The organism is Streptomyces sp. NPDC048192 (assembly GCF_043202415.1).
In the GTDB taxonomy this organism is placed as follows: domain Bacteria; phylum Actinomycetota; class Actinomycetes; order Streptomycetales; family Streptomycetaceae; genus Streptomyces.
In genome coordinates this window covers 57,672-114,604 of record NZ_JBIDAL010000011.1, presented here as the reverse complement: position 1 = coordinate 114,604, position 56,933 = coordinate 57,672, and the positions used below count along the sequence as shown (strand labels likewise).

53 protein-coding genes (2 of these 53 cut by a window edge) are annotated in these 56,933 nt (G+C 72.3%); 30 read left to right on the top strand and 23 right to left on the bottom strand.

Annotated features, from left to right (window positions below):
* Both ACGFZN_RS24560 and ACGFZN_RS24555 read left to right on the top strand, forming a co-directional pair.
* Positions 1–627 carry the 3' portion of a hypothetical protein gene (locus tag ACGFZN_RS24560; protein WP_393860627.1) on the top strand. The gene continues 480 nt to the left of window position 1, outside the view, so only the last 627 of its 1,107 coding nucleotides appear in the window; its start codon lies off the left edge, out of view; its stop codon occupies positions 625–627.
* A 290-nt stretch (positions 628–917) separates the two neighbouring features.
* A complete protein-coding gene (locus tag ACGFZN_RS24555; protein WP_393860626.1) occupies positions 918–1,796 on the top strand; it encodes a methyltransferase domain-containing protein in 879 nt (292 codons plus the stop codon).
* Positions 1,797–1,919: 123 nt separating this feature from the next.
* On the opposite strand, the gene ACGFZN_RS24550 is transcribed toward ACGFZN_RS24555, so the two are convergent.
* Together ACGFZN_RS24550 and ACGFZN_RS24545 are read right to left on the bottom strand one after the other, a co-directional pair.
* Positions 1,920–3,053, bottom strand: a complete 1,134-nt coding sequence (locus tag ACGFZN_RS24550) for a sugar ABC transporter substrate-binding protein (RefSeq protein WP_393860625.1) — start codon at positions 3,051–3,053, stop codon at positions 1,920–1,922.
* A 291-nt stretch (positions 3,054–3,344) separates the two neighbouring features.
* On the bottom strand, positions 3,345–4,361 hold the full coding sequence (locus ACGFZN_RS24545; protein ID WP_393860624.1) for a trypsin-like serine peptidase: 1,017 nt from the start codon (positions 4,359–4,361) through the stop codon (positions 3,345–3,347).
* A gap of 484 nt (positions 4,362–4,845) precedes the next feature.
* Between ACGFZN_RS24545 and ACGFZN_RS24540 the strand changes: the two genes are divergently transcribed.
* The 3 genes from ACGFZN_RS24540 (at position 4,846) to ACGFZN_RS24530 (ending at position 9,108) form a co-directional block, all read left to right on the top strand.
* Positions 4,846–7,245, top strand: a complete 2,400-nt coding sequence (locus ACGFZN_RS24540) for an RICIN domain-containing protein (RefSeq protein WP_393860623.1) — start codon at positions 4,846–4,848, stop codon at positions 7,243–7,245.
* Between the two features lie 241 nt (positions 7,246–7,486).
* Positions 7,487–8,134 carry an HD domain-containing protein gene (locus ACGFZN_RS24535; RefSeq protein ID WP_393860622.1) on the top strand — a complete coding sequence of 216 codons (648 nt, stop codon included), beginning with the start codon at positions 7,487–7,489 and terminating at the stop codon, positions 8,132–8,134.
* Positions 8,122–9,108, top strand: coding sequence for a GlxA family transcriptional regulator (locus tag ACGFZN_RS24530; protein WP_393860621.1), 987 nt, complete (start codon positions 8,122–8,124; stop codon positions 9,106–9,108). Before ACGFZN_RS24535 ends, ACGFZN_RS24530 begins: the two co-directional genes overlap by 13 nt.
* A gap of 18 nt (positions 9,109–9,126) precedes the next feature.
* On the opposite strand, the gene ACGFZN_RS24525 is transcribed toward ACGFZN_RS24530, so the two are convergent.
* Positions 9,127–9,669 (bottom strand): GNAT family N-acetyltransferase, encoded by a 543-nt coding sequence (locus ACGFZN_RS24525; protein ID WP_393860620.1) that lies wholly within the window; start codon positions 9,667–9,669, stop codon positions 9,127–9,129.
* 267 nt (positions 9,670–9,936) lie between these two features.
* Here ACGFZN_RS24525 and ACGFZN_RS24520 point away from each other — a divergent pair, with 267 nt between their 5' ends.
* From ACGFZN_RS24520 to ACGFZN_RS24510, 3 genes are all read left to right on the top strand, one after another.
* Positions 9,937–14,007 (top strand): beta-galactosidase, encoded by a 4,071-nt coding sequence (locus ACGFZN_RS24520; protein ID WP_393860619.1) that lies wholly within the window; start codon positions 9,937–9,939, stop codon positions 14,005–14,007.
* A 109-nt stretch (positions 14,008–14,116) separates the two neighbouring features.
* Complete coding sequence (locus ACGFZN_RS24515) at positions 14,117–15,013, top strand: NAD-dependent protein deacetylase (RefSeq protein WP_393860618.1); 897 nt, start codon at positions 14,117–14,119, stop codon at positions 15,011–15,013.
* A 22-nt stretch (positions 15,014–15,035) separates the two neighbouring features.
* Positions 15,036–15,584 carry a DUF488 family protein gene (locus ACGFZN_RS24510; RefSeq protein WP_393860617.1) on the top strand — a complete coding sequence of 183 codons (549 nt, stop codon included), beginning with the start codon at positions 15,036–15,038 and terminating at the stop codon, positions 15,582–15,584.
* 2 nt (positions 15,585–15,586) lie between these two features.
* On the opposite strand, the gene ACGFZN_RS24505 is transcribed toward ACGFZN_RS24510, so the two are convergent.
* The 4 genes from ACGFZN_RS24505 to ACGFZN_RS24490 form a co-directional block, all read right to left on the bottom strand.
* The gene (locus tag ACGFZN_RS24505; RefSeq protein WP_393860616.1) at positions 15,587–16,069 is read right to left on the bottom strand and encodes a cupin domain-containing protein; all 483 of its coding nucleotides are present in this window, start codon (positions 16,067–16,069) and stop codon (positions 15,587–15,589) included.
* 14 nt (positions 16,070–16,083) lie between these two features.
* Positions 16,084–17,004, bottom strand: a complete 921-nt coding sequence (locus ACGFZN_RS24500; RefSeq protein ID WP_393860615.1) for an NADP-dependent oxidoreductase — start codon at positions 17,002–17,004, stop codon at positions 16,084–16,086.
* Positions 17,005–17,241: 237 nt separating this feature from the next.
* Positions 17,242–18,144 (bottom strand): NADP-dependent oxidoreductase, encoded by a 903-nt coding sequence (locus ACGFZN_RS24495; protein WP_393860614.1) that lies wholly within the window; start codon positions 18,142–18,144, stop codon positions 17,242–17,244.
* A gap of 197 nt (positions 18,145–18,341) precedes the next feature.
* Positions 18,342–19,154, bottom strand: a complete 813-nt coding sequence (locus ACGFZN_RS24490) for a helix-turn-helix transcriptional regulator (RefSeq protein ID WP_393860613.1) — start codon at positions 19,152–19,154, stop codon at positions 18,342–18,344.
* 171 nt (positions 19,155–19,325) lie between these two features.
* On the opposite strand from ACGFZN_RS24490, the gene vdcB reads away from it, so the two are divergent.
* The 6 genes from vdcB (at position 19,326) to ACGFZN_RS24460 (ending at position 23,243) form a co-directional block, all read left to right on the top strand.
* Entirely contained in the window at positions 19,326–19,919 is a 594-nt protein-coding gene (vdcB, locus tag ACGFZN_RS24485) for a non-oxidative vanillic acid decarboxylases subunit B (protein WP_360158466.1), read from the top strand.
* A 28-nt stretch (positions 19,920–19,947) separates the two neighbouring features.
* Complete coding sequence (locus ACGFZN_RS24480; protein WP_393860612.1) at positions 19,948–21,375, top strand: non-oxidative hydroxyarylic acid decarboxylases subunit C; 1,428 nt, start codon at positions 19,948–19,950, stop codon at positions 21,373–21,375.
* A gap of 33 nt (positions 21,376–21,408) precedes the next feature.
* Positions 21,409–21,648 carry a non-oxidative hydroxyarylic acid decarboxylases subunit D gene (locus ACGFZN_RS24475; RefSeq protein ID WP_393860611.1) on the top strand — a complete coding sequence of 80 codons (240 nt, stop codon included), beginning with the start codon at positions 21,409–21,411 and terminating at the stop codon, positions 21,646–21,648.
* Positions 21,649–21,781: 133 nt separating this feature from the next.
* Positions 21,782–22,138: a PRC-barrel domain-containing protein gene (locus tag ACGFZN_RS24470; protein ID WP_393860610.1), complete on the top strand. Its 357-nt coding sequence runs from the start codon at positions 21,782–21,784 to the stop codon at positions 22,136–22,138.
* A gap of 25 nt (positions 22,139–22,163) precedes the next feature.
* Positions 22,164–22,331 (top strand): hypothetical protein, encoded by a 168-nt coding sequence (locus tag ACGFZN_RS24465; protein WP_393860609.1) that lies wholly within the window; start codon positions 22,164–22,166, stop codon positions 22,329–22,331.
* 150 nt (positions 22,332–22,481) lie between these two features.
* Positions 22,482–23,243: a hypothetical protein gene (locus ACGFZN_RS24460; RefSeq protein WP_393860608.1), complete on the top strand. Its 762-nt coding sequence runs from the start codon at positions 22,482–22,484 to the stop codon at positions 23,241–23,243.
* Between the two features lie 139 nt (positions 23,244–23,382).
* Here the strand turns inward: ACGFZN_RS24460 and ACGFZN_RS24455 are convergent, their stop codons facing one another.
* Positions 23,383–23,862: a hypothetical protein gene (locus tag ACGFZN_RS24455; RefSeq protein WP_393860607.1), complete on the bottom strand. Its 480-nt coding sequence runs from the start codon at positions 23,860–23,862 to the stop codon at positions 23,383–23,385.
* Between the two features lie 156 nt (positions 23,863–24,018).
* On the opposite strand from ACGFZN_RS24455, the gene ACGFZN_RS24450 reads away from it, so the two are divergent.
* A complete protein-coding gene (locus ACGFZN_RS24450; RefSeq protein ID WP_393860606.1) occupies positions 24,019–24,714 on the top strand; it encodes a glycerophosphodiester phosphodiesterase in 696 nt (231 codons plus the stop codon).
* Positions 24,715–24,806: 92 nt separating this feature from the next.
* Here the strand turns inward: ACGFZN_RS24450 and ACGFZN_RS24445 are convergent, their stop codons facing one another.
* On the bottom strand, positions 24,807–25,643 hold the full coding sequence (locus tag ACGFZN_RS24445) for a helix-turn-helix domain-containing protein (protein WP_393860605.1): 837 nt from the start codon (positions 25,641–25,643) through the stop codon (positions 24,807–24,809).
* Positions 25,644–25,964: 321 nt separating this feature from the next.
* On the opposite strand from ACGFZN_RS24445, the gene ACGFZN_RS24440 reads away from it, so the two are divergent.
* On the top strand, positions 25,965–27,134 hold the full coding sequence (locus tag ACGFZN_RS24440; protein WP_393860604.1) for an MFS transporter: 1,170 nt from the start codon (positions 25,965–25,967) through the stop codon (positions 27,132–27,134).
* 138 nt (positions 27,135–27,272) lie between these two features.
* On the opposite strand, the gene ACGFZN_RS24435 is transcribed toward ACGFZN_RS24440, so the two are convergent.
* Positions 27,273–28,478, bottom strand: a complete 1,206-nt coding sequence (locus ACGFZN_RS24435) for an MFS transporter (RefSeq protein WP_393860603.1) — start codon at positions 28,476–28,478, stop codon at positions 27,273–27,275.
* A gap of 257 nt (positions 28,479–28,735) precedes the next feature.
* Positions 28,736–29,452, bottom strand: a complete 717-nt coding sequence (locus ACGFZN_RS24430; protein WP_393860602.1) for an SDR family oxidoreductase — start codon at positions 29,450–29,452, stop codon at positions 28,736–28,738.
* 124 nt (positions 29,453–29,576) lie between these two features.
* Between ACGFZN_RS24430 and ACGFZN_RS24425 the strand changes: the two genes are divergently transcribed.
* On the top strand, positions 29,577–30,404 hold the full coding sequence (locus tag ACGFZN_RS24425; protein WP_393860601.1) for a helix-turn-helix transcriptional regulator: 828 nt from the start codon (positions 29,577–29,579) through the stop codon (positions 30,402–30,404).
* Positions 30,405–30,529: 125 nt separating this feature from the next.
* Here the strand turns inward: ACGFZN_RS24425 and ACGFZN_RS24420 are convergent, their stop codons facing one another.
* Positions 30,530–31,171 (bottom strand): TetR/AcrR family transcriptional regulator, encoded by a 642-nt coding sequence (locus ACGFZN_RS24420; protein WP_393860600.1) that lies wholly within the window; start codon positions 31,169–31,171, stop codon positions 30,530–30,532.
* Between the two features lie 114 nt (positions 31,172–31,285).
* Here ACGFZN_RS24420 and ACGFZN_RS24415 point away from each other — a divergent pair, with 114 nt between their 5' ends.
* The 9 genes from ACGFZN_RS24415 to ACGFZN_RS24375 all read left to right on the top strand — a co-directional run bounded on the left by ACGFZN_RS24415 (position 31,286) and on the right by ACGFZN_RS24375 (position 40,453).
* Positions 31,286–31,960, top strand: coding sequence for a haloacid dehalogenase type II (locus tag ACGFZN_RS24415; protein ID WP_393860599.1), 675 nt, complete (start codon positions 31,286–31,288; stop codon positions 31,958–31,960).
* Between the two features lie 119 nt (positions 31,961–32,079).
* Positions 32,080–34,905, top strand: a complete 2,826-nt coding sequence (locus tag ACGFZN_RS24410; protein ID WP_393860598.1) for a SpoIIE family protein phosphatase — start codon at positions 32,080–32,082, stop codon at positions 34,903–34,905.
* 220 nt (positions 34,906–35,125) lie between these two features.
* Positions 35,126–36,268: an ABC transporter substrate-binding protein gene (locus tag ACGFZN_RS24405; protein WP_393860597.1), complete on the top strand. Its 1,143-nt coding sequence runs from the start codon at positions 35,126–35,128 to the stop codon at positions 36,266–36,268.
* Between the two features lie 142 nt (positions 36,269–36,410).
* A complete protein-coding gene (locus ACGFZN_RS24400) occupies positions 36,411–36,971 on the top strand; it encodes a quercetin 2,3-dioxygenase (protein WP_393860596.1) in 561 nt (186 codons plus the stop codon).
* Positions 36,972–36,978: 7 nt separating this feature from the next.
* Positions 36,979–37,125 (top strand): DUF1427 family protein, encoded by a 147-nt coding sequence (locus ACGFZN_RS24395; RefSeq protein ID WP_393860595.1) that lies wholly within the window; start codon positions 36,979–36,981, stop codon positions 37,123–37,125.
* The gene (locus tag ACGFZN_RS24390; RefSeq protein WP_393860594.1) at positions 37,122–38,363 is read left to right on the top strand and encodes a DUF1427 family protein; all 1,242 of its coding nucleotides are present in this window, start codon (positions 37,122–37,124) and stop codon (positions 38,361–38,363) included. The genes ACGFZN_RS24395 and ACGFZN_RS24390 overlap by 4 nt, the downstream gene beginning before the upstream one ends.
* 19 nt (positions 38,364–38,382) lie before the next feature.
* On the top strand, positions 38,383–39,282 hold the full coding sequence (locus ACGFZN_RS24385; RefSeq protein ID WP_393860593.1) for an alpha/beta hydrolase fold domain-containing protein: 900 nt from the start codon (positions 38,383–38,385) through the stop codon (positions 39,280–39,282).
* A 73-nt stretch (positions 39,283–39,355) separates the two neighbouring features.
* A complete protein-coding gene (locus tag ACGFZN_RS24380) occupies positions 39,356–39,799 on the top strand; it encodes a MarR family winged helix-turn-helix transcriptional regulator (protein ID WP_393860592.1) in 444 nt (147 codons plus the stop codon).
* Between the two features lie 45 nt (positions 39,800–39,844).
* The gene (locus ACGFZN_RS24375) at positions 39,845–40,453 is read left to right on the top strand and encodes a TetR/AcrR family transcriptional regulator (protein ID WP_393860591.1); all 609 of its coding nucleotides are present in this window, start codon (positions 39,845–39,847) and stop codon (positions 40,451–40,453) included.
* Positions 40,454–40,603: 150 nt separating this feature from the next.
* Here ACGFZN_RS24375 and ACGFZN_RS24370 read toward each other — a convergent pair whose 3' ends face one another.
* Together ACGFZN_RS24370 and ACGFZN_RS24365 are read right to left on the bottom strand one after the other, a co-directional pair.
* Positions 40,604–41,179: a CGNR zinc finger domain-containing protein gene (locus ACGFZN_RS24370; protein WP_393860785.1), complete on the bottom strand. Its 576-nt coding sequence runs from the start codon at positions 41,177–41,179 to the stop codon at positions 40,604–40,606.
* 64 nt (positions 41,180–41,243) lie between these two features.
* A complete protein-coding gene (locus ACGFZN_RS24365) occupies positions 41,244–41,951 on the bottom strand; it encodes an SDR family NAD(P)-dependent oxidoreductase (protein WP_393860590.1) in 708 nt (235 codons plus the stop codon).
* A 323-nt stretch (positions 41,952–42,274) separates the two neighbouring features.
* Between ACGFZN_RS24365 and ACGFZN_RS24360 the strand changes: the two genes are divergently transcribed.
* Both ACGFZN_RS24360 and ACGFZN_RS24355 read left to right on the top strand, forming a co-directional pair.
* Positions 42,275–42,718: a VOC family protein gene (locus ACGFZN_RS24360; RefSeq protein WP_393860589.1), complete on the top strand. Its 444-nt coding sequence runs from the start codon at positions 42,275–42,277 to the stop codon at positions 42,716–42,718.
* A 201-nt stretch (positions 42,719–42,919) separates the two neighbouring features.
* Complete coding sequence (locus ACGFZN_RS24355) at positions 42,920–43,981, top strand: alpha/beta fold hydrolase (protein ID WP_393860588.1); 1,062 nt, start codon at positions 42,920–42,922, stop codon at positions 43,979–43,981.
* Between the two features lie 85 nt (positions 43,982–44,066).
* Here the strand turns inward: ACGFZN_RS24355 and ACGFZN_RS24350 are convergent, their stop codons facing one another.
* The 9 genes from ACGFZN_RS24350 to ACGFZN_RS24310 all read right to left on the bottom strand — a co-directional run bounded on the left by ACGFZN_RS24350 (position 44,067) and on the right by ACGFZN_RS24310 (position 55,310).
* Positions 44,067–44,261, bottom strand: a complete 195-nt coding sequence (locus tag ACGFZN_RS24350) for a hypothetical protein (RefSeq protein ID WP_393860587.1) — start codon at positions 44,259–44,261, stop codon at positions 44,067–44,069.
* A gap of 153 nt (positions 44,262–44,414) precedes the next feature.
* On the bottom strand, positions 44,415–46,106 hold the full coding sequence (locus ACGFZN_RS24345) for a class I adenylate-forming enzyme family protein (protein ID WP_393860586.1): 1,692 nt from the start codon (positions 46,104–46,106) through the stop codon (positions 44,415–44,417).
* A 112-nt stretch (positions 46,107–46,218) separates the two neighbouring features.
* Positions 46,219–48,006 (bottom strand): CoA transferase, encoded by a 1,788-nt coding sequence (locus ACGFZN_RS24340; RefSeq protein WP_393860585.1) that lies wholly within the window; start codon positions 48,004–48,006, stop codon positions 46,219–46,221.
* Positions 48,003–48,854 carry a class I SAM-dependent methyltransferase gene (locus tag ACGFZN_RS24335; RefSeq protein WP_393860584.1) on the bottom strand — a complete coding sequence of 284 codons (852 nt, stop codon included), beginning with the start codon at positions 48,852–48,854 and terminating at the stop codon, positions 48,003–48,005. Before ACGFZN_RS24335 ends, ACGFZN_RS24340 begins: the two co-directional genes overlap by 4 nt.
* A 45-nt stretch (positions 48,855–48,899) precedes the next feature.
* Positions 48,900–50,483, bottom strand: coding sequence for an AMP-binding protein (locus ACGFZN_RS24330; RefSeq protein ID WP_393860583.1), 1,584 nt, complete (start codon positions 50,481–50,483; stop codon positions 48,900–48,902).
* The gene (locus tag ACGFZN_RS24325) at positions 50,470–51,837 is read right to left on the bottom strand and encodes an FAD-dependent oxidoreductase (RefSeq protein ID WP_393860582.1); all 1,368 of its coding nucleotides are present in this window, start codon (positions 51,835–51,837) and stop codon (positions 50,470–50,472) included. Before ACGFZN_RS24325 ends, ACGFZN_RS24330 begins: the two co-directional genes overlap by 14 nt.
* Positions 51,834–52,808 (bottom strand): UbiA family prenyltransferase, encoded by a 975-nt coding sequence (locus ACGFZN_RS24320; RefSeq protein ID WP_393860581.1) that lies wholly within the window; start codon positions 52,806–52,808, stop codon positions 51,834–51,836. The genes ACGFZN_RS24325 and ACGFZN_RS24320 overlap by 4 nt, the downstream gene beginning before the upstream one ends.
* Before the next feature lie 148 nt (positions 52,809–52,956).
* A complete protein-coding gene (locus tag ACGFZN_RS24315; protein ID WP_393860580.1) occupies positions 52,957–54,099 on the bottom strand; it encodes a DegT/DnrJ/EryC1/StrS family aminotransferase in 1,143 nt (380 codons plus the stop codon).
* A complete protein-coding gene (locus ACGFZN_RS24310; RefSeq protein ID WP_393860579.1) occupies positions 54,096–55,310 on the bottom strand; it encodes a DegT/DnrJ/EryC1/StrS family aminotransferase in 1,215 nt (404 codons plus the stop codon). Before ACGFZN_RS24310 ends, ACGFZN_RS24315 begins: the two co-directional genes overlap by 4 nt.
* Before the next feature lie 196 nt (positions 55,311–55,506).
* Here ACGFZN_RS24310 and ACGFZN_RS24305 point away from each other — a divergent pair, with 196 nt between their 5' ends.
* Together ACGFZN_RS24305 and ACGFZN_RS24300 are read left to right on the top strand one after the other, a co-directional pair.
* Entirely contained in the window at positions 55,507–56,805 is a 1,299-nt protein-coding gene (locus ACGFZN_RS24305; RefSeq protein ID WP_393860578.1) for a Gfo/Idh/MocA family oxidoreductase, read from the top strand.
* Position 56,806: 1 nt separating this feature from the next.
* Positions 56,807–56,933, top strand: the 5' end (the start) of a protein-coding gene (locus tag ACGFZN_RS24300; RefSeq protein WP_393860577.1) for a sugar phosphate isomerase/epimerase family protein. It continues 782 nt past the right edge of the window; the window shows 127 of its 909 coding nt (coding positions 1–127); its start codon is at positions 56,807–56,809; its stop codon lies off the right edge, out of view.

Below are 56,933 nucleotides of genomic sequence, written 5' to 3'. Positions count from 1 at the left end.
CCGTCCTGGGCGGAGCTGGTGGAGAGGGGGGAGCGCACGCCCCCGTTCGAGCCGATCGCCACCTGGGGAGGACGGCTCGGGTCGAGTCACTACTGGTCGTGGAGTCCGCGGTGGGAGGCGGCAGCCGGCCAGGCGCTCGCCCACCTGCTGGTGGCCTCCCACGGGCAGCCGGTGCAGGTTCCCGACGGTCCGACCGCGGACATGTTCCAACGCGCGCTCGACGCCCTGCTGCCCGCCGGCCCGCCAACGCGGCGCGCCGTCCTGGCCGGACCAGGACAGCCCTCCCCTGGTACGGACGTCGGCATCCTGCTCGTACCGGTCCATCCCCGGACGGGTGAGACGTGGTCCCCCGCCGGCCCAGCCGCATCGGCGTACCCGGTGCCCCTGCCGCTGGGAGTGTGGCTGTGGCTGGTCTCTCCCCACCCGTACCTGCCGGTGCCCGCGGCGGGCGGGGTGCCGCCGGAGGTCCTCCGCGACGACCCGCTTCCGCCGCTCCCCCACCGCCCTTTCCGGGCCGACCGGGGAACCTTCGAGCACACCCTGGTCCGGCTGCCCGCGGTTCGCAGCCCGTGGATGCGCGCCGTCCTCGAGAAGCTCTCGCAGGACGGGCCGGCCGGCATCTTCTAGGCATTGGCCACGCCTGCGCCGTCATCTGCTGGAGGTGCGGGAGGGCCCGTCCCGTCCTTTGAACTTCACCGATGCTCGTACACTCATGCCGTGGCATTCATGAGCACCCCGCACTGCTGCTTCCTGTGACCGGAACGCGTCGAGGGCGATGCCGGACGGCGTCGCCCTCCCTGGTGTGCCTGCTGCGTGAACCACGCTCGCTACGCTGCCCGTTCCCTTGCTGAGCCAATGACGCTCCGAGCGCGTGTGCAGGCACGGTCTCCTCCCTTCACCCCTGCCAGGAGTGCCTCGTGCCCGTGTCGCCTCCCCCTGCCCTCGAACTGTCCCTCGACCTGCTGCGCTGCCCGACGTGCCGCACAGGCCACCTGCACCCCGCCCGCGGCGCACTGCGCTGCCCGGTGGGCCACGCCTTCGACATCGCCCGCCACGGCTACGCCGGTCTGCTGACAGGAAGCCGCGCCACCAGCGGCGACGACGCAGCCATGGTGCAGGCCCGCGATCGCTTCTTGTCCACCGGCGCCTACGCACCCCTCCGCGAGGCCGTGGGCCGCCTGGCGGCCGGCACCGTGTCTGCGAAGGCCACGGTTGTCGACGTGGGGTGCGGCACGGGCTACTACCTGGCCGGCGTCCTCGACCAACTCCCCGGCGCCCGCGGTCTGGGGCTGGACACATCGGTGCGCGCGCTGCGTTCGGCAGCCCGGGCCCACCACCGAGCCGCCGCCGTGGCCTGGGACGTGTTCCGGCCCTTCCCGCTGGCCGACGGGCTGGCCGATGTCGTGCTGGACGTGTTCGCCCCGCGCAACCCGGCCGAGTTCCACCGGGTGCTGCGCCCGACCGGCCGGCTGATCGTGGTCCGTCCCACCGGGCGGCATCTGGCCGAGCTGCGCGAACGGTTGCCTGCCATGGTCACGGTCGACCCGGCCAAGGAACAGCGCCTGCACCGGGCGCTGGACCCCTTCTTCGAGGCCGCCGTCACCGAGGAGGTGGAGTACCCCGCGGCCCTGACCGGGCTGGGCGCCGTGGACCTGGTGGCGATGACGCCGAGCGCACGCCACGTGAAGCGAGCAGACCTCGCTGATGACGGCTTCCTGCCCGATCAGGTCACCGTGTCGGTGCTGGCCACCGCCTACCGGCCTCGGTGGCCACGAGCGGGCGCACGCTCCTGCTGACCGACGGGCAGCGGGCACGGCCGGCGCCCTGCCTCCGGCGCCTTCGGGCGCCGGTGGTCCCGCTGACTCCGTGTCATGCGATGGCGAAGGCGGCTCGCGGCGCCGCTGTGCGGAGGGCCGGGGCTACTTGAGGCCGATTTCGGCGCAGCTCGCCTCGTACTTCGGGGTGCAGATCTCTGCGACGGAGTAGACGCCGTCCGCGACCACCGTGCTTTTGATGTTGGCCTTCGTGAGTGCCACCACCGGCAGGAGCAGGGCTGGAATCTTCTTCGTCGTCGGGCTGTCGACGGTGTCGCGAGTGAGCGCGTCGAACTGGATGTCCTTGCCCTGTGCCTTGGCCACCGCCATCTGTGCGGCGCCGTCGGCCTCGTCCAGGAACGATTTGTACACGGTCATGTACTGTTCGCCCGAAACAATCCGCTGCACGGCGTCGAGATTTGCGTCCTGCCCGGTCACCGGTGGCATCTCGGTGGCGCCGGCCTTCTTCAGCTGGTCGATGACGGCGCCCGCCATGCCGTCGTTCGCCGAGTAGACCGCGGCGATGTTGTGCACCCCGATCGACCGGATCGCGTCCTTCATGTTCGCTCGGGCCACTGCGGGCGACCACTTCGCGGTGTCGTACTGCTTGGCGATCCGGATCTCGCCCTGGAGTTCGCCGAGGGCGCCCTCTTTGAACTGTGCCGTGTTCGGGTCGGCGGGGTCGCCGTTCATCATGACGATCTCGCTGTGCCCGGCCTTCGGGCCGAGCGCCTGGAGGATGGCGCGGCCCTGCACCTGGCCGACGAGTTCGTTGTCGTGCGAGACGTACGCGTCGATCGGCCCCTGGGCCAGACGGTCGTAGGCGATGACGGGTATGCCCGCGCCCTCGGCCTTCTGCACGTCCGGCGCGATGGCCCCGGCATCCACCGGGTCCACCACGATGACGTCGGCCTTCTCGTGCACCATCTGCTGGAACTGCCGCGACTGCGTGGTCGTGCTCGCCCCGGCGTTGGCGTAGAGGACCTTTCCCTTGCCGTGCGTGAGGGAGGCGACCTCCTTTTTGAAGAGCGGGTAGTCGGCCTTCTCGAAGCGTGCCGTGCTCCTGTCGGGGAGGAGCAGGCCCACCGACACGCCGTCCCCCTTCTTCCAGGATGCCGAACTGCCGCTCCCGACGACGCCGGTCGTGCCGCATGCGGTGAGTGCGAGGGCCGACGTGGAGGCGGCCAGGACGACCGCGACACGACGCGCGGCGGTCCTGTGGTGCGCAGGGGTGTTCACATCAGGTGCCTTCCGAGACGGGGATCACGGCCACCCAAGCACGGAAGTACACACGGCAACGTCAGCAGAGACCAACGTCTAGGGATAAGGCGGCAGTTCCACACGTGACCGTCACATCTCCGCCGGCTGAACCGCCGTAGAAGCGTTCCTGCATGTCAGGTGTGACGCCGACGGGAGCGGGCCCGGATCGCGGCGGCTGCGGCTCGAGGACCGGCTGCACCGCGAGGTTTTCGTCCGTGGCCGGTCGCGCCAGGCGCGGCCCGCCACGGACGGCCAGGGCTCCCTCGGGGCTCAGGAACCCGCCTCGTTGTACGCGCCCGCGGCCTCCTTGCCGTAGTACGGGTGGTACTCGTAGTCGCCGGCACTGATGCTGATGTTGCCGATCTGCATGCCGGTGCCGTTGCCGGTGTCGAAGCGGGCCAGGAACGGGCCGCCGCTGGAGCCGCCCGTCTGCACGCAGTCGATCCCCCAGATGCCGCCGCCTGCGTGCCCGCTCTGGAAGACCTCCGTGCCGGCGCACCAGTTCATCTGCTCGCCGCCTCCCTCGGCCGCGGAGCCGCCGTAGCCGAAGGAGAACACGTACTGTCCGGGCGTCTGGTCGAAGCCGATGCCCTCGCCGCCCACCGTGTCCACGAGTCTGCGGCCGTTCACCGTGCCGACCGTGGCGAAGGCCGCGTCCCAGGCCGCGTCCGCGTCGCCGATGCGCTGCGGTTCCCAGTGCAGCGAGGTCGCGGCGAAAGTGCCGAAGGGGCGGTTGCCGTGGTCGTAACCGGGGATGAAGACCCAGTTCGTGTACGCGGTGCCGTCCGTGTCCACGACGCAGTGGCCCGCCGTGGCCACGACGGACTTGTTGCCGCTGTTCACCGCGTCGCCGCTGCAGGCGTACGTGCCGCCGTTCTTGGGGTTGGTGAAGAAGACCTTGCCCGCGGTGGTGGAGATCAGACCGCCTCCGGTCCAGCGCTGCGGTGCGGAGGCCGCGATGTGCGCCGTATGCCCGACGCGGTCGCGGTCGCGGGCCCGGTCACTCCCGGGCATCGCCGCCGGGACGGAGAACGGCTGGGCGAGATGGCCTGGCGCGCCGGTCGCGTTGCCGTGCCGCCCGGTGGCGGTGGAGGGCGCCATGTCCAGGTCGACGGCGCGTGCCAGGCGGTCGGGGGTCCAGAACTTCAGGGCGGCGGCCTGTTGCGCTGTGCTGACGCGAGCCGACGAGGCGGGCGTCGGCCGGGCGGAGGCCTGGGGGGCGGTCAGCGCCACGGACACGATCACTGCTGCGAGGGCGGCCAGACGCCCTGCTCGACGTGGTGACAACGTTTACCTCCTCGGACTCCGACAACGTTGTCGGAGAGGGGCGGGGCCGGTTCGCGAGGGCGGGACGGCGGGTGGGCCGGCCAACAGTGGCCGGGAGGGCGGGGAGTCACCCTCGGCGAGCCGGGCGGTGTGCAGGATCATCGAGACGAGAGCATGGTCATGTCAATACTTGGTCTGGGCCATTCACCCGGAAGGCACTGCTGGCTGAAACCCACCGCTCTCTTCGGTCACGTGCGCGCCGCGAGCGATACAACAGCCCGCCTCGGCACGCACGTTCACCTACCGCGCCGCGGCTCTGGACAGACGGACCCGGCCGTGCTGTCATGCCTACGCCACGCTTCTTCCAACGTTGTACTGAACCCAGAACAACTCATGCGCGCCCACCGCACCCGGACGCCAGGCACGGCGGGGCTCGCGAGACAACGTTGTCGGCGACGCTCACCCGCACACCCTCCCCGCGAACGCCGGAAGGCAGGTCGACCGTATGTCCGTCAGCAGAAGAACGATCCTCGGTGCGGGCGCCCTGGGGCTGGGCGCCTCGGCCCTCGGCGCGCCGTTCGCCCGTGCCGCGCAGGCGGCGCCCCGCCCGAGCGCCGGGAGCCCGGTGCCCGACCGGTTCCGGCGACTGCCCCCTGGCAGCGTCACCGCGCACGGCTGGCTGGCCGGCCAGCTCAGGCTCCAACTCGCCGGACTGTGCGGTCAGTACGACCGCATATCCCACTTCCTCGACTTCTCCTCCTCCGGCTGGGTCCACCCGGAGAACGGCGCTTGGGAAGAGCTGCCGTACTGGCTGCGGGGCTATCTGCCGCTGGCGATCGCCACCGGCGACCGGACCGCGCTGGCACGCGCGCGTACCTGGGTCGACGCGATCCTGGCGACTCAGTCCGGCGACGGCTTCTTCGGGCCCCGCGCCCTGCGCACTTCGCTGAACGGCGGCCCCGACTTCTGGCCCTTCCTGCCGCTGCTGCAGGCCCTGCGGACCCATGAGGAGTATTCCGGGGACCAGCGCGTGCTGCCGTTCATCACGCGGTTCCTGCGCTTCATGAACGCGCAGGGACCGGGCGCCTTCAACTCCAGCTGGGTCTCCTACCGCTGGGGCGACGGCCTCGACGTCGTCACCTGGGCCTACCGCCGTACCACGGAGAGTTTCCTGCTCGACCTGGCCGCCAAGATGCACGGCTACGGCGTCGACTGGACCGGCCCGACGCCGACCCGGCACAACGTCAACATCGCCCAGGGGTTCCGGGAGCCCGCCCAGTACGGGCAGCTGGCCGGGTCAGCCGACCTCGTCCAGGCGACCTACCGCGCCTACGACGCCGTCATGGGCGTGTACGGCCGGTTCCCGGGCGGCGGGATGGCCGGTGACGAGAACTACCGGCCCGGATTCGGTGACCCGCGGCAGGGCTTCGAGACGTGCGGCATCGTCGAGTTCATGGCCAGCCACGAACTGCTCACCCGGATCACGGGCGACCCCGTGTGGGCCGACCGCTGCGAGGAACTGGCCTTCAACATGCTGCCGGCCGCCCTCGACCCCGAGGGAAAGTCGACCCACTACATCACCAGCGCCAACAGCGTCGACCTGGACAACCGGCCCAAGACGCAAGGGCAGTTCCAGAACGGCTTCGCCATGCAGGCGTTCCAGGCCGGCGTCGACCAGTACCGGTGCTGCCCCCACAACTACGGCATGGGCTGGCCCTACTTCACGGAGGAACTGTGGCTCGCCTCCGACGACCAGGGCCTGGCCGCCGCCATGTACGCCCCGTGCACCGTCCGGGCCCAGGTCGGCCACGGCACGACGGTGACCCTGACCGAGGAGACCGGCTACCCCTTCACGGACACCGTCACCCTGTCCCTGTCCACGCCGCGACCCCTGTCGTTTCCTCTCCGGATGCGGGTGCCCGGCTGGTGCACGGATCCCGAGCTGCGAGTGAACGGCACACCGGTCCCCGTGCAGGGCGGCCCCTCCTGGGCTCGCGTGGAGCGGACCTGGAAGGACGGCGACGTCGTCCGGCTGCGGCTGCCTCAGCAGGCCAAGCTGCGGCACTGGCCCGACCAGCACGGCGCCGTCAGTGTCGACCGGGGCCCGCTGACCTACTCCCTTCGGATCGGCGAACGCTACGACCGCTACGCGGGGGACGACGCCTTCCCCTCCTACGAGGTCCACGCGACCACGCCGTGGAACTACGGCCTCCTCGCGGACACGGAGCTCGACGTCACCCAGGTCTCCGGCGACGTGCCGGAGCAGCCCTTCACGCACGACACCACGCCGCTGCGGATCTCCGCCCGGGCCCGGCGGATCCCCGAATGGATCGCGGACGACGAGCACGTCGTCGCCCCGCTGCAGGACGGGCCCGCCGCGAGCGACTCCCCCGTGGAGACGGTCGCTCTCGTGCCGATGGGTGCGGCACGGCTGCGCATCACCTCCTTCCCCGTGGTCGCGGCCGACGGCCGCAGGTGGATCCCGGAACCGCCCTTCCGCAGGATCCTCAACAACAACAGCGGCAAGGTCCTCGCCGTGGACGGCATGTCGACCGAGAACAGCGCACGGGTCGTCCAGTTCGACAACACGGGAACCGGTGATCACGCCTGGCAGCTCGTCGACAAGGGTGAGGGCTGGTACCTGATCCGCAACGGAAACAGCGGCAAGGTGCTCGGCGTGGACCGCATGTCGACCGAGAACAGCGCGATCGTCGTGCAGTACGAGGACAACGGCACGGACGACCATCTGTGGAGCCTGGTGGAGGACGGCAGCGGCTGGTACCGCATCCGCAACAAGAACAGCGGCAAGGTGCTCGGCGTCGACCGCATGTCGACCGAGAACAGCGCGCAGGTGGTGCAGTACGACGACAACGGCACCGCCGACCACCTGTGGCGGTTCCTCTGACGGGCGCGCCCGGGCGGGCAGCGGCTCGCCCGGGTCCTGGGTCGCCCGAGGCCTGGGTCGCCCGTTCGCCGCCTGGCCGGTCACCGTCCGGGACGGGGCCTGCCGCCATACGCGACGGGCGTGTCCGTATCTGTGGGATACATGGCCGTACAGACATGGCCGGCGACGGCCCCACCCGCGGAGCATGGGTGCAGCGCCGCAGATCCACGCGGCGCACCCGAACGAGAAGAGGTGGCAGGCCATGACCACGGACACGACCCTTGCGGCCGGCATCCCCGTACCCGACACCAAGATCGCCCGCGAGGCGACCGAACTGGTCCGGGACACCACCAGCGAGCTGGTCTTCCACCACTCGCGCCGGGTGTACTTCTTCGGCAGCCTTCAGGGGCGCAACCGGGGCCTCAGCTTCGACCCGGAGCTGCTGTACGTCGGCGCTCTGTTCCACGACCTCGGCCCGAACGAGCAGTTCCGCTCCAGCGGACGCCGTTTCGAGGTCGACAGCGCCGACGAGGCCCGTCGTTTCCTGCAGTCGTACGGCGTGCCGGAGGACAGTGTGCGGCGGGTGTGGACGGCCATCGCGCTGCACACCACTCCCGGCATCCCCGAGTTCATGGAACCGGAGGTCGCGCTCGTCACCGCGGGTGTCGAGTACGACGTCCTCGGTATCGGGTACGCGGACATCTCCGACGCGGACCGCCAGGACATCGTCGCCCTGCACCCCCGTCCCGACTTCAAGCGGCGCATCCTGGCCGCCTTCACCGACGGCATCCGGCCCAGGCCGGAGACGACCTTCGGCAACGTCAAGGCCGACGTGCTCGAGCACTACGTGCCCGGATTCCAGCGCGGAGACTTCGTCCGCACCATCCTGGACTCTCCGTGGGCGGAGTAGCCCGGCCGGCCTCCGGCGACGTCGTCGTGATCGTGGCCTTCGACCAGGTGCAGCTGCTGGACGTCGCCGGGCCCCTCGAGGTCTTCACCACCGCCAACCGCTGCGGCGCCGGATACGACGTGCGGGTCGTCTCCCCCGACGGCCGTGACGTGGTCACGTCCTGCGGGTTGCGGATCAGCGTCGACGCGTCCTTCGAGCAGCTGCCCGAGAACCCGCACACGCTGGTCGTTCCCGGCCGCAGGGACTGGCAGTACGCCACGGCCGATCCCGGCCTGGTCTCGCTCGTGGCCGCACTCGCCGCTCGCACGCGCAGGGTGACGTCGGTCTGCGCGGGTGCTTTCGTACTCGCGCACACCGGTGTGCTGGACGGGCGGCGCGCCACCACCCACTGGGAACTGGCGCCTCAGCTGGCGTCCGCCTATCCCGGGGTGCGGGTGGAGCCCGATCTGGTGTTCGTGCGCGACGGGCACCTCGTCACCTCGGCGGGCGTCACCGCGGGCATCGACATGGCGCTCGCCCTGGTCGAGGAGGACCACGGCGCCGGCGTCGCCCGCGACGTGGCACGCCAGCTGGTGGTCTTCATGGCGCGTCCCGGCGGTCAGTCGCAGTTCAGCGTCCGCATGACCCCACCGAGCCGCCATCCGCTGGTGCGCCGGGTGATGGACGAAGTCACCGCGGACCCGTCGATCCCCTCCGGCGTCGACGCGCTCGCCGCGTCCGCCGGCATCAGCACCCGGCACCTGACCCGCCTGTTCCGCCGGGAAACGGGCATGACGCCCGGGCAGTACGTCGACGCCGTCCGTCTGGAAGCCGCCAAGGCCCTGCTGTCCTCGGGCACCGCCTCGGTGGAGGAGATCGCGCAGCAAGCAGGCTTCGGATCCTCGGAGACCATGCGGCGCGTGTTCCAGAACTCCCTGGGCGTGTCTCCCACCGTGTACCGGGCCCGCTTCCGCACCACCGGCGTCAGCGCCTGACCCGTTCCCCCGTCACCCTCACCGCGTGCTGGTGACGTACTGGTCCGACGTCAGCTCGTACACCCGTACCCGCCGGCCGCAGGTGGGGTTGACGGTCTCACGGACCGGGCGCATCCCCAGTTTGGCCATGATGCGTTCGGAGGCGTCGTTGCCCACCTGGGCGATGCTCACGATCCGCTCCAGGCCTCGCTGTTCGAACCCGAACCGGACAGCCGCCGCAGCGGCCTCGGTGGCCAGGCCCCGCCCCCAGTGGGAACGTCCCAGGCGCCAGCCGATCTCGACCGCCGGCAGCACCTCCGGCAGGTAACCGGGCACCGAAAGGCCGGTGAACCCGGCGAGTTCGCCGGTGGACCGGATCTCCACGGCGAACAGGCCGAAGCCCTGCGCCTCCCACTCGCCCTCCCATGCCCGGATCTTGCCGCGGGTCTGCTGTTCGTCGAGGACGCTGCCGTCTCGGATCCACCGCATGACCTCGGGGTCGGCGTTGACGGCAGCCATGGGCGCGATGTCTTCCTCGCGCCAGCGGCGCAGGATCAAACGGGGTGTCTCCAGCGTGATCATCCCATGATTCTGGATCACATCCGGTGTGGCGGCGCGCCATTCGGCCGGCCCCTGTCGTCCCGACTGCTTTCTCCCGCCCCATTGTGTTGAGCCTTGTGTGGCTTTACTGTTCGACTTTGCCTGAGTCTGTTTGGTGCTGATTGCTCAGTCCCTATGGAGGCCGCAGTGCGAAGTCATCGGATCGGCCCAGAGGCGGAAAGACCCGGTCGCCGTCGCCGGCGGAGGGCGCTCCTCGCGGCAGCCGCGACGATCGCCCTCGTCGCGGGCGTGACCGCGCCCGCTGTGGCACAGGACGCCGGCGGACGGGCGTCCGCCGCCGCGCCGGCCGCCGCCCCGCAGGCGCATACGGTGAGCATCGACGGCTACTCGTTCCTCGTCGACGGCAAGCGCACCTACCTGTGGTCCGGCGAGTTCCACTACTTCCGGCTCCCCAGTCCGGACCTGTGGCGCGACATCTTCCAGAAGATGAAGGCCGCCGGGTTCAACGCCACCTCGCTGTACTTCGACTGGGGCTACCACTCGCCGAAGCCGGGGGTGTACGACTTCACCGGCGTGCGGGACGTCGACCGGCTGCTCGACATGGCCCAGGAGGCCGGGCTGTACGTCATCGCGCGCCCGGCGCCGTACATCAACGCGGAGGTCGACAGCGGCGGCCTGCCCGGCTGGATGACCACCAAGGCCGGGCACAACCGCAGTGACGACCCGCAGTTCCTGAAGTACGCGGACGAATGGCTGACGCAGATCGACCGGATCATCGCCCGCCATCAACTGACCAACGGCACCGGGTCGGTGATCGCCTACCAGGTCGAGAACGAGTACTACAACGGCTCGGCCGCCGGCCGCTCCTACATGAAGCACCTCGAGGACAAGGCCCGCGCCGACGGCATCACGGTGCCGCTGACCGGCAACAACAACGGCACCTTCAACTCCGGGACCGGCGCCCTCGACGTGGACGGACCGGACTCCTACCCGCAGGGCTTCAACTGCTCGAACCCCTCGAAGTGGAACGGCGTCCCGGACATCAGCTACGACCACCCGGCCGGCAAGCCGCTGTACTCGCCCGAGTTCCAGGGCGGCGCCTTCGACCCGTGGGGCGGACCCGGCTACGACAAGTGCGCCGAGCTCATCAACGACAAGTTCGCCGACGTCTTCTACAAGCAGAACATAGCCGTCGGGGCCACCGCGCAGAGCTTCTACATGACCTACGGCGGCACCAACTGGGGCTGGCTGGGCATGCCGGAGAACTACACGTCGTACGACTACGGAGCGGCGATCCGCGAGAACCGCCAGCTCGATCCGAAGTACTACCAGGACAAGCTGATCGGGTACTTCACGCAGTCCGTCGCCCCGCTGACCAAGACCGAGGCGATCAGGGCCGTACCGCCGGACGACTCCTCGGTCGTCGACACCGCGCGGATCAACCCCGACACCAGGACGCAGTTCCACGTCCTGCGGCACGGCGACTCCACGTCCACGGCGGTCGACAAGACCCACATCTCGCTCGACTTCAACGCCCAGCCGTCCGCGGACACCACCTACACCTGGGACGACCCCGACTCCGCGCTGCAGTACACCGGTTCGTGGTCGCACGTGGCCGACCAGAGCTACACCGGCGGCGACTACAAGCACACCGAGTCCTTCTCCAACAAGGCCGGCGACTCGCTCACCGTCCCCTTCGACGGCACCGCGATCCGCTGGATCGGCTCGAAGACCGACAACCACGGCTACGCCGACGTCTATCTCGACGGCACCAAGGTGGCGACGGTCGACGACTCCGGCGGCGAGAACCAGGCGGTGATCTTCCAGAAGACCGGCCTGACGCCCGGGGCGCACACGCTGAAGATCGTCGTCGACGGCAAGCACAGCTCGGGGTCCACGGACGACTACGTGTCCATCGACGCCATCGACGTGCCCACGGCCGCGGCAGCGGCGCCCACCTACCCGGTCGTGCCCCAGCAGCCCGGAACCGCGATCACGCTCGACGGGCGCGACTCGCACGTGATCGTGGCGAACTACCGCCTCGGGGACTCGCAGTTGCAGTACTCGACGTCGGAGATCATGACCCAGGCGGCCATCGGCGGCCGGGACGTCGCCGTGCTCTACGGCGACGCGGGCAGCGACGGCGAGACCGTGCTGCGCTACTCCTCCAGGCCGACGGTGACCAGCAGCGGAGGCACGGTCACGACCACGTGGGACGCGGCGACCGGCGACCTTCGGCTGAACTACACGCACAAGGGCCTGATCCGCATCGCCATCAGCGGCGGCGGAGCGCGCCCGCTGCTGCTGCTCGCCGGGGACAAGGCGACGGCCGAGACCTTCTGGCGTCAGGACACGGCGACCGGCCCGGTGCTCGTCCGCGGCTCCCACCTGCTGCGGACGGCGGCCGACGCGGACGGCGGCCGCACCGTGGCGCTCACCGGCGACAACGCCGACGACAAGAACATCGAGGTGTTCACCTCCGCCGACCACGTCACCTGGAACGGCAAGGCAGTCGCCACCCGGACGACCGGCACAGGAAGCCTCACCGGGACGATCCCGGTCGCCGCGCCGGTCCACCTGCCGGCGCTCACGGACTGGAGGCACGCCGAGGAATCCCCGGAAGCGGCACCCGGATTCGACGACTCCGGCTGGCAGGTGGCCGACAAGACGACCACCAACAGCGTCTACGGCGTCAACTCGCTGCCGGTCCTCTACGCGGACGACTACGGGTTCCACACCGGCAACACGTGGTACCGCGGCCGCTTCCGCGCCACCGGCAAGGAGACCGGCGTCCATCTGGTCTCGGACTCCGGAGGCAAGGCGCAGGCGTTCTCCGCCTGGCTCAACGGCACCTTCCTGGGCAGCTCCACCACGGGCAGCGCCGACTTCGCCTTCCCGGACGGTGCGGTGAAGTCCGCGGGGGACAACGTCATCTCGGTGCTCACCGTGAACATGGGGCACGAGGAGGACTACAACTCGACGAACGGCAACAAGACCGCGCGCGGCCTGACCAGTGCCTCCCTCCTGGGGGCGCCGCTTTCCACCGTCACCTGGCGGCTGCAGGGCGTACGCGGTGGCGAGGACCTCCAGGACCCGGTGCGCGGCCCGCTCTCGACGGGCGGCCTGTACGGCGAGCGGGCCGGCTGGTCCCTGCCGGGCTACCCGGACGACGCCTGGAACAAAGTGTCCTTGCCGACGACCGACAGCCGCCCCGGGGTCTCCTGGTACCGCACCGATGTCGCCCTGGACCTGCCGCACGGCCAGGACACCTCGCTCGGGCTGACGTTCACCGACGACCCGTCACGGAAGTACCGTGCCACGATCTTCGTGAACGGCTGGCAGGTCGGCAACTACGTCAACTATCTCGGCCCGCAGCACACCTTCCCGGTCCCCGACGGCATCCTGCATCCGAACGGCCGGAACACCATCGCCATCGCCGTGTGGAACCTGGACGGCAGCACCGGCGGGCTCGGCAGGGTCTCGCTCGTCGACTACGGCAGCTACGCATCGCCCCTGCACGTCGCGCAGAACGACAGTCCCCGCTACGACCACCGCAAGTACGCCATGCCGAAGCGCCCGGGAGTGGATGTCACCCTCGGCGTGCCGAGCACCGCGCAGTCAGGACGGTCCTTCACGGCCGAGGCGACGGTGAAGGTGCCGAAGGACCGGCCCACCGCCTCCGGGCTGAAGGCCTCGCTCTCCACGCCCGACGGCTGGAGCGCGCGTGCCACGAGCCCCACGTCCGTCGAGCGCCTGCAACCGGGCGAATCGGCCACCTTCACCTGGGAGGTCCAGCCGCCGGCCGGGACGCTGCCGTCGGCCTCCGCGCTCACCGCCACGGTGCACTACGTGCAGAACGGACAGCAGTCCGCCCAGGGCGACGAGCGCATCGTCGGCGGGATCCCACCGGCTCCGCCGGCCGGGAAGAGCGCGGTGAGCGACCTGCCGTTCCTGTCGTCCACCAACGGGTGGGGTCCGGTCGAGCGCGACACCAGTGTCGGTGAGCAGGCCGCCGGGGACGGCCGTCCGATCAGCATCGCCGGCATCAGGTACGCCAAGGGCCTCGGCACCAACTCCGTCAGCGACGTCGAGTTGTACCTCGGCGGACAGTGCTCGCGGTTGACGGCGGACGTCGGCGTCGACGACGAGACGGGCGGTGCCGGAACCGTGACCTTCTCCGTGATCGCCGACGGCAAGACCTTGGTGACCACGCCGACGATCCGCGGCAAACAGGCCGCAGTGCCGATCGACGTCGACGTCAGCGGCGCCCAGGTGGTCGATCTCAAGGTCGGTGACGCCGGCGACGGCAACGGCAACGACCACGGCGACTGGGCGAAGCCGACACTGACGTGCGGCTAGATGGGGGGAGGAGGGCCACGTCGTTGCGGGCCGGAGGGCCGGCCCGCAACGACGCGTGATCCGCCGACCGTACGGCGACTGGATTCGCGCTGTTCCGTACCCTGGGCGCATGCGCATGCGCCCCACCCTGAGCTGGACCCCTACGGAGGCCCTGCCACCGGGCACCACCGACCTGCAGCCGGTCGCCGATCTGCTGAGCACCGGCGGTGTCCTGGTCCTCAGCGGGGCGGGCATCTCCACGGAGTCGGGCATCCCCGACTACCGGGGCGAGGGCGGGAGCCTGGGCCGGCACACCCCGATGACGTACCAGGAGTTCACCGCCAGCGCCCAGGCCCGACGCCGGTACTGGGCGCGCAGCCATCTGGGCTGGCGCACCTTCGGCCGTGCCCGCCCCAACGCCGGGCATCGGGCGGTGGCCGCGTTCGGGCGGCACGGGCTGCTCTCGGGTGTGATCACCCAGAACGTCGACGGCCTGCACCAGGCCGCCGGCAGTGAGGGTGTCGTGGAGCTCCACGGAAGCCTGGCCCGGGTCGTGTGCCTCTCCTGCGGCGACGTCAGCCCCCGCCGTGAGCTCGCCGGGCGGCTGGAAGAGGCCAATGCGGGCTTCGAGCCGGTGGCCGCCGGGATCAACCCGGACGGTGACGCCGACCTCACCGACGAACAGGTCGGGGACTTCCGTGTGGTGGGCTGCACGATCTGCGGCGGCATCCTCAAACCGGACGTGGTCTTCTTCGGCGAGACCGTTCCGCCCCAGCGGGTCGAGCACTGCCGCGGGCTCGTCCGTGAGGCGGCGTCGCTGCTGGTCCTGGGTTCCTCGCTGACGGTGATGTCCGGGCTCCGGTTCGTCCGCCAGGCGGCCCAGGCCGACAAGCCGGTGGTGATCGTCAACCGGGACCCGACCCGGGGAGACCGGCATGCCCTCACCCGGGTCGCGCTCCCCCTCGGAACGGCCCTCACGAACGTGGCCGCCCGGCTGGGCATCACCGTCGACGGCCGAGATCAGTGACCGACCTGGGCGAGGCGGCAGGATGGCGAACCGTGTCTGCACCGTGGGGCACTCGACGCGCGACTTCGGCGAGATGCTGGAGATGCTGCGGAACAACGAGGTCACCTGCCTGGTCGACGTCCGTTCCTTCCCGTCGTCGCGGAAGTTCCCCCAGTGGAACCAAGCCGCGATCGTCGACGCGCTGCCTGCCGACATCGCCTACCGCTGGATTCCGAAGCTGGGCGGCCGGCGGCACACTCCGAAGGGCGTGCCGAGCGAGAACGGCGCATGGCGGGTCAAGGCCTTCCGTGACTACGCTGACTACATGGCCGGCGAGGAGTTCGCGGAGGGCCTTGGCGAGCTGATCGAGCTGGCCGAGCGGGAACGGCCGGCGATCATGTGCAGCGAGGCGGTTCCCTGGCGCTGCCATCGCAGGCTGATCACCGACGCGTTGATCACCGCGGGGGTGGAGGTCGCGCACATCATGTCGCCCACGACCACCAAACCCGCGGTCCTGGACCAGCACGCGCGGGTCCGGCACGGGCATCTGACCTACCCGCCCGGGCCCCCGCAGCCTCCGGCTCCCGGATGAGGCTACGACGCCCGGTCGTCGACCTTGAGCCGTGCTCCGGTGTCGGAGACGAAGACGACCAGGAGCTTGGCCGGTTCGGTCCGGCTGGTGTTCTCGGTGAGGACGTGGTGGGCGCCGGGCGGCTCGACCCAGTTGTCGCCCTGGTGGTAGGTGTGCACGGGCTTGTCCGCGAGCCGGCTGCGCACGGTGCCCTGAAGGACGTAGGCGTACACGAATGCCTGGCCGTGCCGGTGCGGCACCGCGCGTGCGTAGGGCGGGAAGTCGACGATCGCCGAGGTGAACGTCTTGCCCTTCACGTTCGGAAGGACCTGCTGGAGCAGCGGCTTGAGGGTTTCGGTGGGCCGTGTCGATGCCATGGCCGCGGGCGATGCCACGGCTGCGGTCGTCCCCTCTGTGTGGGCGGGCGGTCCCGAGGCCGAGCAGGCCGTGGCAGCGGCCATCGTGGTGGCGGCCAGCAAGCCGCCGGCGATCCGCATTCCGATCATGGTCGGTCTCCTGTTCAGTCTTCCGTGACGCGGATGATCGTCTTGCCCGGGGTGCGCGTGCCGGGGGCGAAGGCGGAGGGTGCTTCGGCGAGCGGGCGCACGGCGCCCACGACCGGCTTGAGCCGGCCGTCCCTCAGCCGCGCGGCGAGGTCGGTGAGCCGGGCGCGGTCGGGTTCGACGACGAAGAAGACGGCCCGCCCGTCCTTGGGCCGGACCTTGGGCGGCATGACGATGGTGACCAGCGTGCCCCCCGGGCGGACCAGCGCGGCCGAGCGGTCGAGGATGTCGCCGCCGATGACGTCGAACACGACGTCGGCCTCGCCGGCGTCCTCGAGCCGCTCGTTGTCCAGGTCGATGAAGGTGTCGACGCCGAGTTCGAGTGCCCTGTCCCGGTCGGAGGCCCGCCCGGTGCCGATGACGCGGGCGCCGGCCTCGCGGGCGAGCTGCACCGCGATCGAGCCGACGCCGCCCGCGGCACCGTGGATCAGGACGGTCTGGCCCGTGGTGAGGCGGCCGTGGTCGAACAGGCCCTGCCAGGCGGTCAGCCCCGAGATCGGCAGCGCGGCGGCCACGGCGTGGTCGATGCCCGCCGGGAGCGGGGCGAGGTTGCGGGCCTCCACCGCGACGTACTCGGCGAGCGTGCCGTTACGGGCCCAGTCAGCCAGGCCGAACACCCGCTGTCCGACACTCAGGCCGGTGGTGCCGTACCCCCGCTCCGCCACCACACCGGACAGCTCGTGCCCCGGCACGCTCGGCGTCCGGTCACGGCCGGCGCGATCCGTCCACGTGGCGGGCCAGTCCAGCTCCCCACGGGTGAACCCGGCGGCGTACACCCGCACGATGACGTCGTTCTCGGCCGCATGAGGGTAGGGCATGTCCGTCAGCGACATCCCGGCAAGACCCGCGTCGCGGTCCCGCACAGTAATGGCTTGCATAGAGGTCCTTACGGCGGAGGGGGATCCGAGCGCACCACCCGCGCGCGGGCAGGCTCGTACCGACTGCACGTGGATGTATGCCGTGCCGCACGCTCGATCTCACCTGACTCCGGCGTGTTCCTCCGCCGCCCGGAGTGCGTTTCCCCCCGGGCGACGGGCCGACCGCCCGCCCGTGACGGCTCGGACGCGTGCCGCAGCCGGCCCCTTCGGCCGTGAAGCAGCTCCTTGGAAGGCCGGTCAGTCCACGAGCAGCACGAGTTTGCCGCGCACGGTCCCGGATTCGCCGACGCGGTGGGCGCGGGCCACCTCGGTCAGCGGGAAGGTCTGGCCGACCGGGAGGGAGAATCGCCCCCGTTCGGCCATGTGGGCGACCTGAGCCAGGGCGTACGTGGCGCGGCCGGTGTCGCCGCGGCTGAAGCGGACGCCGGTCTCCTGCGCGCCGCGGAAGTCGGCGACCGTGATCACGTGGTCTGGCGCGCCCGCCAGCTCCACGAGTTCGGGAAGGACGCCGCTGCCGGCGACGTCGAGTGCGAGATCGACACCCGACGGCACGATGGCCCGCACGCGTTCCGGCATGCCGTCGCCGTACGCCACCGGCTCGGCCCCGAGTGCGCGGAGGGCGTCGTGCGTGCCCGGGCTGCCCGTGCCGATGACGCGCGCGCCGCGTTCCACGGCGAGTTGGACCGCGGCACTGCCGACACTGCCGGATGCCCCGTTGACGAGCAGGGTGCTGCCCGCGGTGACGCCGAGCTGGTCGAGCGAGCGCGCCGCGGTCTCGGCTGCCGCGGGGATCGCCGCGGACCTCGCCCAGTCGAGGGAGTCCGGGACCGGGGCCCAGTAGGACAGCACGGCCAGCTCCGCCTGGGCGGCTCCGTAGGGTGAGGCTCCGAAGACCCGGTCGCCGACCGTGACGCCCGAAACGCCCTCGCCGATCTCGTCGACGATGCCGGCGGCCTCGTAGCCCAGGGTCTGCGGCAGTTCCCGGTCCATCAGGCCCTGGCGCTTCTTCCAGTCGCTGGCGTTGATCCCGGCGGCCCGCACCCTGATCCGTATCTCTCCGGCGCCGGGACGGGGATCAGGGAGGTCGACGATCTCAAGGACCTCCGGGCCGCCGAACCGGCTGAACCGTGCCGCCCTCATCACGCACTCCTTCCGTGGAAGGAGTGGCGGATCGTCCGACACCGCGTGTGCGCGTGCTCCCTGTCCGGCTGTCCGCCCGGCCGCAGAGCACGTTTTTACTCCGATGTCTCCACCCTACGTCATGACCAGCCGGTGCCCGGCGGCCCGACGCGACCGCGCGGGCTCCTCCCGCGGCCCGCAGGTCCGCTGACGTGCCGTCACCTGATGTCCATGTCCGTGCCGCTCCGGAACGCCCCCGGCGTCACGCCCGTCCGCAGCCGGAAGAACTTGGTGAAGTCGCTGGCGTCGACGAAGCCGAGGCGGTCCGCGACCTCCTTCGCGGGCAGACCGCTGTGCCGCAGCAGCCGCTTGGCCTCCAGCAGCACCCGGTCGTCGATGTACTGCTTGGCCGTACGGCCCGTGGCGGAGGACGCGGCCCGGGTCAGCGTGCGCGGACTGTAGCCGAGTGCCGCCGCGTAGTCCTCGACGCGGCGGGTCACCGCGTGGTCCCGCTCCACCGCCGCGTGGAAACGGCGGAAGACCTCGGACGGGGCTGCGGGCCGCGGTGCCGGACCCCGGGCCTGCGCCAGACGCATCACGAGGACGGACACCAGGGCGCGCAGCACCTCGGCGTGTGTCTGCAGCGGCAGCGAGGCCTGCTGCCCGTACTCGTACCGGAGATGGTCCAGGGCCAGGCGCACGCCCTCCGCGTCCGGTCCCTCGGGGATGAGGGGACGCTGCTCGTACGGCGGATCCATGTGCGCCGCCGCCACGGTCGCGGGCGGCAGGAACCCCGCCTCGAACAGCACGATCACCCCGTCCGCCGCCGGCAGATCCGGGCCGAACCGCTGCACCTGCCCCGGCCGGATCCACAGCCACGATCCCGGCCGCAGCGCGTACTCGACGAAGTCCACCGCCATCAGCAGCGGCCGGTCGCGGGCGCCGATCAGCTGGTGAAAGGACGGGCGCAGCGGCGCGTACGGGTCGTTGCCGTGGCGGCGCGCCCGCTCGTACAGGTCCGCGAGCTCCATCACCTCCACCCCGGCCGATGCGCCGACGGTGGGGGTGTAAGCCAGGTCCCTGACGTCAGGATGCCGATCGTGTCCGTTTTTCCCCATCACTAGTCCCGAGCGTACCGCCGTCGCGGCCGGACCGCCTCGTAGCGTGAAAGCACAGGTCAGCAACGGATGAGGAGTGGTCCTGTGCGGTTGGTCGTGGGAATGACCGGGGCGACGGGCGCGCCGTTCGGTGTCCGGCTCCTGGAGAATCTGCGGGAGCTGCCGGACGTGGAGACGCATCTCGTCCTGTCCCGGTGGGCGCGCACGACGATCGAGCTGGAGACCGGTCTGTCCGTGGCGGAGGTGTCCGCCCTCGCGGACGTCACGCACCACCCCGACGACCAGGGCGCCACCATCTCCTCCGGCTCCTTCCGCACGGACGGCATGGTGATCGTGCCGTGTTCGATGAAGACCCTCGCCGGGATCAGGACCGGCTACGCGGAGGGCTTGGTCGCGCGCGCCGCCGATGTCGTACTGAAGGAGCGGCGCAGGCTCGTCCTCGTCCCGCGCGAGACCCCGCTGAGCGAGATCCACCTGCAGAACATGCTCGAACTCGCCCGCATGGGCGTGCAGTTGGTGCCGCCCATGCCCGCCTTCTACAACCATCCGCGCACCGTCGACGACATCGTCGACCACGTGGTGGCCCGCGTCCTCGACCAGTTCGAGCTGCCCGCGCCGGCCGCCAGGCGCTGGGCCGGAATGCGCGCGGCCCGCACCGCTTCCCGCGACGCCGCCTGACGTCCCCGACCCCGCAAAGGAGTTCCCTGTGGCTTATGACGATCTGCGCAGCTTCCTCGACACCCTGGACAAGGAGGGGCAGCTGCTGCGCATCACCGACGAGGTGCTGCCGGAGCCCGATCTCGCGGCCGCCGCCAACGCAACCGGCCGCATCGGCGAGAACGCGCCCGCCCTCTACTTCGACAACGTCAAGGGCTTCACCGACGCACGGATCGCGATGAACGTGCACGGCTCGTGGGCCAACCACGCGCTCGCGCTCGGCCTGCCGAGGAACACCCCGGTCAAGGAGCAGGTGGAGGAGTTCGCACGCCGCTGGGACGCCTTCCCCGTCGCGCCCGAGCGCCGCGAGGACGCCCCCTGGCGCGAGAACACCCAGGTGGGCGACGACGTCGACCTCTTCTCGGTGCTTCCGCTGTTCCGTCTCAACGACGGCGACGGCGGCTTCTACCTCGACAAGGCCGCCGTCGTCTCCCGCGACCCCGAGGATCCCGGCCACTTCGGCAAGCAGAACGTCGGCACGTACCGCATCCAGGTGATCGGCACCAACCGTCTGGCCTTCCAGCCGGTACCCATGCACGACGTCGCCCAGCACCTGCGCAAGGCCGAGGAGAAGGGCGAGGACCTGCCCATCGCCATCACCCTCGGCAACGACCCGGTGATGGCGATCGTCGCCGGGATGCCGATGGCCTACGACCACAGCGAGTACGAGATGGCCGGCGCACTGCGCGGGGCGCCCGCCCCGATCGCCACCGCACCGCTCACGGGCTTCGACGTGCCGTGGGGCAGCGAGGTCGTCATCGAAGGCGTCATCGAGTCGCGCAAGCGGCAGATCGAGGGCCCGTTCGGCGAGTTCACCGGCCACTATTCGGGCGGGCGCCGCATGCCGGTCATCCGGGTCGACCGCGTCTCGTTCCGTACGAACCCGGTCTTCGAGTCGCTCTACATCGGCATGCCGTGGACCGAGTGCGACTACCTCGTCGGCCCCAACACGTGCGTGCCGCTGCTGAAGCAGCTGCGCGCCGAGTTCCCCGAGGTGAAGGCCGTCAACGCCATGTACACGCACGGTCTGCTGGTGATCATCTCCACGGCCAAGCGGTACGGCGGCTTCGCCAAGGCCGTCGGCATGCGCGCCATGACGACACCGCACGGACTCGGCTACGTCGCTCAGGTGATCCTCGTCGACGAGGACGTGGACCCCTTCAACCTGCCGCAGGTGATGTGGGCGATGTCCGCCAAGGTCAACCCGAAGGACGACGTCGTCGTCATACCCAACCTGTCCGTCGTGGAGCTGGCCCCGGCGGCCCAGCCCGCCGGCATCACCAGCAAGATGATCATCGATGCGACGACGCCGGTGTCACCCGACAGCCGCGGCAACTTCTCCACGCCCGCCAAGGACCTGCCGGAGACCGCGCAGTGGGCGGCCCGGCTGCAGAGCATGCTCGCAGGCCGCGCCTGAACCACCTGACCGATCCCTTGAAAGGACGACCCCATGAGCCATCTGCCTGCCGAGTGCCCCCGCTGCGCCTTCGAGACGGTCACCCGGCTCGCCACCTCACCCGTCCCCGGAGTGTGGGACGTGCTCCAGTGCGGCCGCTGCCTGTACACCTGGCGTACGACCGAGCCCGCCCGCCGTACGCGGCGCGACGCCTACCCCGAGAACTTCAAGCTGACCCCGGCCGACATAGCGAACGCGATCGAGGTGCCGGACGTGCCGCCGCTTCTCAAGTAGGGGCGGGGCCGGTCGCCGCTCCGCCGGGCGGCGACGCCGTAGCGACAAAGAGTGACGGCTGCGTCACCCGGCGTTCGATAGCCGACCCTGTTAGGCGGGCTCTCACGGGGTACTCGCGGACGCGGAGGTCATCGTGTTCGAGGCAAGCGACATCCGTGAATGGCGTGGCCATGATGTGGTCGATCCCGGTCGCCACAGGATCGGCGCCCTTGAGGCGGTCTACGTGGACACCGCGACGGACAAGCCGATCTTCGCGACGGTCACGGCCGGCCTGCCCACTCGCCGCCGGCTGGTGTTCGTGCCGCTCGTGGGAGCGACCGTCGGCCCGGGCTACGTGAAGGTGGCCTACGACAAAGGCCTGGTCAAGAAGGCCCCCGCGATAGACACGGACGGCGAGCTCCCGGCCTCCGCCGAGTCGGGTGTCTTCGCCCACTACTCGCTCGATTACGCCCCGGGTGCGGGCGGCGAACGCCGCCTGGCCCGGCGCTGAACCACCGAGGCCACCGGGAGAGTCGATGGTCCTGTTTCTGCTCCTGATCCTCGCAGCCGTCGTGCTGGGCATCATCGGTTTCGCCGCGCACGGCCTGTTCTACCTGCTGATCATCGGTGCCGTCGTGCTCCTCGCCGATCTCGTTTTCGGCGCGCTCCGCTTTCGGCACCGAGGACACCGCATAGCACGCTGACTCGTTCGGGCGTCGTCCTGAGTCTCTGACACCTGGTTGGCTCACAGCCTCACACCCTGGACACGCCTGAAATGCCGGTTATGGGCACTCTCGGTACGTTCATCGCAGGTCGGTTGTCCGGCCAACGCGCATCAGAAAGAGAGAGTGCCCATGCCCTCGCGTGCTTTCGTGGTCGGTGCCGGAATAGGCGCGACCGTCCTTGCAGCTGCCGGCATCACCTATGCCTCGCCCGTCGAGTCCACGCCGGCCTCCCCCACCCTCCACCGGGCAACCCAGCCTCTGCACCACTCCGCCCAGTCGGCGCATCACGCCACCCTGCCTGTGCAACTCACCGCATTCGCAGCCTCCGCCTCTTCCGCCACGGCACCTTCGGGCGTCAAGACCGGGGACGGAGGCGGCAACCAGGGCCGCGACGGCGACGGTGGACGCGACGACGGTGGACGCCGCGGTGACGGGGGACGCCATGACGACGGTGGACGCCGCGGTGACGGTGGACGCCATGACGGCGGTGGCCGCTACGACGGCGGACGTCACGGTGACGATGGACGCTACGGCTATGGCTTCGGCGGCCGCGGTCGCGGCCACGGGAGAGTCGGAAGGATCTTCGTCAACGAACGTTCGTACCCGGCCTTCGCGGAAGGCTGCATCACCGTGGCCAGCGGACTGGGCGCGCACAGCTTCAACGTTCTCAACGAAAGCTGGAAGACCGTCGAAGTCTTCCGGGGCTTCAACTGCGACGGCGGTCCTCCGGTCGCCACCGTGGGCCCCCGCAGTGAGAGCTTCGGCGTGGTGCCTCATGGCCATGACGGCGACGGCGACGGCGAGTTCGGATCGCACGGCGATGGCGGATTCGGTCACCGCGGCGTCGTGGGCAGCTTCCGGGTGGTCTGCGGCCACGGCGGATGGTGGTGACGGCATCCGCCGACGCGCAGGAAGGCCCCTGGACCGATCCCGGTCCGGGGCCTTCCCCGTCCGCCCCCGGCAGCGGCCGCACACGCCGCACCCCTCGCCGCCAAGCACCAAGTTCCTTGCTCGGCGGGGCCGGTGACGCTCACTCGATGCTCAGGGGGCCGATTCCCAGGTCTTCACGCATGAGGCGACGCATCTGAGCCATGGCCGTGCGCCGGCGCGCTATCAGGGGCGCCGACTCGGCGGAATCGACGGCCACCCCCCGGGCGTAGGCGTCGCGTATCGCCCGCATGCTGTGGAACGCCTCGTTCCCCGCGGCCACCACCTGCGGCGGGCCCACGAGCCACAGGCGTTCGCTCGCCGTGTAGATGCCCGTGCCGCGGACGGCTTCCCGCACCGCCGCATCACGTGCCGACTCGGACATGTGATCGCCCAAGGCGACCGCCCGCATCTCCTCACCCGCGGTTTTGAGGGCGGAGACGAACTCCGTGTACACCTCGCGCCGGACTTCCAGCGCGTGTCTGGCCTCCTCCCGTTTCCAACGGTTGCGATCGGCGATCACCGTGGCCGCGATACCGATGACGGCACCGGCCAGCGTGGAGAGCAAGGGCATCCAGTCCATGTGCCGAGCTTGTCCGACCTCACCGCGTCGGCACCAGTGGCTCCGCGGACGACCCCGTTAGGCTTGGGTTCTCCGACGAGCGGTCGCATGTCGGCCGGCGGCGTTACGGCGCTCGTGCGGCTGCCCCGAACCATCAACATCCAAGGACGGCAACGAGTGTCCTTCTTCACCATCGGCCACCGCGGCGTCATGGCCGCCGAGCCGGAGAACACCCTGCGCTCCTTCCTGCGGGCCGAACGCGAGGGGCTGGACGGCATCGAACTGGACCTGCACCTGAGCAGGGACGGCGAGCTGGTCGTCATGCACGACGAGACCCTGGACCGCACGACGGACGGCTCCGGTCCCATCGCCGACCAGGAGTTGCGGCAGCTGAAGAAGCTCGACGCAGGCCTCGGCGAGCGGATCCCCACGTTCGAAGAGGTACTGGACGCCGTCGGGCCGACGCTGCCGATCCAGGCCGAGATCAAGGACGTGGCCGCCGCCCGGACGCTGGCCAAGGTGCTCACCGGCCGCGACCTGCTGCACCGGGTCTCGGTGCTGTCGTTCCACGACGCGGCCCTGACCGAGATCCACACACTGCTGCCGCAGGCCCGCACCGTGCTGGTGGCAGGCCCCAGCGCACACCGCGACACCTTCGTCGGCCGCGCGCAGAAGGTCGGCGCCACCTTGGTCAGCGTGGAACTGCGCCAGCTGAACCTGGCCATCGTGGAGAAGTGCGGCGCCGCCGGCATCGACGTGATGGCCTGGACCGTCAACGACGAGCGCGACCTGACGCTGGCCCGGACGCTCGGCCTGGTGGGCTGCGTGACCGACCGGCCCGACATGAAGCGCCTGGTCGAGGCCACGGCCTGACGTCGCTCGGCCCGGCCCGCTCGACGCCCCTGGCCCCGGCGCGGTCGACGCGTCTGCGGGTCCGTGTCCTCGTACGAGCAGGCCCGCGGGGCTCATTCGTCTGCCTGCATGCGGCGCAGGGCGTCCTCGGAGTCCCGGTCGTCGGGCAGGTAGGCGAGGAAGTGGTGACCGGGCTCGTCCACGGCGGCCAGCTTGACGTACCGCAGGCGCAGTTCGCCGACGGCCGGATGCCGGAAACGGCGGACCGAGGGCTGGAATCCGGCCGTCTCCCGGCGTTCGTACCAGCGGGCCGCGTCGTCGTCGGACAGCAGCTCGCCGACGAGTTCGGCGAACCGCGGATCGTTGGGCCGGCGAGCCGCCCGGGACCTGAACTGCCCGAGCAGGGCGCGGGCCTCGTGTTCCCAGTCGGCGAGCAGGGTGCGGGCCGGCGGCCAGCGGAACACCAGCCAGAGGAGGTTGCGCTGCTTGGGGTGAAGCCGAGCCGGATCGGTCAGCAGCGCGGCGTACCCGGCGTTCCAGGCCAGCAGGTCCCAGTGCGGGTCGAGCACCACCGCGGGGTGCGGTGTCATGGCCTGCACCAGCGTGAGCAGGTTGCGGGACACCCAGGTGGGCGCGTCGGCGGGCGGCCTGCTCTCCTCCACGAAGGACAGCACGTGCGCGGTCTCCGCGGCGTCCAGCCGCAGCACCCGCGACACCGCGCGCAGCACCTGCTCCGAGGTGCGCACCCGGCCCTGCTCCAGCCACGTGTACCAGGAGACGCTGATACCGGCGAGTTCCGCGACCTCGGCCCGCCGCAGCCCCGGTGTCCGGCGGCCCGGGGCGTACGGCAGGCCCACGTCCTTCGGCGTCAGCCGTTCACGACGGGACCGTAAAAAGGCCCCCAGTTCGCGGCGGGGGGACTCGCCCGGCGGCGTGGGTGCGGCACTCACCGGCCACCGCGCGCGGAGGCCCGACTCCGCGCCGCCCCGGGCCGCAGTGGGGGGTGCGCAGGTGTCGGGGGCGACAGCCTGCCGCGCGTCATGGTGCCTCTCCTCCGCAGGGCGGGCGTCCGCCCGGCCGCGGGCGCCCTCTTGTGATGCTGCCGTCACCAGGCGCGATGCCGAACCGGCAGGCTGTGAGTGATGGTAATAGCCAGCGGTCTCCGCCCTGAGGGCCCCGGTGCTGAACTGGTCGGGGACCCTGTCCACTTCGGATCGGTCGTCTCTGCCACCCGTTCTTCTCGAACCCTCTCGGAAGGGAGCGTCCGCCCCGTGACCACCACCGCGCCGGCACCGGTGGCGACCTTGCCGGCCTCCGCCTTGCGGCTGCTGCGCACCGCCGGCTTCGTCAGCAACTTCGACCGCTTCTGCATCGCGCCCATGCTGGTTCTCATCGGTCCCCGGCTCGGCGCCCCGCTCCCCACCGTGGTGCTGGCCGCGAGCGGCTACTACCTCACCTACGGGCTGATGCAGCCGGTGTGGGGGGTGGCCAGCGACCGGTGGGGCCGCGTGTGGGTGATGCGGGTGTCCCTCACCGGCGCAGCCCTGGCCGCCCTGGCCTCGGCCCTGGCTCCGAACGCTCCCGTGCTGATCGGGGCCCGCGCCCTGGCCGGCGCGTTCTTCGCCGCCTCCATCGCCGCGTCCTTGACGTACGTGGGCGACACGGTGCCCGCCGCCGTCCGGCAGCGCCCCCTCAGCGAGCTGATGACCGCGTTCGCGCTGGGCACCGCCGTGGCCACGGTCGTCGCGGGAGCGCTGGCGCACTACCTCACGTGGCGGCTGGTGTTCGCGCTGCCCGGCGTCCTCGCCGCCTGCCTGGCCGTGGCCCTGCGCCGCCTGCCCGAGCCCGAGCGGACGCCTTCCGGGTCGCTGCCGGCCCCCTTCCGCGTGGTCCTGTCCTCGCCCTGGCAGTGGTACGTCATGGCGGTGGCGATGCTGGAAGGGGCGGTGCTCCTCGGCTTCCTGACCTATCTGGCCCCGGCACTGGAGGCGCGCGGAGTTCCCACCACCCTGGCCGGTGCGGTCGCGGCTCTGCACGGGGTCGGTTCCATGGCGGCGGCCCAGGTGGTCAAGCGGCTCGTCGGGCAGTGGTCTCCAGCGGGCCTGATCGTCGCGGGCGGGGCGCAGATGGCTGCGGCGTACCTGCTGGCCGGATACAGCCAGTCCAGCGGGGCGCTCGTCGTGGTCGCCCTGCTCCTCGGGGGCGGCTGGTCCTTCATGCACTCCACGATCCAGTCGTGGGCGACGGCGCTCTCCCCGTCGGCCCGGGCGACGGGCGTGGCCATGTTCGGCGTCGCCCTGTACGTGGGCAGCGCCGTGGCCAGCGGGCTGGCCGCCTCCACCGCCCAGGCGCACGACTACCGGCCCCTGTTCTGGCTGGCGGCGCTCCTGACCGTGCCCCTGACGGTGGCGGCGGCCCTGGGCCGGGCTCGCTATCGCTGAGTGCCTGTCACCGGCCCCTCACGGACAACTTCGCGTGAAGCTTCGGTGCGGCGATCGGTGCGACGCGTACGCCGGCCGGCCGGGACGGCGCCGCGAGAGGGGACCGGGGCCGCCGGGAGTGCAGCAGGCGGCCGCCAGTCACCGCGGGAAGCGACCGGCGGCGCTGTGACGTGGTGAGCCCCGCAGACCGCTGAGCGCCAGGACCGTCATCGCCACCGCGGCCCCCGCCGCGACAGCGAAGCCACCGTGCGGGCCGGCCGTGTCCACCACGCGGCCCGCGACCGCCGCCGCGCCCGCCGAACCTGCCGCGTTGGCGGAGTTGCCCCAGGTGAAGGCCTGGGTGAGGACGGTGCGCGGGACCGACGACTGCGTGAGAACGGAGGCGAGGATCAGGAGGACGGGCACGGCGAGTCCGGTCAGGGTGAGGGCGGCGCCGACGGCGAGAGGCGCGTCGAGGAAGGTCAGCGGGAGGCACGCGAAGGTGAGGCAGGCGGCGGCCGCGGCCTGGTGGCGCCGGGGTGAACCGCCGTGGCGCCCTGCTCCGTACGCCCAACTCCCGATGAGACTCATACAGTTGGAGGCAGCGTAGAGCGGCGCTGCCACGTCCGGCGTGCCGCGGTCGACGGCGTACGCGGTGATGGACACCTGCATCGCGCCGAAGAACACCCCAAGTGCGAGGCCGAGCGCGGCCTGCCGCAGGAATGCGGGGCGCAGCAGGGCGCGTCCGGCGTGCCGGTGTGCGGTGCGGCCGGTGTGGGGCGGCGTGGTACGGCGCTGGGCGGCGAGGGCGAGTCCGCCGCCGACGACGAGGGCGGCGGCGAGCAGCACGCCGACGCCCGGGCGGCCCGCTGCCCCGAGGGCGCTCACCAGGGCCGGGCCTGCCAGGTAGGACACGCCGTTGGCGAGGGCCTCCAGGGCGAAGGCGGTGGGCAGCGCGGCAGCCCGTTCGCCGGACAGCAGGGCGGACCAGCGAGCGGCGGACAGGGCACCGAGCTGGGGCAGCGTCGCCCCGACGAGCACTCCTGCGAGCAGGTCCGGAACGGTGCCGGAGAGCAGCAGCGCGACGGCCCCGGCATGTGCGCCGAGTGCGCAGGGAAGCACACGCGTCTGCCCGAACCGGTCGACGAGCAGGCCGAGTTGGGGTCCGACGGTGGCGTCCGCGACAGCGAATCCGCCGGTGACGAGACCCGCGGCGGCATACGACCCGGTGCGTGCGTGCACCAGCCAGACGAGGCCGATCCCCGTCATGGCGATCCCCAGACGCCCGACGACAGCGGGGAGGAAGAAGGCCGCGGCACCCGAAGTGCGCAGCAGGGTACGGTAGTTCGCCGAAGCCGAAGGCACGGCGCATCCCTTTCGCTGCCCGGCGGGACGCGCCGCACGGGGTCGTCGGCGTCCGGATGTGCCGACCCGTGGCTGCGCCTGAAGCCGTCCAGTGATGGCGTGGAGCGGGGACGCGCACCCCACGCCGGCTCCGTCACCGGGCAGATGCATACGGTGGTTGGTGACCTCCTCGAGCGTAGAGGAACGGCACGCGGAAGCGAACCGGCCGCGGACCGCTCGCCGGGGATTCGGCGGGCCGGGGCATCAGAGGGAGCGGCTCACCACGGCACCTCGGTCCCGTCCCACGAGAAGAACCCGCCCGTCGGCCCATCGTCCGGGAGGAGCGCCAGACGTACGGCCCCGGCCGCGGCCTCCGCCGGGTCGCCGCCCGTGGCCATGGCTCCGGGAACCAGGTCGGTGGCGCGCCGGCCCGGGGCGAGGGCGTTGACCTTGATGCCGTCCTCGGCGAGCGTCTGGGCGTACAGGAGCGTGAGGGCGTTGAGGGCGGCCTTCGAGGAGCGGTAGGCGGCGGACCCCGGACGGCCCGGCGGGAACTGCGGGTTGGGATGCGTGCTCCAGGTCAAAGAAGCCGTGCCGCTGGAGATGTTGACGATGCGGGGGTGCGGGGAGCGGCGCAGGGCCGGGAGGAAGGCGTTGGTCACCTCCACCACGGCGACGACGTTCGTCTCGTACGCCCGGCGGAACTCCCCGGCGTCGGACTCGGTCGGCGGGGCGAGGGACGGGTTGATGCCCGCGTTGTTGACCAGGACGTCCAGGCGGTCCACCCGTGCCGCGGCCTTCGCGACGCTGTCGGCGTCGGTGACGTCGAGCACCAGAAGCCTCGCGTCGCCGCCGATCTCCTCGACGGCCTGCCGGCCCCGCGCGGCGTCACGCGACCCCACGTACACGGCGAAGCCCTCCGCGACCAGCCGGGCCGCGATGTTCCGGCCGATTCCCTTGTTGGCACCGGTGACCAGTGCTGTGCGATCGTTCATGACAGCCACGGTCCTCGCGGCGCGACGGCCGTGCCAGGGATCACCTGTACCAGGCAGCCCGAGGAAGAGCAGGCCGGGCGGTTCCCGGAGAAGCCGAGGACGACGGCCGCCGAAGGAGGCGTTCATGCCGAGGCAGGAGCTGGCCCGCTTTCTGCGGGAGCGCCGGGCGGGGCTGCGTCCGCACGAGGTCGGGCTGCCGGCCGGCGCACCTCGCCGTACGCCCGGCCTGCGCCGGGAGGAGCTGGCGGAGCTGGCCCACATGTCGGTCGACTACGTCGTACGGCTGGAGCAGGCCCGCGGGCCCCGGCCGTCCGCCCGGATCCTGGACTCGCTCGCGCGGGCCCTGCGGCTCACGCCCGCCGAGCGTGACCACCTCTTCCGCCTCGCCGGATCGGCCGCGCCGCCCGGCGACGGACCCGTGCGACGGGTGCGCCCGCATGTGACCCGGATGCTGCAGCGGCTGCCGGAGACCGCCGCGATCGTCACCGACGCCGCCTACGGTGTCGTGGCGTGGAACCCGCTGGCGCAGGCGCTGCTCGGCAGTGAACTCGGACGCGGGACCACGAACCTCGCACGGCGCCGGTTCCTCGGCGAGGGGCCGATGTACGACCCGTCCGGCGCCGAGGAGTTCGGGCGCGTCCTGGTGGCACGGCTGCGGCGCGCCGCCGACCGCTATCCCCATGATGCCGCGCTCGCCGCCCTGCTGGCCGAACTGCACGAACGCAGCGAAGAGTTCCGCCGGCTGTGGCAGACCCGGCTCGTGCACGCGCCCGGCCACCGCACCAAGACCGTCGACCATCCGACGGCGGGCAGACTCCGGCTGAACTGCGACGTCCTGCTGGTGCCCGAGGACGACCAGGAAGTCGTGCTGATCACCGCGGACCCCGGCTCGCCCTCGGCTCGGGCCCTGCGCGAGCTCGCCGAGGTGACCGGTCGGCGCCCGCCGGTGTAGCGCCTGATCAGCGGCAGTCTCGGACTCGGCTCGCCTCGAGATCGCGCAGTGCCTGCCGGACGGGTGCCTGCCGGGACGCGAGTGCGCCGGTGCGCCCACCGCGCGGAGGGCGCCGGCCGCGTCGGCTAGCCGGCCGCATGGCAGCGGATGCGGTCGATCATCGCGTCCAGCACCGCTTCCAGGGCGTCGGTGTCGCGGTGGGTCTGGGTCATGAGCAGACCGCCCTGGAGCGCGGTCAGCAGCGCGAGGGCGAGCCGGCCGGCGTCGGCGTCCGGGTGCAGCTCACCGCGCTCCTGCATGGTGCGCAGCCCGTCGCGGATGGCGTTCTCCCACTGGCCGTACGCCGCCACGAGCTGGGCGCGGGCCTGCGGATCGAGGTCGGAGAGCTCGGCGGCCAGCGAACCGAGGGGGCAGCCGCCCTGGCAGTCACGGGCATGCTGCACCTGGATGACGGCGTCGCGCCAGGCCTCCAGGGCCTCGAAACTGTCGAGCCTGCTCAGCAGCGGCCGCTGGAAGCCGAGGACCTGCTCGGTCTGGTGCCGGATGACGGCCTGGACGAGGGACCGCTTGTCGCCGAAGTAGTGGTAGAGCTGCGAAGGGCTGGTCACCTGCGCGGCCTTGAGTATGTCCTCCGTGCTGGTGCCCGCCACACCGCGCTCGTACATCAGCTTGGCCGCCGCCGCCACGATGCGGTCGCGAGTGGCCCGGCCCTTGGCGGTCAGACGGCGCTCCCCGGTGCTGCGGGACTCCTCGGTACTGCTGCTCATCACTCGGTCACGCTAACAGAGTCCCGGCCTTTTTAGAGTTGACAATCTAATGCAGATAAATAGAGTAGGGGCTCTAAAAGTAAGCGGCCCACCGACGACGGAACGGAACCGCACGTGACCCGGATACTGGCATTCGACGTCAACGAGACGCTGCTGGACCTCAAGACCCTGGACGGGCCGTTCGAAGCCCTCTTCGGCTCCGCGAAGCTGCGGCCGCAGTGGTTCGGGCAGATGCTGCACCTGTCTTTCGTCGGCGGCCTGACCGGCGCCTACGTGGACTTCACCACCGCCCAGCGAGCGGCCCTGCGCATGCTCGCGCAGCGCGAGGGCGTGTCACTGACCGAGGAGCAGATCGAGGAGACCGTCGGCCTGATGACCTCCCTGTCCCCGCACCCCGAGGTGCCGGCGGCCCTGGGCAGGCTCGCGGACACTCCCCTGCGCCTGGTGGCCCTGACGAACTCCGTCGAGGAGGTGGCGGAACGGCAACTGCGGCATGCCGGCATCCGGGACCTGTTCGACCGGGTGATGTCGGCGCACACAGTGCGCCACCTCAAGCCCGCGCCCGAGCCGTACCACGCGGTCGCCGACGCCTACGGTGTGCCGCCGGCAGAGGTGCGCCTCGTCGCCGCCCACTCCTGGGACGTCACGGGCGCCCTGCACGCCGGCTGCAAGGCGGCCTTCGTGAGCCGCCCGGGTGCGGTGCTCAGTCCGATCGGCCCGCAGCCCGACATCGTCGCCGACGACCTCGGCGACATCGCCGACCTCGTCATCGAGCGCGACTGCAGCTGATCGGGACCGTGGTCGAGACGGCACCGCGCCGCCTCCGTCTCCGCACACCCTGGGTGCGCCCATGGCCGTCGCCTCGCAGTCTGCCGTCACGAGACGGCAGAAGACGATAGAAAGGGTGTATGGGTGCTGTTTCGGGTCATTCCGGGCGTGACGCGCCTGGTGCGTCCCGGCGTGCTCTCGGGCCGGACCGGCGCCGGCAGCGGGGCGAGGGGTGGCGGTCGCTGCTGAGCGTGCACAGCCTCGCCGGCCAGGTGTTCCTCCTGCAGCTGGCGGTCGTCGTCCTGCTCGTCGCCGCCGCCCTGTCGGTCCTGGTGGTGCAGGCTCAGCGGGACATCATGGCGGACGCCCGGACCCGGACGCTCGCCACCGCGGAGACCTTCGCCAACTCGCCGGGGGTCGTGGCGGCACTGCACAGCGCGCATCCGACCGTGGTGCTGCAGCCGCATGCCCAGGCGGCCCGGAAGGCCGCGGGCGTCGACGCCATCATCGTGTACGGGCTGAACGGGATCACCCTCACCCACAGCGACCCCCACCAGGTCGGCAAACGGGTCATCGGGCCCTATGCGCAGGCGGCGAGCGGCAAGCCGTTCACGAGCACCTTCCAGGGCACCCTGGGGCTGTCCGTGGTCTCGGCGGTCCCCGTCAAGGATCCCGACGGCTCGGTCATCGGCATCGTCTCCGTCCCCGTCACGGTCGAGAAGGTGCAGCACCGGGTGAACCGGCAGCTGCCCGTCCTCGTCGGAGGCGCCGCCGTGGCCCTGGCCGTCGCGGCGGGCGGGGCGGCCCTGGTGAGCCGCCGGTTGCGGCGGCAGACCCATGGCCTGGGGCCGGTGGAGATGACCCGGATGTACGAGCACCACGACGCGGTCCTGCACGCCGTGCGGGAAGGGGTGCTGATCGTCGACGGTGACGGCCGGCTGCTGCTGGCCAACGACGAGGCGCGGCGGCTGCTGAACCTTCCGGCGCAGGTGGAGGGGCGGCGCGTCACCGATCTGGGGCTGGAGGAGAGCCTCTCCGCGATGCTGGCCTCCGACCGTCCGGCCACCGACCAGGTGTACCGGGCGGGAGACCGGCTGCTCGCGCTCAACAAGCGGCTGACCGCACCTCACGGGCCGGGCGGCAGCGTGGTGACGCTCCGGGACACCACCGAGCTGCAGGCGCTCACCGGCCGCGCCGAGGTGGCGCGCGAACGGCTGAGGTCGCTCTACGACGCCGGGCTGCGGATCGGCACCACGCTCGATGTGCAGCGGACGGCCGAGGAACTGGCCGGGGTGGCGGCCCCCCGGTTCGCCGACGTCGTCACCGTCGAGCTGCTGGATGCGGTGCTGCGCGGCGAGGAGGCTCCCACCGCCACGGTCCCGATCACCGAGCTGCGCCGTATAGCCGCCTCCGGCCTGGACGGGAGCCGGCCCCTGTACTCGGTCGGCGAGCTGATCCGGTTCGTCCCGGAACACCCTGTCACCACGGCGATGGCCGAGAGCCGTCCGGTCCTGGCCGGTGACCTGGGCGCCTGCGAGGGCTGGCTGGCCCAGCACCCCGAACGCGCGCGGCGGATCCTCGACCAGGGCATCCACTCGCTGCTCGTGGTTCCCCTGCGCGCCCGAGGCGTCGTACTCGGCGTGGTGGACTTCTGGCGCGCCGACGACTCCGCGCCGTTCGAGGACGACGACGTGTCCTTCGCCGAGGAGCTGGCCGCCCGGGCGGCGCTGTGCATCGACAACGCCCGCCGGTACACCCGGGAACACACCATGGCCGCCACCCTGCAGCACAGCCTGCTGCCGCGCGCGCTGCCCGAGCAGCCGGCCCTCGACGTGGCCTACCGGTATCTGCCGGCCCGGTCCGGGGTGGGCGGGGACTGGTTCGACGTCATCCCGCTGTCCGGCACCCGGGTGGCGCTCGTCGTGGGCGATGTCGTGGGCCACGGTCTGCATGCCGCGGCGACCATGGGCCGGCTGCGCACCGCCGTGCACAACTTCGCCAGCCTGGACCTGCCCGTGGAGGAGCTGCTGGTCCGGCTGGACGAACTGGTGGCCCAGATCGACACCGAGGAGATCGCCCCCGCGGAGGACGCACAGGGCACCATCACCGGCGCGACCTGCCAGTACGCCGTCTACGACCCCACCTCCGGGCAGCTGGTCCTCGCCACCGCCGGCCATCCGGGACCGGCGATCGTCCGGCCCGACGGCACCGTCGACCTCCCCCAGCTGCCCGTCTCCCCGCCGCTGGGACTCGGCGCCGGCCTTCCGGTCGAGACGGCCGAACTCAGCGTGCCCGAGGGTGCCCGGCTGGTGCTCTTCACCGACGGGCTGATCGAGGACCGCAACCGCGACCTGGACGCCGGTCTGCAGGCCCTGCGCGAGGCCCTGTCAGGACCCGAGCGCACCCCGGAGGCCACCTGCGCGGCGGTGATGGAGGCCATGCTGTCCGACCGGCCCAGGGACGACATCGCGTTGCTGGTGGCCCGCACCTGCCGCCTCGGCCCGGGGCAGATGGCCGAGTGGGACGTGCCCCGCGACCCGGCGGCGGTGGCCCCGGTGCGCAGCGCCTGCGCCCGCCGGCTGACCGAGTGGGGTCTGGAGCACGTCGTCTTCACCGCCGAACTCATCCTCAGCGAGCTGATCACCAACGCGATCCGCTACGCCGCCGAGCCCATCACCGTCCGGCTGCTGCGCACGGCGTCGGCCGGCGGACCGGCCGCGGGCACCCTGATCTTCGAGGTCTGCGACGGCAGCAGCACCTCCCCCCGGCTGCGCCGGGCGAAGGCCACCGACGAAGGCGGCCGCGGCCTCTTCCTGGTCGCCCAGTTCGCCCAACGCTGGGGCACCCGCTACACCCCCACCGGCAAGGTCATCTGGGCCGAACAGTTCCTCCACGACGTCGGCACGCCGGAATCGGAGGAACTGGGGGACATTCTGCTCGACCAGTGGGACGACACGACGCTGTGACAACGACACAGCGCCGTGAGACGGAGAGGGGCGAGAGAGACGGCCGGGGAGTGTTCCGCCGGGCGAACACGCTGATCGCAGGCCGCATCCGCAGGTGAGGCCGCCGGGTAGTCTGGCGTCGATGACCAGTTGGTCGACGCAGGAGACCCACGGACGCCAGGAGGCACGGCGCGGGGCCCGCCGCTTCGGGCCTGTCGCCTGCCCCTCCCCGGGAGCAGTCGTGACCACATCCCGTGCCCGAGCAGCGGTCGCCCTCGTCTGCTCCGCTCTCGTGGCACTGGGCCTGAGCTCCTGCGAGCACGCACCGCCCGCCACGCCCCAGAAGCCGTCGACGGCCACCTCCGCCGCGAACGCGGGCGGCATGCGCGCGCTGACCGTCGCGGCGAGACACGAGGGCAGGCTCACCGCGATCGCGCTGCCACGCGACTGGGCGAACTACGGCGGCCTGATCCAGGGCTTCGAGAAGAAGTACGGGATCAAGGTCACCGTCGAGGATCCGCAGGGCCACAGCGAGGACGAGATCGACGCCCTGAGGAAGAACGGGGGCAAGCCGACGGCCCCCGACGTCGTCGACGTGGGCGACACGTTCGCGCGGAGCGCGGCGCAGCAGAACCTGCTCGCGCCGTACAAGGTCGCCGAGTACGTCTCGATCCCCGACAACCAGAAGGACTCGGGGGCCCGCTGGTCCAACAACTACGGCGGCTACATCTCCATCGGCTGCGACGCCAACCGGGTGAAGACCTGCCCGCAGACCTTCGCCGACCTGCTCAAGCCCGCCTACAAGGGCGAGGTCGCGCTCGAAGGGGACCCACGCAGGTCCGCCACCGCCTTCGCCAGTGTCTACGCCGCCGCGCTGGCCAACCACGGGTCGTTCGACGACATCCGGCCCGGCCTGGACTTCTTCGCCGAGCTGAAGAAGATCGGCAACTTCAACCCTCGCAGCTCGGACACGACGACGGTCCAGGACGGCCGTACCCCCATCAGCATCAACTGGGACTACATCAACCTCCACTACGCCGACCAGCTCGGCCCCAAGGGCGTCGACTGGCAGGTCGCGATCCCCTTCGACGGCAGCTTCGCCCAGTACTTCGCCCTGGCCGTCAGCAAGAAGGCCCCGCACCCGGCGGCTGCCCGCCTGTGGCTGGAGTACCTCTTCAGCCCCGAGGGCCAGAACCTCCGGCTGCACGGGTACGCCCGTCCGGTGCTCATGGACGCCATGAGGCAGAACGGCACCCTCGACACGGCCGCCGCCGCACGGCTGCCGACCGTCGAGGGAACGCCGCAGTTCCCGACGGACGCGCAACTGGAGAAGGCGAGGAAGACGGTCGACAAGGGCTGGGCGACGACCATGTCCCAGCGGTAGAGCTCCCGGAGCGCCGCACGTCATGCCCGGTGCCCGGAGAGGGGCGCGAGGTCGCGGGCCGATTCCGTGAGGCAGGTCTCTCGCGCCACCCACTCTATGTCAGGTAGCCTGACATTGCTGTCGAGGATGCCGGAGGCTCCGCATGACCATCAAGTACGCCACCCAGTACCGCACCCGCTCGCACATCCCGCCGCAGCCGGGCAAGCCGTACTTCATCGAGAAGGGCCAGGGCGACCGGGCCCACCTCTTCGGCGACCTCTTCACGATCTACGCCGGCGGCGAGCAGACGGAGAACACCTTCAACTTCTTCACCTGCGAGGGCCCAAAGGGCGACATCATCCCGGCGCACTCCCACCCCGAGACGTACGAGGTCTTCTACGTCACCCAGGGCGCGGTACGCCTCTTCGTGGAGGACCTCCAGGGCGAGCAGTACGAGAAGCTGCTCGGCCCGGGCGACTTCGGTTTCGTGCCGAAGAACTGCCCCCACGCCTACCGGATGGAACGGCACCACACCCAGATCGTCGGAGTGGCCGCGGGGCCTGGCGGCACGTTCGAGCGGTTCTTCGAGAACCTGGGCACGCCGACCGACGAACTCACCCTGCCCGCGCGGCCGTTCGTGCCCGCGCCGGAGAGGTTCGCCACCGTGCCCGCCGAGTACGACGTGCGCTTCCTCCCCGGCCACACCTGGCGCACCGAAGGCTGAACCGCCCATGCCCTACCTCAAGGCACTGCTGGCCGGCGTGCTGGTGGGCGTGCTGTACGCAGCGGTGCGGGTCAAGTCGCCGGCGCCGCCCCCGGTCGCCCTGTTCGGGCTGCTCGGCATGGTGCTCGGCCAGATGCTTCCGGCGGTGCTGTGACCGACCGCCCGGCCAGAACTCTCGCCTTCCTGCGCGCCGCCGCGCTCTCCTTCGCCGCGGGCCTGCCGATGGGCGGCGTCTACTGGGCCCTGGACATCCGCTCACCGGCCCCTCCCCTGCTGGGGCTGACCGGGCTGTCCGGCATCGTCCTCGGCGAGCGCGCCGCCTCCGCGATCCGCTCCCGCGCGGGCGCCCGGACCAGGGTGTCGCGGTCCGCGCCTTCCGCAGCAGGTCTCCGTCCCACCCACCGCACGAGGAGTACGACCATGACCGCACCGTCTGACGACGTCGGACTCATCGACGTCCACGCGCACTTCGTCACCGATTCCTACGTCCGCCAGGCCCGGGCCGCCGGCCACGACAAGCCGGACGGCGTGCCCGCCTGGCCGGCCTGGTCGGCCGAGGCCCACCTGGAGCTGATGGACCGCAGCGGCATCGACACGGCCGTGCTGTCCGTGTCGTCGCCAGGAGTCTTCTTCGGCGACGCCGAAGCCGCCCGGCGCCTGGCCCGGGAGGTCAACGAGGACGGCGCCGGCATCGTGCGCGCGCACCCGGGCCGCTTCGGGCTGTTCGCCTCACTGCCGCTGCCGGACGTCGACGGAGCCCTCACGGAGATCGCGTACGCCTTCGACGTGCTCGGCGCGGACGGAGTCGTACTGGAGCCGAACGCCGACGGCGTGTACCTCGGCGACGAACGCCTCCAGCCGGTCTTCGCGGAGCTGGCGCGACGCGAGGCCGTCGTCCTGCTGCACCCCACCTCACCGGTGTGCTGGCAGCAGACCGCCCTGGGCCGCCCCCGCCCCATGGTGGGGTTCATCTTCGACACCGCCCGCACGGTGACGGACCTGCTGTTCGCCAGGACGCTGGAACGCCACCCGGAGCTGAAGGTCGTCGTACCGCACTGCGGCGGCGCGCTGCCCGTGCTGGCCGATCGGATCAACGGGTTCCTGAAGCTGTTCACACCTGCCGCACAGGACGTGCCGGACGCCGTCGCCCAGCTACGGCGCCTCTACTACGACGTCGCCGGGCCGGCCTTTCCCCGCCAGGTTCCCGCCCTGCTGGGCCTCGCCGATCCCGAGCGCCTGCTCTACGGCAGTGACTACTGCTGGACGCCGGCCCCCGCCGCCGAGGCGCACGCCGCGGCCTTCACCGATGCTCCCGCTCCCGTCGAGGGCACGACATGGCGGTCGATCACCACCGCCAACGCACGCGCCCTGTTCCCCCGCCTGGCCCGCTGACCTCGCCCCGGAGTCTCCCATGCCCCTGCCGGACACCTTCCCTGCGGAACTGCTCGCCCCGCCCGACCCGGCCGCGCTGCCTCTGCCGCCCCTCGCGCCCGCGGGCGACGGGGTACGACTGCTGCGCGGCGCCGTCTACGCCGTACCCGAGGGCAACCGCCCCTTGGAGCTGGACCTGTGGCTGCCCGCGCGGGCCCAGGGCCCGGTGCCGGTCATCGTCTTCGTGCACGGGGGCGCCTGGCGCACGGGACTGCGCGACGATCTCGGCCCCCGCTTCCGCCACTGGCAGCCGGGCCCCTTCGCCCGACTGGTCCGCGCGGGGTTCGCCCTCGCCTGCCCCGACTACCGGCTCAGCGGCGAGGTCACCCACCCCGGCCAGCTGCGAGACCTCAGGGCCGCGGTGGCCTGGCTGCGCACCAGGTCCGCCGAGCTCGGGCTGGACGCGGACCGCACCGTCCTGTGGGGCGAGTCGGCCGGCGGGCATCTCGCGGCGCTCCTCGCCCTCACAGCCGGCGCTCCCCCGATACGCGGCTGCGTCACCTGGTACGCGCCGACCGACCTGACCCGCCTCGCCGAGGACCAGCCGCCCGGGAACTACGACCCGGCCGACCCCGGCACCTTCGAGGCCCTGCTGATCGGCGGGGCACTGACCGACCTGCCCGACCGCGCCCGGGACGCCAGCCCCGTCAGCCACGTCGCACCGGGCGCGCCGCCCTTCCTCGTCCTGCACGGCACCTACGACGTGATCGTTCCCTGTGCCCAGGGCGACCGCCTCGTCTCGGCCCTGCGCGCCGTGGGTGCGCACGCGGAACTCGTCCCCGTACCGGGCGGCGATCACCTCTGGGCGGGCATCCCGGAGGACGAGGTGGAACGGTGCTTCACCGCGAGCCTCGACTTCGCCGTGCGCTGCGTCCGCTGAAGCCACCGCCGGGGGCGCCGGGGTACGACGGCAGGGGATAATCCCGCCTGTCACCGACCCCATTGAAGGAGCCATGAGCCACCGCACGGCCAATCTGCCCCAGCTGTTCGCCGAATCCCGTCGCTGGTTCGAAGAGGCCCTCTTCGCCAGCATGGAGGCGGCGGGCGAGCAGCCGGTCACCTCCACCCAGGCGTCGGTGTTCGCGCTGCTCGACCCCGAGGGGACGACCGTGTCGGAGCTGGCCCGCCGCATCGGGGTGACCCGGCAGACGGCCCATCAGGTGGTCCACGCCCTGATCGGCATGGGCCTGCTCGAACAGGCCCCCGACCCGGACTCGGCGCGCAGGATCCTCATCCGCACCACGGCCGAGGGCCGGCGGGTCCACGAGCGGGCGCAGGCCACCATAGCCGTCATCGAGTCGGTCCTCGCCGACCGCATCGGCTGCCCGGCCGTCGACGCACTGCGGCAGACCCTCACCGCCGACTGGGGCGAGCCCCCACTCGTCGCCGCGCCCTGACGGCCTCCCGCGCCTGTCGTAGTCGGTCGGTCGTATACTTGCCCTATGGGCCGGACAAGCGACGCGAAGGAAAAGATCCTGACCGCTGCGCACTCGCTGATCGAGCAGCGCGGCTACTCCGCTCTGGGCGTGGCCGAGATCTGCAAGGCCGCGGGTGTGCCGAAGGGCAGTTTCTACTATTTCTTCGAGTCGAAGGAAGCCCTCGCCCTCGCGGTGATCGAGGAGCACTGGACCGCGGAGCGGCGCGAGTGGACCCGGATCCTGGACGGCGACGCCGAGCCGCTCGAGCGACTGCGTCAGCTGTTCGAGGCCACACAGGCCGGTCAGCAGGCGGGCCAGGAGAGCTGCGGAGTGATCTCGGGCTGCCTGTTCGGCAACCTCTCCCTGGAGATGAGCAATCAGACCGAGGCCATACGTGCACGGCTTCAGCAGATCTTCGAGGCCCAGGCCGAGATGGTGGGCCGGGTCGTCGCCGAGGCACAGGCGCGCGGCGAGGTTTCCGTAGCGGACACGCACGCGGCCGCCCAGTCGGTGGTCGCCCAGCTCGAGGGCCAGGTGCTGTTCGCCAAGCTCTACAACAACGTCGCACCCCTCGGCAGCCTGTGGGCCAACTGCCTGGCGCTGCTGGGCGCTCAGGCGCCGGCTCGGACCTGAGGCCTGCCACCGCGCGAGCCGGGACAGCCGATCACGCGCGGAGCGGTGAAGCGGAGCTCGCCATCTTCGCAACGACGACGGCCCGCGCGGCGCGCTGAGCGGGCCGACCGATGACACACCGCTGGGACGCCGAGAGCCCACGCCCCCGCTTCACCGGCTCGCCCGCCGCGACGACGCCGTTCGCGCCTCGGTCCGCTTGCGCGCACGGTAGGCGGCCGCCTTGATCCTGTTGCCGCACGGATCCATGGCGCACCACTCCCGACGGCTCCCGTGCGACCGGTCGAGATAGACCTGCGTGCACTCGCCTCTGCTGCATTCCTTCAACAGCGCCGCCTCGGGGCCGCCGAGCAGCTGCACGGCCTCGCGCGCGATGGACGACAACGCCTGCCGCGGTGTCGCCTCGACCCGGCAGCGCCCTCGCTGCACGAGTCGCGGAACGGCGGGCGGCGTCCGCGCCGTGTCGTTGACCAGTGCCAGAGCGGCGGCGTCGTAGTCGTCGCCTTCCAGTGTCGCCATGACGAGCAGGTAGACCGCCTCACGAAGAGCGATCGCCTGCTGCAGGTCGGACGGTTCGCATTGGGTGTCCCCGTCCACCAGACCCGACTCACGGAACCAGGCGTCGAGACTGTCCGGGGAGGTGAGCATCTCGGTGGGCACCGCGTTGCGCCGTGCACGCAGGGTGCCCACGAAGTCGAGCACCGGGGCGCCGCACTTGAAGGTGTGCATCATGTCACCATTCTGGCAGGTGACGGATGGGTCACGGCAAGGGGCACCACGGCGGTCGCGCGACTCAGTGTCCGGCGCTCATACCGCCGTCGACGTGGAGGATCTCACCGGTGACGAACGGGGCGTTCTCCAGGTACATCACCGCGTCGGCGATGTCGCCGGGCTCGCCCAGCCGGCCGACGGGGTGCAGTCCGGCGAGGAACGCGTGGGTCTCTTCCGCGTGCATGGGCGTCCTGATCGTGCCGGGCGAGACGGCGTTGACGCGGATGCCGCGGGTGGCGTACTCGATGGCCAGTGACTTCGTGGCGGACTGCAGACCGCCCTTGGTCAGCGAGGCCATCACGGACGGGACTCGGGCGTCGGCGTTGTCGACGAGGCTGGTCGTGATGGTGACGACGTGCCCACCGCCCTGGGTCAGCATCTGCTCGATGGCCAGCTGGGTGATGCGGAAGAATCCGTTGAGGTTCACACCGACGACGGCCGCGTAGTCGTCGAGGGTGTACTCGGTGAAGGGCTTGGCGACGAAAATGCCGGCGTTGTTGACGAGGGTGTCGACCCGGCCGAACCGCTCCAGCGCGGCGGCGATGACGTGCTCCGCGGTGGTCGGGTCGGCGATGTCACCCTGGACGGCGAGGATGCCCGAGTCCTCGGCGGGGACGATGTGGCGCGAGGTGGCGACGACGGCGTAGCCGGCCTTCCGGTAGGCGTCGACGATGGCGGCGCCCAAGCCCTGTGAGGCGCCGGTGACGACTGCGACCTTGTGAGAGTTCACGGCGATCTCCTTGGTGAGGGGTGGTCTCTCGGGCCCGTCAACCTACTGGGCGGGCGAACCGATAGTCAACCGGTCGACTATTCAGCCGCGGTGGCGCCGGTAGTGACGGTGGGGCGGCGCGCCGGAGAACGCGAAGCCCGACCCATGGGCGCTATCGTGACTCACTGCCACAACTCGCGACTCTCCGTAAGCAAACTTCTCGGCATCGAAGTCAATCCATCACCGACTTGACGGGTGACGACGGAGGCTGACAGCATTTCGTCACCTGCTCAACAGGTGACGTGCCGGGAGCGCGTCGCCCCACCCATGGGAGTCAGAGCGCAGTGGACCTGAAACTCGAAGTCGTGGTGCTGCCCGTCTCGGACGTCGACCGGGCCAAGGCCTTCTACGAGGCCCTGGGATTCCGCCTGGACGTGGACTACGCCGCCGACGACGCCTACCGAGTCGTGCACCTCACGCCGCCCGGCTCCCAGTGCTCCATCCTCTTCGGCACCGGGGTCACCACGGCGGCTCCTGGCTCGACTCAGGGCCTGCACCTCGTCGTCTCGGACATCGAGGCCGCACACGCCGACCTCACCGCCCGCGGCATCGACGTGGGCGAGATCTTCCACGACGCCGGCGGTGTCTTCCATCGCGGCACACAGGAAGGCCGGGTGCGCGGCCCGCACCCCGAGCGCGCCAGTTACGGCTCGTTCGCCTCCTTCAACGACCCCGACGGCAACGGCTGGGTCCTCCAGGAAGTCACGACACGACTCCCCGGCCGCTGAGAGCAGAGCGGTTCGAACAGACGGCGACCCCGCCTCGGCCTCAAGGTGCCCATGCACCCCATGCGGGCGATAATTGGTCACCCGTCTGGCCGGTGACGAACTGCAAGCCACAACCACTTCACACGGCCGTACGACGGCCGCAGCCGCCTCGCGGCGCGAGCTTCTGCGACACCCGTCCCGGCCTTCACGACGGAGGTACCCATGATCACCAGGCGCATGTTCCACAAGGCCGCGGGCCTGGGCGCCGGCGCGGCCACGCTCGCCGGCCTCCAGGGCATACCCAGCGCCTCAGCCGCCCCCTACCCGGCCGACGGCACGCCCGGACCGGCCCTTCCCACAGTGGCCCCCGGCACGCATACATCCTTCACCCAGCTGAAGCACATCAGGGCAGGCCTGCTGAACGTCGGATACGCGGAGGCAGGGCCCGCGCACGGGCCTGTCGTCATCTGCCTGCACGGCTGGCCGTACGACATCCACAGCTATGTCGACGTCGCCCCTCTCCTAGCGGACCGGGGCTACCGCGTCATCGTGCCCTACCTGCGCGGCCACGGAACGACGCGCTTCCTGTCCGCCCGGACGTTCCGCAACGCCCAGCAGTCGGCGATCGCCCTCGACATCATCGCCCTGATGGACGCCCTCAAGATCGAGAAGGCCGTTCTCGCCGGCTTCGACTGGGGTTCGCGGACCGCGGACATCATCGCCGCGCTGTGGCCCGAGCGCGTCAAGGCGCTGGTGTCGGTGAGCGGCTACGTCGTCACCAACGTCGAGGCGCAGAAGAAGCCACAGCCGGCGGCGACGGAGCACACCTGGTGGTACCAGTGGTACTTCGCCACCGAGCGGGGCCGCCTCGCCATGGAGGACCAGAAGGACCGGCACGACCTGTGCCGTTTCGTCTGGGACACCGTGTCGCCGACGTGGCACTTCGACGACGCCACGTTCGAGCGCACGGCCGCCGCCTTCGACAATCCCGACTACGCGGCCATCGTGATCCACAACTATCGCTGGCGGATCGGCATCGCCGACGGCGAGCGCCGCTACGACCGCTACGAGAAGCGGCTTGCCACCCGCCCCGTCATCGAGGTGCCCACCATCACCCTCGACGCCGAGCGCGACCCGTTCACCCCGCCCGGCGACGGAGCCTCCTACCGAGACCGGTTCACGGGCAGGTACGAGCACCGGACGCTGTCCGGCATCGGCCACAACCTGCCGCAGGAGGCGCCCACCGCGTTCGCCCAGGCCGTCGTCGACGTCGACCGTTTCTGAAGCCCGTCAGCCGTCGACCGGCCGCCTAAACCAGGCGGCCGGTCGATTTTTTGTGCGCCCTCCCCCAGACCCCCTGCCGGCCCGCCTACAGTCCGAGGTCCAGGGCCAGACAGGAGAAGTACTGCCACGCCCCCTCGGGGCTGTAGGCGGCACCGATCGCGCCATGCGGTGAGGCCTGCCGCATCTCGGTCATGTCCTCGGACCGGACCCGTTCGGGCAGTTTGCCGAACCGGGCACGCCGCGCCGCTTCGGCGATCTCCACCGCGTTGTCATCACTCATGTCCACCCTCCACTCCGCCGATGCCTGCAGGGATGCAGGCCGCGCACCTACCTGGCGCCGCACGCTCACTGTGCGCGCGATACCGTCACCAGTCAAGGGGGTGACGCACATCGTGGCCAGTCGTCCGACGGGGGGCTCTGGGAGGAGAGGGCGTTACGGTTCCGGGTGCCGCGCCCGGTCCGCCAGGGTGCGGTAGCAGATCTTGCCGCTGGGGCCCAGCGGCATCTGGTCGACCAGGAGCAGCAGTTCGGGGAGTTTGCGCCGGGACAGGCCGCGATCGAGCAGGTGACTGGTGAGGGCGGTCCGGGTGGGGGCGGGGGCGCCGGGGGCGGGGCGTACGCAGGCGCACACGCGTTCGCCCAGGTCCGGGTCGGGTACGGAGACACAGACCGCTTCGGCCACCGCCGGATGGGTGCCGAGTTCGCGTTCGACCTCGGCGAGGCTGATGTTGAGGCCGCCGCGGACCGCGATGCGCTTGAGCCGGCCCAGCACGTGCAGCCGTCCGTGCTCGTCGAGCAGCCCCAGGTCGCCGGTGCGCACCCAGCCGTCGGCGGTGCGGTAACGGGCGTCCAGTTCGGGGGCGTTGACGTAGCACATCGGTGTCATGGGGCCCGCGGCCTCGATCTGCCCTGCCTGGCCGGTCGGCAGCGGGGCGCCGTCGGGCCCGGTGATCCGGATGCGGGCGACCGAGGGGTCGGGGGTGCCGGTGCTGCCGTCCGGGGGGCGGCTCTCGCCCGCGGTGTGGCAGTTGACGCCGTCCGAGGAGCCGTAGACGGTGACCACCGGCCGGGCGAACCGCCGGCGGCAGGCCTCCGCCGTGGCCTCGGGCAGCGCCGCGCCGCTGGAGACGACGGCGCGCAGCGAGGAGGTGTCCTCTCCGGGGCGGGGCGGCAGGTCGGCGATGCGGCGGAGCATGGTGGGCACGGCGAAGAGGTGGGTGGGCCGGTGCCGGGCGATCAGGCGCAGTGCGCCGGCCGCGTCGAACGCCCGCTGCACGATCAGGGTGCCGCCGAGGGCGGCGAGGGTGACCGGCGTGCCGAGGGAGCCGAAGGAGGAGGCCAGCGGCACGAGGACCAGGTGACGGGGCGGCGCCGAGGGGTCCGCGTGGAGGGCACGGACGTAGCGGGCCCGGCCGCCGGCCAGGGCGTGATGGCTGTAGGCGACCATCTTCGGTTCGGCCTCCGAACCCGAGGACACCAGGATGCGGGCGGGGCCGTACGGATCGACCGTCCGGCGGGGCCGGGCGCGGAAGGGCGCGGGGTGCGGGGGGTGCAGGCCCGGGGTCCGGTCGTCGCCGGGGCCGGGGACGAGCACCGTGCGCAGATGCGGCAGATCCGCGACCGCCTCGGCCTCGCGCGGTGCCGTGAGGACGGCACCGGCGGCGCGGGAGCGGGCCAGCAGGGCCCGCAGGTCCCGGTCGTCGCCGCCCGCAGGCAGCGGGAGGGCGACCGCGCCGAGCGCGTAGACGGCGAGTTCGGCGGCCACGGCGTCGCGTCCGTTGGGCAGCCGCACCGCGACGACGTCCCCGGCCGCCAGTCCCGCCCGCTCGAACGCGGCGGCGACGCGGCGCACTTCGGCGGCGAGGGCCGCGTACGACAGCACACCGGCGTCGTCCACCAGCGCGTCCCGGCCGGGGTGGGCGCGGACCTGGGCGGTGAACAGGGTGTACAGGTCGGCGTCCGGGCACAGGCCAGCCCGCACCCAGGCGCGGCGCAGGTCGCGGGGCACGAGGTCGGGGAAGGGGATTCCGGCGCGCGAGGTCCACACCGGCGGCGCGGCGCGCCCGGCCTCCCCCGCGGCGGGGGCGGTGGTCCCGCGGGCTCCTTCGGAAGAGGTGGTCGTCACGTGAACTCCCTTGAAAGCAGGGGTGGTCGAATGCCCCGCGGAAGGAGCGGCCGCCGAGCGCGCTCCCGCGGACGAAGCAGTGGCCGCGCCGGCTCCCCCTCGAAGGTGCGCGTCATGCGAACTCCCAGGGAGGCGCCGGACGGGCGTGACCCGTGGCCGGGTCCGGCGGCAGGACGGCGGTCCGGAAGGCGGGATCGTGGGCCAGGCCGGTCAGGTCGGTCAGCACGGGGGTCGCCGTCAGGCCCGCATCGGCCAGCCGCGCCAGCCACCGACCGGTCGTACGGCGGGCGAAGCGGGCCGCGGCGTCCGCCGGGAACGCGGGGTCGGCGCCGTCCAGCACTCGGCACACCGACTCCGGGTCCCGCCGGGCGCCCTCGCCGAGATACAGGTGGCCGTCGGCGGTGCGCAGCGGCCGGTCCAGCGGCGTCCAGCGGACCCGGTGCGCCGGGCGGGGCACCAGGACGCCCGCGGAGAGCAGGGAGGACCGGACACGGGCACCCCGGCCGGTCGCCTCGCGGAGCGCCAGCGCCGCCACCGCGCCCTGGGCGCACAGCAGTCCGCCGAGCACGTCGGTGAGGGTCATCAGGGAGGGCGCCGGGGGGTCTTCCGCGGGCCGTACCGCGGCGGCCAGGCCGCTGTGCACCTGGGCGAGGTAGTCGGTGCCCACGGGAGCCCGGGGGCCGAAGGCGTCGCCGAAGCCGGACGCCTCGGCGTACACCAGGGACGGGCATCCGGCGAGCAGGCCGTCGGCGGTCAGGCCGAAGCGGGAGGCCTTTCCGGGCGCCCAGTTGTGCAGGAACACGTCGGCGTCGGCGGCCAGGGCGCGGACGGTGTCACGGCCCTGAGCGGTGGTCAGGTCGGCCTCGACGACCGGCTTGTGCGCGTTGAGCGCCAGGAAGCGGGCCGAGCACTGCCCCGCCAGCGGGGGGAGCCCGCGCATCGGGTCGCCGCCAGGCGGTTCGATCCGTACGACGTCGGCGCCCAGCATCCGCAGCAGATGCCCGGCGAGCGGCCCCTGCACCCGGCGGGTGGACTCCACCACGCGCAGTCCCGCCAGCGGCAGGAAGGGGTCCGGGGCGGCGCTGCGAGGGCCGGGCACGCCGTGCGTCCGGGCCGGCGCCGGGCCGGGGGTCAGTTCCCAGGGGGCCGGGCGTACGGCGGGGGCGGGGTCGTGGCCCACGACGAGAAGGCTGACGCCGGTCCGGTCCGCGGCGGCGCGCAGCTGCTCCGGGGTGTACCGGAGCGCGGCCTGCCGCAGGGCGTCGGGCAACGGGCAGACGGCGGTGGCGAACCGCTGCTGGAAGGGCAGCCAGCCGCGGCCCGCGAGCGCGGGCGACGCCCCGAGCCGTGCCCAGAACTCCCGCCAGGCGAAGGGGTCCAGGGTCTCGATCTCCACCCGGGTGCCGTCGCATGCCACCAGGGTCGCAAGGCCCTCCGCCGCCCTCCCGGCGGAGTCCGGCGGCGGCTGCGGCGGGTCCGGGTCGGGCGGGCCGGAACCGCCGTCGGCCGTCGCTGCGGCGAGGTACTGGCCGACCGCCAGCAGCGCGCCCTGCGCCACCGAGGTGCGCACCTCGCTGAGGTCCAGGCCGCGGGCCCGGCCGACGCGCAGCGCGGTGGCGCCGAGCGCGGCCAGTGCTCCGGCGGCGGCCGACGCGTAGTCCACGGCCAGCGGGGCCGGGCCGCCGGTGGCCCGGCCGTGGACGTGCATCACGCCGCAGGCGGCCTGCACGGCCCGCTCGTCCGGCAGGTCCGTCGTGACGGGACCGGTCCAGTCGAGGACGGCCCGCCCCGGTTCCGGCCCGCCGGTGTCCGGCAGGGCCTGGGCGGTGTGCCGCAGCAGCCGTTCCGCGACCGCGGTGGCGGTGCGGGGCCGGGTCTCGGTGCCGAGGCGCGGCGTCACGGCCGCTCCCGCGCCGGGCGGCGGCCCTGCACGGAGTAGAAGACGCTGGAGGCGGCCCGGAAGGACGGGTCCCGCATCAGCCGCGCCACCCGGTCGAGTTCGTCGTCGGTCATGCCCTGTTCCCGGAGCCGGTCCCGCAGGTTGCGGGTGTGGTTCAGCTGGAGCGCCAGCCCGGGGTCCTGGGCGTGCCGTACGCCGATGTGCATCCGCACGTCCAGGTCGGTCAGCCCCGCCTCCCGCATCGCGGCCGGCACCCGCCGTCCCCAGTGCGGGTCGCCGCCCGCGGCGCGGAGGGCCGCCGTCTTGGCGTGGAGGAACCGGACGTACAGGGCCTCGGACTGCGGGTCCGGGGTGAGGAGCGGGGGTTCGTAGGAGGCGTCGATCTCGTCGATCTGCAGCAGGCCGCCGGGTTTCAGGGAGCGCACCAGCGTGCGCAGCACGGCGTCCCGGGTGGGCACGTGCTGGAGCACCAGCCGGGCCACCACCAGGTCGTAAGCCGCTTCGGGGAACGGGTCGCGGGCCACGTCGAGCGCGGCGACTTCCAGGCCCGGTCCGGGCACCAGGTCGCGGAGGTCGCGGTCGGTGGCGAGGACCGAGCCACCGGGGAGGACGCGCTGCGCCAGCCAGCGCGCGATGCTGCCGCCGCCCGCGCCGATCTCCAGGCACCGCCAGCCGGGTCCGACACCGGCGGCGGCCAGCCGGGGCAGGGTCACCGGGTCGTACGCGGCGGCCAGGCAGCGGTGCTGGTCGCGGCTGTGCGCGGTGCCGTTGCCGAAGACCGGGCGGGCCTCCTCGGGGGCGGGCGGCGGCTGGGGCACGGTTTCCCGTGGGGGGAACGGCTGGGGCACGAAGGGGCTCCTCTTCCTCTCACGGACAAGGCGGGTGACGGCGTGTCAGGTCCAGCGTCCGGTGCCGGTGGCCGCGGCGCCGGTGAGCTGCCGGGCGAGGGCGGTGCGACGGACCTTGCCGGTGCCGGTGCGCGGGACGTCGTCCCAGGCGAGGACGGTGGGCGGGGGCAGCGCCGGCAGCCCCTGTGCGGCCTGTTTCCAGGCGTCCCGGTCCAGCCGGCCGTCGGCGGTGACCACGACCGGCAGCGGGGCGCCGTCCTGGTCGCGCACGATCACGCACTCCATCGCCTGCGGCAGCCGGTGCTCCAGCAGGTCCTCGGTGTGCAGGCAGCTCATCCCGGGCAGGCGGTCGGCCTCCCGGTCCAGGAGGCTGACGCTGCCGTCGCGGTGCAGCACCCCCACGTCGCCGGTGGCCCACCAGCCGCCGACGTGTTTGGCGTCCCAGCGGTCCGGTTCGCCGACGTACCCCTGGGCGAGGGCCGCCGTGCGCACCAGCAGCAGGCCGGGGCGGCCGCGCGGCACCGGGCGCAGCGTGTCCGGGTCCACCACGCGCAGCCGGGTCTTGACCGGGACGGGACGGCCGAGCCGGCGGGTGGTGGACGCGGCGTCCGGGGCGAGCGCGGAGCGCCGGGTGTGGAAGCGGAACGTCAGCGGCCCGGTCTCGGTCTGGCCCCAGCCCTGCATCCACAGCGGGCGAGGGCGGCGGCTGGCCCTCAGGTAGGCGCCGAGGACGGGCGGGTGCACGGCGTCGTAGGTGCTGATGTACAGCCGTACGCGCCGGAACGGGTTGTCCAGCCGTGCGGTGAGCGGGCGCAGCCGGGTGTAGGAGGAGGGCAGGGCCTCGACCACGGTGGGCCGGTGCGCGCGCAGCAGCGGGTCGGCGGTGTCCGGGTCGTCGCTGGTGAGGACGAGTACCTCGGCCGGCGCGAGCGACACCACCACCGCCGTCCAGCAGAACGTGCGCCCGTGGCCGTACGCGCTGACCGTGCACAGCACGTCGTCCGGGCGGATGCCGATGCCCGGGTGGCGCACCGCCTCGAAGCGGGCCAGTTTGTGCACGAGGGTCCGGGTGGAGTGCACCACCAGCTTGGGGACGCCGGTCGTCCCGGAGGTGTGGTGGATCACCAGCGGTTCGTCGGCGTGGCGGCGTACCGGCCCGCTCGGGCCGGAGGCGTCCAGCGCGGGAAGGTGGGCGGCGCCGGGCACGGCGGTGTCGACGGTGACGCAGACCGGCGCCGGCGGGCCGGCCGCGGCCTCGCGGCAGCGGGCCAGCACCGCTGAGGTGGTGACCAGTGCGGCCGGCCGCAGCCGGTCCAGCAGGGTGGTGAGGTCCGCGGTGTCGAGCCGGGCGGACAGCTGGGCGGGTACGGCGCCGATCCGGACGGCGGCGCAGGCCAGCAGGTCGTAGTCCCAGTGGTTGTCCTTCGCCACGGCCACGCGGTCGCCGGGCCGGACTCCGGCGGCGGCGAGCCGGGCGGCGGTGGCCCGGACGAGGGCGGCGAGTTTGTCGACGGTCCACCGGGTGCCGGCGTCCGGGGCGATGTCGAAGGGCCGGTCGAGGTGGAACACGGTCCGGGCGCCGCCCGCCGCCGCCTCGTCGAACAGGGTCCCCATGTCATGCGGTCGCACGGCTCTCCTCCGCTCGGTCCGCGGACGGCCGGTGCCGCCCGAGCCTGCTCAGCACCCGCGAGGCGGCCAGGGCGCCGGCGCGTACGGCGCCCTCGGACGCGGGCCGCAGCATCACCCAGTCCCCGGCGTACTCCACGGCGCGTGCCGGGCGCGCCAGGAAGCCGGGGCGCTCCCGCAGGGCCTGCGGGGTGGCCTCCGGCAGGCCGTGGCGGAAGGCGTGCACGAGATGGTGGCGCCGGGCGCCGGTGATGCCCGGCACGTACCGTTCCGCCGCGCGGATCAGTACGTGCGCGGCGTCGTCGGGCGAGGCGTCGAGCAGGTCGCGGACCCGGCGCGGCCCGGCCACCAGGGTGATCAGCCCGCGGCCTGCCGGGGCCCGGCCGGGATCCTTGGCGTGGTCCACGACGACCCCGGAGAGCACGTCGTCCTCGGCCGCCGGGGTGAGCAGGATGTGCAGCGGGCGCCGGGCGGGCGGAGCCAGCGGGCGCTCCAGCAGGTAGCTGATCTTGAGCATCGGGGTGAAGGTGCAGGCCGTGAGGAAGGGCCGCTCGTCGGCGGGGACGTCCGGGCGGAGTGCCGCCGCGACCGGTGCCGGTACGGCCAGCACGGCAGCCCGCGCCCGGACCTCGCCGTCGTCGAGCCGCAGTACAACGTGGTCGCCGGCGTCGGTGACCTCCCGTACGGCGCGCCCGGCCTCCACGTCGGTGTCCTCGGCCAGTCGCCGGGCCAGGAAGTCCATGCCGGTGCGGTAGGTGCGCCAGCCGGACGGTGAGCCCGCCTCCAGCAGCAGGCTCACCAGCGGCGCGGCGGCGGAGCGGGCGGTGTCCCAGCCGAAGAAGCAGCCCGCGACCGGCTGGAGGAGGTAGTCGTGCAGGTCGGGATGGTAGCGGGCGGCCGCCTCCCGCACGGTCGCCGCGCCGAACGGGCTGTCCTCGGGGCGGTCGCCGTCGAACCGGGCCCGGTGGCGTCCGGTCCACGCGGAGAAGGCGGCCAGGTCGAGCCGGGCGCGGGCGGACAGGCCGGCGCCGGTGAGCACGGCCGTGGGCTCGCCGACGCCGAGGCGGGCCCGGCCGTCGCGCCACACGGCCGGCAGGCCGCCGACCTGGGGCACCTCCGCGGGGCCGGCGCCGACCCGGCGCAGCAGCTCCCAGGTGGCGCGGTACCCGCGCGGGGCGAGCTGCTCGGCGCCGGTGTCCACGGTCCAGCCGTCGCGGCGGACACTGCGCATCCGGCCGCCCACCTCGGGCAGTTGCTCGTACACCCGCACGGACAGCCCGGCGCGGCGCAGTTCGTGGGCGGCGGTCAGCCCGGCGATGCCGGCGCCGACCACCGCGACGTCCAGGTCGGGCCTCATCGCAGGGTCCCCGTTCCCAGCAGGACGGCGGCCGCGGTCATCAGCAGCACGCTGAGCCGGTGCACGGCGAAGCCGGTGCGGCGGGCCGTCATGATGTCCCCGCGGACGAACCCGGTCAGGTACTGGCGGGCCCGCAGCGCGGTCGCCGGCAGCATCAGCAGCACGAACCACCACGGGGCGACGCCGGTCCCGGAGGCGAGAACGCCGATCAGGAACTCGGTGAGAGACAGCGCCCCGATGAAGACGGCGTTGCCCCGCTCCGACACCAGGGCGGCCACGGTGGGACGGCCCACGGCCCGGTCGCCGGCGACGTCATTGGTGTTGGAGTACACGCCGAACATCAGCGGCCCGAACCCGAAGAGCACCGCCTGCACCGTCAGGAACCCCGACCACTCCCCCGTCACCAGGCCGTAGGGCACGATCACGAGCACGGCGCCGAGCGCGACGAGGAACGCCTCCTGGAAACCGTGGTAGCTGATCTTCAGGCCGTACGAGTACTGCAGCGACACGGCGAACAGCGCCCCCGCCGCGATCAGCGCCCACAGCGGGCGGTGCGGGGCCAGCGCCGCGGCGCCCGCCCACAGCACCGCGCCCGCCGCCGCGGACAGCCAGGCGAACCACAGCGCCTGAGGGACCGTCAGCGTGCCGGCGACGAGGGGTTTGCGCGCCTTGCTGCGCAGCGGGTTGTCGGGGCCGTAGTTGGCGAGGTCGCTGCCGTCCCGGAAGCCGGTGACGTCGTCCAGGGCGACCATCGCCATCAGGACCGCGATCTCCCCGGCCAGGAACAGCGTCAGCACCAGCGCCTGCCGGGCGGTGAAGTCGCCGACCGGGAAGAGGGAGGCGGACAGGGCGAGGAAGATGCCGAGGTAGTAGTCGTACACGTCCAGCTTGCCGAGCCGCGCGTAGACCCGCAGCCGGCTGCCGGAGCGCGCGGCGGACGCCGGACGTCCGGCCGCGATGCTGTCCGTCATGGGTGACCTCTTTGCGTTTCCGTGCGCCGCGGGGCGTTGCCTCCCGTGCGGCGAACTGCGTTGGCGTCTGGGTGTGTCGGAGGGCGCCGGTGGGGCGAGTGCCGCCTGCCGTCCCGGTGTGGGGCGGCCCGGGTGGTGGCCCCTCGCGTCAGCGGTGCTCGTGGGCGAAGGCGCACACGAGGTCGGCGACCTGCTCGACCTGGGCGTCGGTCAGCAGGTGGTGGACCGGGAGCGACAGATGGCGGCGTGCGGCCTGCTCCGCCCGCGGCCAGCGGGCGCCGGGCGGCGCGTAGGGCGCGAAGGCGGCATGCGCGGGCAGCGGACGCGGGTAGTAGACGTGCGTGGCCACACCCCGCTCGGCCAGGTACGCGGCGAGCGCGTCCCGGTCGGCGGCGAGCACCGTGTAGACGTAGAAGCACCGGCCGTCCTGATCGGGCGGTGGCGGTACGACGCCGCGGTCGGCCAGCGGCGTGAAGCGCTCGCTGTAGTAGGCGGCGATCTCGGCGCGCCGCGCCAGCCGCGCCGGGAAACCGGCGTAGCGGTGCAGCTGGAAGGCGGCCTGGATCTCGTCGAAGCGGCTGTTGAGTCCGACGGCCCGGTGAAGGAAGCGCCGCCCGGCCGGCTGGCCGTGGTTGCGCAGCGTCCGCACCGTCTCGCCGAGCGCGGCGTCGCGGGTGACGACCACCCCGCCCTCGCCGGGCATGCCGCAGGTCTTGACCTGCACGAAGGAGTAGACGCCGGCTTCGCCCCACAGCCCGGCCGGGACACCGCGCAGCACGCCGCCCTGGGCGACCGCCGAGTCCTCCACCAGGCGCAGTCCGTGCCGGCGGGCCAGCTCGGTGAACCGGGGCATGTCGGCCATCACCGAGAACATGTGGGCGGGCATCACCGCCCTGGTCCGCGCGGTGACGAGGTGTTCGGCGTGTTCCGGGTCCAGGGTGAGGGTGTCCGGGCGGATGTCAGCGAAGACCGGGACGGCGCCGGTGCCGGCCACCGACGCGGCGAGCGGCGCGCAGCCGAAGGCGGGCACGATCACCTCGTCGCCGGGGCCGATGCCGACGGCCCGCAGCACCAGGGAGAGCGCGGAGGTGCCGCTGGAGCAGGCGACCACGTCGGCGGCCCCGAGGTCGTCGCGCAGCAGTTCCTCGAGGGCGGCGGTGCGCCGGCCCAGGATGAAACGCTGCTCCGGGTCCAGGCCGATCTCCCGGACGAGCCCGATGAACGCGGCGCGGTCGGCTTCGAAGAGGCCGGGCGGGAAGAAGGGGACGGCGGCAGGGGGCGATACGGTCATGCGGGCGTCCTCGATCCGGCGAAGAAGCGGCGGACGGTGTCGCACACGCGGTCCACGTCGCCGGGACCGAGATCGGGGTGGAACGGCAGGGCCACGGCGTGCCGGGCCGCCGCCTCGGCGTGCGGGTAGTCGCCCGGCCGGTGGCCGAGCCGGGCGAAGGCGGGCTGGTGGGGCAGCGGCAGCGGGTAGTAGACCTCGGTGCCGATGCCGTGCCGCGCCAGATGGGCGACGAGGCCGTCGCGGTCCTCGGTCTCGATCAGATAGACGTAGTACACGTCGCGGTCGCCGGGGTCCTCGGCGCTCTCCCGCGGCAGGCGGACGACGCCGGGTACGTCCCGCAGGCGGGCGGTGTAGGCGGCGGCCAGCTCGGCGCGGCGCGCGATGTGCCCTTCCAGGAGCGGCAGTTTGGCGAGCAGCACGGCGGCCTGGATGTCGTCCATCTTGCTGTTCACGCCCGGCCGCACCGTCTCGGTGGAGATGGCCCTGAAGTCGTTCAGCGTGCGGCCGGCGCGGCCGTGGTGGCGCAGGGCGTCGACGGTGTGCGCCACGTCCGGGTCGTCGGTGAGCACGGCTCCCGCGTCCCCGAGGGCGCCCAGCGTCTTGGAGGGGAAGAAGGACAGCACTCCCCCGGCGCCGTGCAGACCCGCGTGCACACCGCCCCGGCGCATCCCGATCGCCTCGGCGCTGTCCTCGACGACGGTCAGTCCGTGCCGCCGCGCGACCTCGGTGACGGCCGCCATGTCGGCCATGGTGTGGAACAGGTGCACCGGCATCACGAACCGGCTCCGCTCGGTGACGGCCGCCTCCAGCGCCGCCGGGTCCATGGCGTACGTCGCCGGGTCGATGTCGACGAACTCCGGCCGCCCGCCCGCGAGGACGACGGAGGAAGCGGTGGCGAAGAAGGAGTACGCCGGCACCAGCACGCCGTCACCGGGTTGCAGCCCGCAGGCGCGCAGCAGCAGGACGAGCGCGTCCGTGCCGCTGTTCACGCCGACCACGTGCCGGGCGCCCGTGTAGCCCGCGAGCGCTTCTTCCAGTTGCCCGACCTGTTTTCCGTGGGAGAACTTGCCGCTGTCGAAAACCTCCTCCAGGGCCTTTTCGAGGGTAGGCCACAGCTGTTCGAAGGTTTTGGCCTGAGAGAAGAAGGGAATCGCGTGCGGCGCTTCTTCCGCGTCCGCTAATCCGCCCCCGGACCGTTGCGAAAAATCCATGCCGGACGTCATGTGTCACCCGCCCCGTCGAACTGTTCCGAATGACAAAGCTAAGCGCTTTCAGAGGCCACGGAGTACGGAAAGGATCATGTTCACACTTTGTGGGTAATGGCATTCCGGATCCCTTGACCATTTCCTGCGGGCACGGCAATAGTCCTGCGTCGCAAGGAAGTTGGCGCACGGACTAGGAGGCCCTGTGCTGCAGCCCCTCGTGGTCGGGCTCGGCCGTTCCGGATCGGGACTGCATCTGAGGACGCTCACCCGGCTGGTCCGGCGGAGCGAAAGCACCAGTGTCGCGAGTGACCTGCCGGTGGCCCTTCCCGCCGTGGGCTGCGACCCGCGCGCCGCCGCTCTCCGACCGGCCTGCGCGCCGGGCGAGGTGACGGTCGTCGCCACCCTCGAGGAGGCCGTGGCGCTGGTGGATCCCGCGGACGCGGTGGCCCATGTGTGCACGCCGCCCCAGGTTCGGCACGGCGTGGTCGCCGCGCTCGCCGGGCACGGCGTGCGCCGGATGATCGTGGAGAAGCCGCTGGCCGCGTCCCGCGCCGAACTCGACGCGCTCGTCCGGCTCCGCGGCGAGGCGGGCCTCGACCTGGTGCCCGTCTCGCACTGGACCGCCTCCCGGCTCGCGGCCCGGCTGCGCCGCCTGGCCCGCGACGGCCGGCTCGGCCGGCTCCGCCGTATCACCGTCGACCAGCACAAACCCCGCTTCTCGCGCTCGCTGGCCACCGACAGCCACACCACCGCCCTGGACGTGGAGATCCCCCACTCCCTGGCGCTCGCCCTCGACCTGGCCGGCCCGGCCGAGCTGCGGGCCGCGCACTGCTGGGACCTGTACTGCGAGGACGGGCGGCTGCCCGGCCTGGGCGGCGCGCACCTGGAACTGGAGCATCACTCCGGGGTGTTCACGCTCCTGCGCTCCGACCTCGGCGCGCCCGTACGGCAGCGCAGCGTCCGCTGCGAGTTCGACGCCGGCACCGTCACGGCCCACTTCCCGCTCAGCGAGGACGACGATCACGCCCAGCTGGTGGTGACGGCCTGCGGGGAGGGCGCGCCGGTGTCCGGTGGTGGTGCGTTCCCACCGTTGGAGGCGTCTGCCGGGGACGCTGCGCCCACGGGGTCGGGGGCCTCCGTGACGGACGGCATGCCCGCATGGCCGGGGCCGGTCGCGGACGCGGGGCCCGCGTGGGCGGGCGACCCGGCCAGGGGCGGAGTGGCCGCGGCGTCGGGAGCCCCGGTCCTGGGCGGCACGCCTGCGCGGGCCGGGGCCACGGTCGCCGGCGGTGTGCCGGAACCCGGCCGGCAGGTGATCCGGGACGACGCCCTGGCCGATTTCCTGGCCGGCGTCTACCGCCGCTTCGCCTCCGGGGCCGTGGACGCCGGCGGCTCCACGGGCACCTCCGGCTTCGAACTCGCCTGCGCCGCGGCCCGGTTGCTGTGCGAGGCCCGGGACCGGTGCGCCGCCGCGCCGCGCGCCCGCGCCGGGAGCCGCTGACGTGCCCGGGTACGGCGGCGCCACGCACCGCTGCCCCGCGTTCGGTCCTCTGGCCGGCATCGGCGACGAGGCCGCGCCCGGCGCCGACGGCCAGCTGGCCGCCCTGCGGGAGCTGGGCTGGCGCGCCA

Bases quoted from the DNA above. Each gene is read 5' to 3' on its own strand.
- ACGFZN_RS24315 (WP_393860580.1), bottom strand. From the start codon at position 54,099: ATGACCGTATCGCCCCCTGCCGCCGTCCCCTTCTTCCCGCCCGGCCTC.
- ACGFZN_RS24540 (WP_393860623.1), top strand. From the start codon at position 4,846: ATGTCCGTCAGCAGAAGAACGATCCTCGGTGCGGGCGCCCTGGGGCTG.
- ACGFZN_RS24310 (WP_393860579.1), bottom strand. From the start codon at position 55,310: ATGGATTTTTCGCAACGGTCCGGGGGCGGATTAGCGGACGCGGAAGAA.
- ACGFZN_RS24350 (WP_393860587.1), bottom strand. From the start codon at position 44,261: ATGAGTGATGACAACGCGGTGGAGATCGCCGAAGCGGCGCGGCGTGCC.
- ACGFZN_RS24500 (WP_393860615.1), bottom strand. From the start codon at position 17,004: ATGCAAGCCATTACTGTGCGGGACCGCGACGCGGGTCTTGCCGGGATG.
- ACGFZN_RS24425 (WP_393860601.1), top strand. From the start codon at position 29,577: ATGCCGAGGCAGGAGCTGGCCCGCTTTCTGCGGGAGCGCCGGGCGGGG.
- ACGFZN_RS24490 (WP_393860613.1), bottom strand. From the start codon at position 19,154: ATGGAGCTCGCGGACCTGTACGAGCGGGCGCGCCGCCACGGCAACGAC.
- ACGFZN_RS24420 (WP_393860600.1), bottom strand. From the start codon at position 31,171: ATGAGCAGCAGTACCGAGGAGTCCCGCAGCACCGGGGAGCGCCGTCTG.
- ACGFZN_RS24385 (WP_393860593.1), top strand. From the start codon at position 38,383: ATGCCCCTGCCGGACACCTTCCCTGCGGAACTGCTCGCCCCGCCCGAC.
- ACGFZN_RS24505 (WP_393860616.1), bottom strand. From the start codon at position 16,069: ATGATCGGAATGCGGATCGCCGGCGGCTTGCTGGCCGCCACCACGATG.
- ACGFZN_RS24430 (WP_393860602.1), bottom strand. From the start codon at position 29,452: ATGAACGATCGCACAGCACTGGTCACCGGTGCCAACAAGGGAATCGGC.
- ACGFZN_RS24475 (WP_393860611.1), top strand. From the start codon at position 21,409: ATGAGCCATCTGCCTGCCGAGTGCCCCCGCTGCGCCTTCGAGACGGTC.
- ACGFZN_RS24410 (WP_393860598.1), top strand. From the start codon at position 32,080: ATGGGTGCTGTTTCGGGTCATTCCGGGCGTGACGCGCCTGGTGCGTCC.
- ACGFZN_RS24510 (WP_393860617.1), top strand. From the start codon at position 15,036: ATGGCGAACCGTGTCTGCACCGTGGGGCACTCGACGCGCGACTTCGGC.
- ACGFZN_RS24400 (WP_393860596.1), top strand. From the start codon at position 36,411: ATGACCATCAAGTACGCCACCCAGTACCGCACCCGCTCGCACATCCCG.
- ACGFZN_RS24370 (WP_393860785.1), bottom strand. From the start codon at position 41,179: ATGCACACCTTCAAGTGCGGCGCCCCGGTGCTCGACTTCGTGGGCACC.
- ACGFZN_RS24455 (WP_393860607.1), bottom strand. From the start codon at position 23,862: ATGGACTGGATGCCCTTGCTCTCCACGCTGGCCGGTGCCGTCATCGGT.
- ACGFZN_RS24525 (WP_393860620.1), bottom strand. From the start codon at position 9,669: ATGATCACGCTGGAGACACCCCGTTTGATCCTGCGCCGCTGGCGCGAG.
- ACGFZN_RS24515 (WP_393860618.1), top strand. From the start codon at position 14,117: ATGCGCATGCGCCCCACCCTGAGCTGGACCCCTACGGAGGCCCTGCCA.
- ACGFZN_RS24355 (WP_393860588.1), top strand. From the start codon at position 42,920: ATGATCACCAGGCGCATGTTCCACAAGGCCGCGGGCCTGGGCGCCGGC.
- ACGFZN_RS24395 (WP_393860595.1), top strand. From the start codon at position 36,979: ATGCCCTACCTCAAGGCACTGCTGGCCGGCGTGCTGGTGGGCGTGCTG.
- ACGFZN_RS24535 (WP_393860622.1), top strand. From the start codon at position 7,487: ATGACCACGGACACGACCCTTGCGGCCGGCATCCCCGTACCCGACACC.
- ACGFZN_RS24375 (WP_393860591.1), top strand. From the start codon at position 39,845: ATGGGCCGGACAAGCGACGCGAAGGAAAAGATCCTGACCGCTGCGCAC.
- ACGFZN_RS24325 (WP_393860582.1), bottom strand. From the start codon at position 51,837: ATGAGGCCCGACCTGGACGTCGCGGTGGTCGGCGCCGGCATCGCCGGG.
- ACGFZN_RS24465 (WP_393860609.1), top strand. From the start codon at position 22,164: ATGGTCCTGTTTCTGCTCCTGATCCTCGCAGCCGTCGTGCTGGGCATC.
- ACGFZN_RS24380 (WP_393860592.1), top strand. From the start codon at position 39,356: ATGAGCCACCGCACGGCCAATCTGCCCCAGCTGTTCGCCGAATCCCGT.
- ACGFZN_RS24495 (WP_393860614.1), bottom strand. From the start codon at position 18,144: ATGAGGGCGGCACGGTTCAGCCGGTTCGGCGGCCCGGAGGTCCTTGAG.
- ACGFZN_RS24460 (WP_393860608.1), top strand. From the start codon at position 22,482: ATGCCCTCGCGTGCTTTCGTGGTCGGTGCCGGAATAGGCGCGACCGTC.
- ACGFZN_RS24320 (WP_393860581.1), bottom strand. From the start codon at position 52,808: ATGACGGACAGCATCGCGGCCGGACGTCCGGCGTCCGCCGCGCGCTCC.